This window comes from Desulfoluna sp. CYM3A (assembly GCF_056829965.1).
The window spans coordinates 3,759,614-3,813,976 of the sequence record NZ_CP186556.1 but is presented as its reverse complement, the minus strand read 5'-3'; the positions used below and the strand labels follow the sequence as shown (position 1 = coordinate 3,813,976).

The window sequence follows — 54,363 nt, the reverse complement described above, 5'->3', positions numbered from 1 at the left end:
ACATCCTTGCCATCGGCGGCATCACGGGCAAGGATTACCTCAAGGATCCCGGCATCGAAAACACCATGCTCGGTGACGGCCTTGCCACCAGCTTTGCCTCCCTTCTGGGCGGCCCCCCCAACACCACCTATTCCGAGGTGACAGGGGCTGTGGCCCTCACCGGCGCACAGAATGCCGGGGTCATGACCTGGGCGGCCATCACTTCTATCCTTCTTGCCTTTGTGGGCAAGCTCGGGGCCCTGCTTTCCAGTATCCCCACCCCGGTCATGGGTGGCATCATGCTGCTTCTCTTCGGCGCCATCATGGTGGTGGGTCTGGATCCCGCTGATCATCCCCGGCGAGGACCTCATGGAGGCCCGCAACCTGACCATCGTGGCTCTGATCCTTGTGTTCGGCATTGGCGGCATGAGCGTCTCCGCCGGTCAGTTTACCCTCCAGGGCATCGGCCTTGCCGGGATCCTCGGCGTGGTGCTGAATCTTGTGCTGCCCCGGTGCAGGGTGGACGAAAAGTAATGCCCGGCCCACAGGGGCCCTGTGAGTGAGATGAATAAAAAAGCCCGCCGGCTCGGCGGGCTTTTTTTATTGTGTCGACGTAACTGTTCATCGTTCTTCTTGAATGGAGCTTGGACCCTGGTTGTCGCTTGCCACGGCCTTTGAAAAAAAACGTGAAAAATCGACCGAAACGGAGCACCGCACTCCGGTGCGGCATTTTAGTCTGTCTTCTCACCCGAGCGAGGCCGGAATACGTAGGCTGAGGGGACAAGGGGGTTCGGCGGAGGGGCAGGCCCATGGCCCAAACGATGATCAAGGTCGACGTTTGTTTGAAGGGCGGATGTGATTTGACCCGAGGAACCCATCTACGCCCGTGTTTATGTGAGATCATCCGATCAATGGCAATGGCTCCGATGCGAGAAGCGATCAGTTTTCGCCTGCGGCTACGTTGTGACATGGGGCAAAGCGTATCCCATACCTTCGAAGGGTGAGAGCCTGTCTGCCTAAACCACCGGCTTTTGTAGCGGGCGAAGCCCAGCCGAAGGCCCTTGCGCTTTTGCCCGAGGAACGAGGGACAAAGCGCAAGGGCGATGTGTTTCGAGGTGGCTCACCTCGCCGCCGGAGGCATGCTTTTTGAGCCGATCGATTGTAACCTGGGAATGCAGCTTTTAAGGCTTGAATCGTTACGCGTCGAATTACCATTTTGCAAAATGGTCCTCGCAGAATCCTGGCGCACCGGTCACGGTTACGGGGGATCCGCCGGGTAGTGTGACGGTGCCGGTGAAGCGGCCGCAGAGCTGGGTGAAGAGGCTGCCCACGACCAGGGCGTTGACCTTCTCCTCGCGGTGGCCCTCCGGGGTGAAGGCCAGGTCGATGATGCCGTCCATGGAGGTGATGCGCCAGGGGGCGGTGGTGTTGTCTTGTTTGTAGTCGAAGTGAACGGGGCCAATGTGGGTCGGGGTTCCATCAACCCAGACCATGTTTTCGGTAAAGCCGGTCTCGTTGACTCCGGCCGCCAGGTTCATACCAAAGCTCCTGCCGTCGGCCAGCATGGCCGCCGACGAGGCCCAGCTCCAGAAGGTGTTGCGCCGCATGTAGCCTGCGGACCAGTCGGTGAGGGCCAGCACCTGCGGCGAGGTTATCTCCGTCTGGGTGCCGTCCACGGTGAGGGTGCCGTTTATTTCGACGGGGGACCGTTTGTCGGTGTAGGTCCAGCCCCTGTACCCGGTGCGAGAGACCACCCGCAGGGGGGCCGGGTGCGGGGCGGTGAAGGCCGCCTTGAGCGAAAGCCTGTCGGTGCGGCATTCCACCCCGTCTTCGGAAATAGTGAGGTCAAGGGCCGGGGTCTTGATGCGGCTTAAGGGGGCGTCGGGGGTGGGGCGGATGCTGGCCTTGAAGGGGGTGAGGACCGAGGTCTCCGTGAGTACGCCCGTGGCGCGGTCAAGGTGATAGGCGAATCCGTTTTTAATGAGTCCCAAATCCACCACCGCCACACCGGCCATGAAGGTGTCGGACATGAACCCCACAAAATTGAAACGATTGAACTTGAAGCGTTTATATAGAAAGCTGCGTCGCCTGCCGAAGGCCGACCTGAGGTCAAAGTCCAGGAAGTTGAGTTTTCCCACCGGTCTGTGGTGGTAACCGTAGGGCAGTGTTCCGTCTTCCCTGATCAACGTGTCCATCTCTCCTCCCTAAGTTGTCTGGCTAAGGCTGTTTTTGGCTCTGCTATTTATATTGTGTGCGTTCTATTTTTGTCCTGTCTTACCCCCGGCTGTGTAGGATTTCCATAGGGGGGCTGTAATGAAATACCCCAACTTCAGAATACCTGGGCCGGTTTGTTGGCATTGGTTGTCTTTGGGGGTGTTCTTTTTTCGGTGTACAACCTGGTGCTCTGCTCGGAAAAAATCAATTGTATACTAAAAAAATGTCGATACAATTTAAGAACTCTGTTTCTTACAGTGATTGATGGATCATACATGAAACGCTGGTATTGCAAAATACGAGTTTTAACAAGGTATTAATCCGGCGCATGGAATTGTGATTCTAATTTTAGAGTGTAAATGCCGTTTGCAGTTGACAAGTGGTTTTCACGGTCTCTACTATCTCTCCAATCGTGCAAAAAAAGTTAGTTTCCTGTTCTGGTGGATTGACTCGCGGTTGCTTGTGGTGAACTTAGTTAGCTCCTGACAACCGGTGACAATATAGGTAACAACAAACTTTTTGGGAGAGAAGTATGAAGGTGGAAAAAATGGTGAAAAAAGGATTGGTGGTCCTTGCAGCGGTGGTGCTGAGTACGTCGTCGGCCTATGCAGCCAACGTCGAAACCATGGGGATCGGCGCCATGAACACGGCCCAGGCGGGCGCCGTGTCGGCCTACTGCGACAACGTGTTTGCGGCTTATTACAACCCGGCGGGGCTTTCGCTCATTGAAAAGCCCACCATATCGGCGGGTGCCATGTACTACAACGCCAAGATTGAGGTGTCTGACTGGAATGTGGTATCGCAGGGGTCCAACCCTACTTTGGATGGCGCGCCATCGGATTATGACTCCGATACCATGCACATCGTCAGCCCGTCCCTGGGCTTTTGCGTATCGCCGGGCGACAGTCTGATAGTCTTACTCTTGGTGTGGCTGCGTATACCCCTTACGGTCTTCATGTTACTTGGGATAAGGATCCTGCAAAATCTCCGTCCAGTGCCTACGCCTGGGAATCTTACTACGGGCGTGTGGCTGTATCCCCTACCTTATCATACAAGGTGTCGGATAAATTTTCAGTAGGCGTTGGGGTGAGTCTTGGGCGCTCGATTTCGGAAGCTGGAAAGACAATGGAATACAGCGATGATTTCAATGCAACAGCTATCTATAAAAAGAACGCTGCAGGTGGGATGACACCTGACCAAGCGAAAGCACAGGCAGGCCTGAATGCCTTTAATTTCACCGGCGATGCTGAGAAGGCTCAAGAGCTGGTAATGTCGGCTACGCTTCTTGATGGCGCTCAACTGAAGATGGAGACCACCGATGATTTTAACTACTCTTTCAACGTTGGGCTTATGTACCGTCCCATTGAGCAGCTCTCCATGGGCCTGACTTATCGAGGTCGTTCCGATGGTGATTTCGAAGGGGATGTGATGATATCTGGCGCCATGGGGGGGACACAGAACCTCGATGGTACCGTCACGATGGAGTATGACCATCCTGAGCAGGTGCAGGCAGGTGTTCGCTGGATGCCCAGTAATAAGTTTTCGGTTGAGGCCGACGTCACCTGGACCAGGTGGAGTATCAACGAGAATCAGGATGAGCATGCCGTTATCAACGTACCCGACGCTTATGTTGGTCTGGTAGGGGCATCGACTATTGAGACGACCTTTAAGCATGAGCGTGACTGGGAAGATACCACCGCATACAAATTGGGCATTTCTTATCAGGCCACTGAGGCTTTCGTCTTTCGTGCCGGCTATACCTACGACCCCTCACCCGTTCCCGATGAGACCTTTGAGTTTGGCTGGCCTGACACGGATCGCAACGTCTATACCCTTGGTATGGGATGGCAGATCAATGAACGATGGAATATTGATGCTGTCGTCCAACACGTGATTTCGACGTCGAAGCGTTCCACAACAGGTGGAAGTACCGAGCTTAATAAAAATTACACTGCAGCCTATGGTGCCCCTGCTCAAGTGTACTGCGAAAACGAAGGCATCCTCTGGGGCGCAGGCATGACCCTGACCTACACCTTCTAAGGCGCGTTTGATCGTTTCCCATTGCTTTGGGGTAAAAAAGGCCGCTCCCGTCCGGGGGCGGCCTTTTTGCGTCCATGGGCCCGGAGTTGAAAAGACCGGGCCGTTCTGATAAAAACCACGGGTTGTTCGTAAAAACCGGCGCAACGCCGGTTTTTTTGTGTGTATGAATCATGGGGAGCGGAAAGTAGGACGTATGCAGGACAGTAGTGTGTCGATTTTGATTTCGTTTGTCCTCTACCTGATATTCATGGTGGGGATCGGTTGGGTGTATTACGGCAGGACAAAGACCCTCTCGGATTATATCCTGGGGGGCAGGGGCCTCAACAGCTGGGTGGGGGCCATGAGCGCCCAGGCCTCGGACATGAGCGGCTGGCTCCTTCTGGGCCTGCCGGGGTATGCTTACGTGGCGGGGCTTGAATCCTTCTGGATTGCCTTTGGCCTTGCCATGGGGACCTGGCTGAACTGGAAGTTCGTGGCCGAGCGGCTGCGGAACTACACGGAGATGTCCGGGGACTCCATCACCCTGCCCGACTATTTTGAGAACCGGTTCCGGGACACCTCGCACCTGCTGCGGATCATTTCAGCCATCTTTATCCTGATCTTTTTCCTGATCTACACAGCCTCCGGCTTTGTGGCCGGGGCCAAGCTCTTCAGCACCGTCTTCGGGCTCAGCTATAACTCGGCCCTTCTCATCGGGGTGGCGGTGATCATCTCCTACACCTTCCTGGGCGGGTTCATGGCAGTGAGCTGGACCGATTTTTTCCAGGGCATGATCATGATCGTGGCCATTATCGTGGTGCCCACCCTGGGCATCATCAAGGCTGGAGGGCTTGCCACCACCCTGGACGGGATCCGCTCCATCAACCCCGCCTTTTTAAGCATCTTCACGGACACCAAGGGGGCGCCCCTGGCCGTGATGTCCGTTATCTCCCTTGCCGCATGGGGGCTGGGTTACTTTGGTCAGCCCCATATCCTGGCCCGGTTCATGGCCATCCGCACCACCGCCGAGATTCGCAAGGCCAAGACCATTGCCATGCTCTGGGTGGTGGCCAGCCTCTCCTTTGCCGTGGTGGTGGGCCTTGTGGGTCTGGTCTGCCTGGACGTTCCCCTGGCTGCCGGGGATCAGGAGAAGATCTTCATGGTGATGGTGGATCAGCTGGTGCCCACGGTCCTTGCCGGGGTGTTCCTGGCCGCGATCCTGGCAGCCATTATGAGTACCGCCGACTCCCAGCTCCTGGTGACCTCATCGGCCCTGACCGAGGATTTTTACAAGGTGCTGTTTCGAAAAGAGGCCTCGGACGCTGAGCTTGTGTGGGTGAGCCGATGTGCTGTCATGCTGGTGGCGGTGTTTGCCTGGATGTTTGCCCGGAATCCCGATAGCTCCGTGCTGGGCCTTGTCTCCTATGCCTGGGCCGGATTCGGTGCCACCTTCGGCCCCATCATTCTTCTTTCGCTTTACTGGAAGCGCATGACCCGCAACGGGGCGCTGGCCGGCATCGTGGCGGGCGGGGTGACCGTGATCGTCTGGAAGCAGCTTACGGGGGGATTTCTGGGGTTGTTTGATCTTTATGAGATCGTGCCGGGTTTTCTGGTCTCCATTGTTGTGATCGTGGCGGTGAGCCTCATGGACAAGGAGCCCGCCCACGAGATCCAGGCGGAGTTCGATGCGGTTAACAACACCATTTAAAGGCCTCCACAAGGGACTTTCAGTGTAAAAAAGCCGTGACCGGTCATGTGTTTATGACCGGTCACGGCTTTTGTTTGTGAAGGATGGGTTGTAACTATTCAGCTCAAACAAGCCTCCGGCGGCCCTGTAACAACTTTAAAAAGTTTGACAAACAGGTCTTAAGCAAGCCTTTCCAGGCTCCGCCGAAATAATTTCCACATTTTTCACATTAGAAAAGTTTTTTGCGGAGCTTTTTTTCAAAAAAGCGACCCGCCGGAGGCAAGCTGAATAGTTACGATGGGTTTTTATTTAAAGGCCGAGGCCAGGGTGTCTGCCAGCAGGCCCTTGCGGGCAGCTCCACGAGGCTTGTGCCTTTTACGGGGACGGGGGTGGCCGTCTTCACTGGCGAAAGGGCCTCTGCGTCGCTGTCCATGGCAAGGACGCGGAGTTCTTCGGCCCCTTGAAGGGCGGTGGCAAGGGCGCCTTGGGGGAGGTCCCCCGAGGCCACCACGGTCCATTGGTTGCTCAGTTCCTGATGGAGCAGAAGGGCGTCGAGTTCCCTGCGCACCAGCACGGTGCGGCGGGTGGTGCCGGAAAGGACCAGGGGAACAGCGTCGCTGCCTTCGACGGTATGGTACTCCCCGTCGTGGCCGTGACCCATGCGGTAGATGACGACGCGTTTGAGCTCCTTGTCCCGGATCACAGGGATGGTGAGCCCTTCGGGGAGAAGGATTTTGTCCACGCCTTTGGTGCCCCAGGAGTCTGCGGGCCTTCTCGTGTTCCTTACCTGCCAGCCGATGAAGGCCTTCTTCGGGTTTTGATGGGACCGCCAATAGAAGGGGCAGCGATCGGGTCGCCTTGTGCCTGCCCCAAGGCGTCTGCTTTGCGGAGACGGCGAAGCAGCTTGGCTCCGCGCCCAGGGGTGTGGATGAATTTTTCGTGGTGTCCATGGGTGCGGCTGCTCCATGCAGATGCCACGTACCGCTGGTGGCCACAGGGAGAGTCCCTTGTTTCATGGGCTCTTGTCACAAGTGGTTTCGTTGGACCCGCAGGAAGGGGTGGCCCGTCCGTGACCAGGGTGGAGCGCGTGGCCGGGTCGTGGGTGGGATGACCAGGGCGATCTCCATCTGATCCCAGCTGAGTAGTGGGCAAGGGCCATGGACTACTAGTGGACATGGCTGGCTGAGCCTGGTAGGAGTTTCGTGTCGTCCGGGAAGGTGAGCAGGAAGGTGACGGATCGGTAGAAGCTCTCCATGTCTCCTGAAAAGCAGGTCCCCACCGTGCCGTTGAAGAGGGTGTCTCCGGTGATGAGGCGCCCTTTGATCTCAAAGGTGAGGCAGTCGTCCATGTGGCCCGGGGTGTAATGGACGAAAAGGGGTTCCCCGTCGATCTCCAGTCGCCCCTGCCTGCGAAGGGTGGGGATGTCCAGGTGGGTGGCCTTGGAGCGCAGGAGCAGCGGGGTGTTGCCCACGGTGTGGTCCGGATGGGTGTGGGTGTTGATGACGTGGGTGAGGTCAAGACCCCGGGCGTCGACAAAGGCCAGGATCTCGTCCACGGCTCCGGGATCAATGGCCACGGCGGACGTGGGGCCGCTGACCACATAGGAAAAATTGTCGGCGCTGTAGCGGAACTGGGTGAGGGTGAGCATGATGTCCTCCCAGAGGGTTAAACGGGTTTGACGGGCAGGGCCTCCACCGAGAGTGTGAGCTCGCCGTTGTCCGTGCGGAGGTCCCAGGATTTGATGCCCTTCATCATGGCGGGGTACCTGGACTGTTTGGCGGTGATGAGATCCAGGACAACGCGGACGAAGACCTCCCTCTGCTCTGCGGGGAGCTGTGCGGGGAGGCGCTCTTCCACCTGGGACCTGTACCCTTCTTTCCCCCGGCTTTCGAAGAGGGAGAGGTTCCAGCCGGTGACGGCCAGGGAGATGAGGTGGTGCTTCATGGCGTCGTCGTCGCAGGCGGCACACAGGGGCGCAGCAAGGGTGAGGACCGCGTCGGCCACGTCTTCGTGGGTGCAGGCGGCAAAGTTGTTCACGGTAAGGGTGCTCATGGAAAGTCCTCCGGTTGAAAGTCAACATGACGACGCCTCGTTGCCTTGGCGGGTGCGTCGGGTTTGATCCGCTTGATTCCCGGCGGTGATGCCCCTAAACCTAAGCTGATTCCATGAAAAGTCAAGGCAAGGCAGGTCTTCTTCCGATTCGGCTCGGGGGCATGTGGGATGGGTCGGAGGGCGTGATTTGGGGTGTTATCATTGATTTTTTGTGCTTTGGGGCCGCGTGGGATTTACGGGTTTCCCTGAAACCTCACAGACCCTGCAACGGCCGAAAGCACGGTGATTTTCGTGCACTGCCCCGTCCGGAATGCACCTTGATCTTTGCCATGGGCTGTTTTACTATTGCGCACCTGCCGCAGCTGGGGGGCCACGGGCCGTCAGGGGCGCGGAGACCATAACGGACAGTCGGGGCGCCGGCCGTTCATCTAAGAAAATACCACCACAAAAAAACAGGACAACACACTATGGGGATGAATATTGTGGATCGCATTGACGACCGGGTGAAGGTCGATCATGTGCTGATCAGCGTGTCGGATAAAACGGGACTGGACACTCTGGTTCCCGCCCTGGTGCGGGTCAACCCGTCCATTCGTATTTTTTCAACGGGCGGTACCTTCGGGGCCATCGAAAAGATCCTGGGCGATGCCGCGGCAAAGCACCTGGTGCAGGTGTCGGATTACACGGGCCAGCCCGAGACCCAGGGCGGACTCGTCAAAACCCTTGATTTCAAAATCTATCTCGGAATCCTGACGGAAACATACAACGATTCTCATCAGGAAGACTTAAAGAGAACCGCCGCAGTTCCGATAGATATGGTAGTTGTGAACCTTTATCCCTTTGAGGCCACCGTGGCCAAAGAAGGGGTTACCGTGGAGGAGGCCCGCAGCAACATCGACATCGGCGGTCCCACCATGGTCAGGGCCTCTGCCAAGAACTACCTTCGGGTGGCCTCGGGTATCCCTCGGATTACGGGGCCGTTGTGGCGGCTCTGGAGGCCAATGACGGGGCAACAGACCTGTCCTTAAGGTACGAGCTGGCGACCAAGGCTTTTGAGCATACCGCCACCTACGACCGGCACATTGCCGATTATCTCGCAGCACAGGCCCCGCAGAGCGTGTCGGGGTGTTACAGCGCATCCTAAACACCCTATCCGGACCCGGCAGGACCCGCGGCGGCTTTTCAGACAGGCTGCAGAGGGGCCCTTTCGGGGGGAGAAAAGCACATGGCAGACGATCTGAAAAAGATGTACCGAACCATCATGGACGACCACTTTGCACCGGCCATGGAGATATCCTTTGTGGACGGCGACAACCGCCAGACCCTCTTTTACGAGAAAGTGGCCTGGACCATCGACCAGGTCAAAAAAGGGCTGCGCTACGGTGAAAACCCGGGTCAGGAAGCGGCGCTGTACCGCCTGGCCAACGGCAACCTGGTGGTGGGGGAGACCCAGACCATCGCGCCGGGGCGTTACCTTGCCTCGGACATCGAGCTCCTTCAGTCCGGGAAGCATCCCGGCAAGACCAACCTCACCGATGCCGACAACGCCCTGAACATCCTGCGTTACTTCACCGATACCCCCACGGCGGTCATCGTGAAGCACAACAACCCCTGCGGCGCGGCCCGGGCCGCTTCCCTGGAAGAGGCCTACGCCAAGGCCTACATGGCCGACCGCATCGCGGCCTTCGGGGGGTGCATCGCCCTGAACCGCAGCGTGGACAAGGCCACGGCCGAGGCCATCAGCAACCAGTACGCCGAGGTGGTTGTGGCCCCCGATTTTGAAGAGGGGAGCCTGGAGATCCTGTCCGCGCGCAAGAACCTCCGGGTGATCCGCATCGGCAACATGGACCGCCTCCAGAGCTATGTGGGAGAGCGCGTTGTGGACTTTAAAAGCCTCATGGACGGGGGGATCATCACCCAGCTCTCCTACGTGCCCGAGGCAAGGACGCGCAAGGACCTCAAGCTTGCCCAGTGCGAGTACAAGGGGACCCTCTACACCATCGACCGGGAGCCCACCGACGCCGAGTACGAAGACATGCTCTTCGGCTGGCTGGTGGAGTCCGGCATCACCTCCAACTCCGTGATCTACGTCAAGGACCAGGTGACCGTGGGCATCGGCACCGGTGAGCAGGATCGCGTGGGGGTTGCCGAGATCGCCGTGGACAAGGCGTACAAAAAGCTTGCCGACCGTTACGCCTTCGAGACCTATGGCGTGGGGTACGTTGACCTTACAGACGCCGACAAGAAAGCGGAGATCGACGCCAGGGTCAAGGCTGAGAACGGCGGCATCAAGGGCGCCACCATGGTGAGCGATGCCTTCTTCCCCTTCCGCGACGGTGCCGACGTGGGCCTTCGCGAGGGGGCCAGCGCCATCGTCCACTCCGGGGGATCCATGAACGACTACCAGTCCATTGAGGCGTGCAACGAATACGGCGCCACCATGGTCTACACCGGCCAGCGGAGCTTCAAGCACTGATTCCGACTGGTCTTGAACCGATGCGCCCTTGCAGACCGCAAGGGGCATCAACAACGTATGTTCCGGTGGGGTGACGCACCGGAGATGACCGGCGGCACGCCTCCAATGCCAGTTGGAGGCGTGTTTCAGGCCCTTTTGGGAAACAGTGGTTTACAAAAGGGGACCTGGTAACCCATCTGGTGTTTTAAGCGGTGTGTGTATGACGGACAAGCCTGTGTTGAAGATTGGTCACCTGCGGATTACCGATCACCTGATTCTGGGTGTCACGGATCTCAAGTTGAAAAAGGGAATGGAGACCTTCAAGCATTGCTCCCTCCAGCCGGTGTTGAAAAACGGGTGGAACGAGGTGGCCGACGACCTGGCCACCGGGGCCCTTGACGGTGCCTTTATCCTTGCCCCCACGGCCATGGACATTTACAAGTCCGGGGTGGGCATCAAGCTGATCCTGTTTACCCACAAATCGGGCAGCATCCTGGTGAAGAGCCGCCGTGCGGGAATCCAGCGCATCGAAGACTTTGCCGGAAAGGTGGTCCTGATCCCCTACCAGCTTTCGGTGCACAACATGCTGTTTCACCGTCTCCTCAAGGAGAAGGGGCTCAACCCCGGCACCACCCGGGACAAAAAAGCCGACGTCTTTCTGGAGGTGGTGGCGCCTTTTCAGATGCCCGATGCCATCGATCTGGATGAAGACGGGGAGATCGCCGGGTTCATCGTGGCCGAGCCCATCGGCACCAAGGTGATCAACAGCGGCAACGGGGAAGCCATTCACCTCTCATGCGATCTCTGGCCCAAACACCCCTGCTGCGTGCTGGTGATGCGCGACGAAGTGATCGAAAAGAACCCGGACGCCGTCCATGAGCTGACCCGCAGCCTGGTGCGCTCCGGCATGGCCGTGGAGGCCCAGCCCAAGCCCGCTTCCATCATCGGTGCCGATTTCCTGGGGCAGAACAGCGATTTGATTTACAAGGTCCTCACCGAGCCCAAGGAGCGTATCTCCACGGACGAACTCTTCCCGGTCATCGACGACCTGGCGAAAATTCAGGATTACATGAAAGATGAGATGGGGATTCTGACGGACAAGATCGATCTGGATAAGTTCGTGGACACCCGGTTTGCCCTTGATGCAGGAGGTCAGACCGGACCTTTTTCGCCCCCGCAACCCGTGGTCATGGGTTATGCGGGGCCGGCCTTTTCAATGATGCGGAAGATGCCTTCGATGGTACGGGTTCCCCAGGAGCCTTTTCCGCTGAAGGTGGGCCGCTCCTCTTTGTTGAGCCGCTCAGCCACCTGGGCGGCGGACAACCCTTCCCGGCGTTTCATGCCGATGATTTCCTTTAAGATAAAATCTTTGTAGGCCTCGGGGTCCGAGGGCAGTGGGGCGTGTTCCTCGGCTGCCGCAGGGGCTGTGCGGGCTGCCTGCCGGGGTTGGCTTGGTGCAGGTTCAGTCTGTTGGGGCGGCGTGTCCACCAGGTCCCAGAGGTTGTCCATCTCCTCGTGGGGGACGCTTGTGGGGGCAGGAGACGCCGATGGTTCATGGGCCGGGGGCTCGTCCGATGTCCAGAGGTCGTCCAGGCCCGTGTCGCTCATGGGTTTTTTGGCGGGTTCCGATGACGGCTTTTCGTCCACCAGGTCCCAGAGATTGTCCATCTCCCCGTCGGTATTTCCGGCGGGCGCTTCGTCCACCAGAGCCCAGAGGTCGTCGGGTTTCTCCTCGGCAGGGACATCCACCAGGCTCCAGAGGTCGTCCGGCTTTTGGTCTTCGGGGGTCTCCACCAGATCCCAGAGGTTGTCCATCTCCATGACAGGGGATGGCTTTGGCGGCTCGTCGTTTACGAGGCCCCAGAGGTCGTCCGTGTCTTCACCGGAAGGTGGTTCCTCGGAAAGGGTGTCGGTGTTATCCGGGGAGGGGGGTGGCGTTGCCTGCGCCGGGCTCTCGGGGGCATCCCGAGGGGCCTCGGGGGCGGGTGAAATTTCTGCCGGGGGCTCCGGGGCCGGCGATTCGGGCGAAGGCTGAGGGGCCTGGCCTGCCATGGCGGCCAGGGGGATACCCGATGTTTGCAGGGTGTTGAGGATGGCCGCCAGGTTGCGCGATTTTTCCTCTTCCACGGCAATGCGGCGTTCCATGGCCGAGGCTTTGCGCTCTTCGGCTTCGGCCAGGCGGCGCTGCTGGATGACCAGCCTTGCGAGAAGTGCCGGCGTGGGGTTGTCGTCGTCTAATAGGGCGAGGATGTCGTCATCGTCGTCGTGTCGAAACGCGCTGCGGGAGAAGAGGGGCCCCTTTCCTGCGGCCCTGTTTCTTAAGGCCAGGCGAATCTCCTCACGGGTGAGGCCCGACTCGGTGCATTCGGAAATGTAGGTAAAAAGGTGGATGTCGTCGCGGCTGAGGGTGTCGTCTCCCGCGTCCCCGGTTGCGGAGAGGAACTCGCTGTAGATGTGTTTCCACAGGAGAAGGGTGGAAACCCCTGTTCCGAGCTCCTTTGCAGCCTCTTCCACACTGTATCGCTTCTCGTCGGCCATGCCTTCTCCGTGGGGTGGCAACTGATGGATTTGCTGATGTCAGGAGATGATCAATCACCCGCCCTAATAGTATCGGCAATTGTATCGGCGCATTTTAGTGTATTTTATCCCAAGGTGTCAATCGACGGCCCGCTTCTCCGCCCAATGGGTGATCACCAGGTTGAAACCGAAGGCCAGGTCCAGGGCGTCGGCCTCTTCAAGGCTGAACCAGGCGATCTTCTGGCCCTCGGTGAGGTCCACGGTCTCCGGGTCGAAGTCGGCCCTGGCGGTGAAGACGTATTCCAGGCGGTCCGGGAAGTCGTAGACCCCGAAGGGGCGGATGGCTTCGGGGCAGAACCCCAGCTCTTCCATGAGCTCCCGGCGGATGCAGGCCTCCGGGGTTTCCCCTGCCTCCACATGGCCCCCGGGAAGGTCCCACATATTGGGACAGGGCAGGTGAGGCAGGTCGTCCCTGAGCATGAGCAGTACCTTGTCCCCGGGGTTGATGAGCAGGATACTGGTTCCCTCTGGTTTCATGTGAATTCCCAATGATAAATAGGTGAAAACAATTGTTTAATAATTGACAATTTTTTTTGATACAGCCTATATTTATAAGGTTTATCGGGATATTACAAGACGGAAAAAAAGGGTCAATCTTCACCGTGGTTGAGACGATAAGGGTGGTAGTGGCAACCAAGTGGACCTCTACCGTGAACGGATTGATAACCGGGCCGGGCAGTGCGACGGCGCGGCCGGTTCTGCTCGCCAGGAAGGAGCGCGTATGGGCATCTACCCGAAAAAAGACTGTGAAATCACCTTGTGCCTTTCCAACAACAGCCAGCTTGACGGGCTGGTGAATATTGTGGGTCGGGACATCCGGACCTTTCTTTTGGACAACGAATCCGACATCGTGATGTACGAAGCCGTCAACGGGGAGGACGAGAGCCGCCGCCCCATGATCGTTCCCAAGAAACACATCCTCTGGGTGGAGGTGAGAAACGGGGACCTTTCCGAGAGAAAGGTGGCCATCTACCGGAAGATGAAGATGAAGATGACCAACGGCCAGGTGGTGAGCGGAGAGATCGACATCACCGGGTACGACCGCGTCTCCGACTATTTTCTGAAGAATACGGACATGTTCACCGAGGTGTCCAACGTGGCGGTGGACGGAGAGACCGTCCGTTCCATTGTGTTTGTTTCCACCACCCAGTATCTCTGGGTTATTCCCGACGAAGACGCGTAAAGGGACCCGGAGGTTTTTCATGGCAGAATTGGATAAGGTGTTTCAGGCCGGTGTCAACCTGCGGGCCTCGGACGTGCACGTGGTGCCGGGAGAGCCCATCATCCTGCGCAAAAAAGGGGGGCTGGTGAAGACCCGTACACCCAGGCTCACCCCGGATCAGACGCGGCGGCTCATCACCGAGCTCCTCTCCGAGGAGGAAAAGGACCGCCTGGCACGGGAAAACCAGCTTGATTTTTCATACGAGATCAAGGGCCTCGGCCGCTTCAGGGGAAGCGCCATGGCCCACAACCGGGGACTGAGTGCGGCGTTCCGCGTCATTCCTCCATCCATCCCCTCCCTTTCCGACACCGGGCTTCCCGAGGTGGTGGCCAAGGTCCTGGACCAGCACCAGGGGCTGATCCTGGTCACCGGGGCCACGGGCATGGGCAAGACCACCACCTTGGCCGCCATGGTGGATTTCATCAACGGGCGCAGGGCCCATCACATCCTCACCGTGGAAGATCCTATTGAGTTTGTCCACCCCAAGAAAAAGGGGGTGGTGAACCAGAGGCAGGTGGGCCGCGACACCCACTCCTACCTCAACGCCCTGAAAGGGGCCTTGAGGGAGGACCCGGACGTCATTGTCATCGGTGAGCTTCGGGATCTGGAGACCATGTCCCTTGCCATCAGCGCCGCCGAGACCGGGCACCTTGTCATCGGGACCCTCTCCACCACCAACGCCCCCAAAACCGTGGATCGCATCATCGACTCCTATCCCCCCGGGGAGCAGTCCCAGATCCGGGCCACCCTGGCTGAGACCCTCAAAGCCGTGGTGACCCAGAAGCTCATCGCCTCGGACACGGAAGACCGCATGCTCATGGCCTCTGAGATCCTCATCGTAAACCTGCCGGTGGCGGGCCTGATCCGGGACTCCAAGGTGTTCCAGATTCCCAACCTCATGCAGACGGGCAAGGGCCTGGGCATGAAGCTGATGGATGAGTCGGTGACCGAGCTTCTGGATCAGGGCCTCATTAGTGTGGAGACGGCCCTGACCCATGTGGAGTCCGAAACCCTGCAGCGAAGGCTCAAGGCCGGGGCGGCAACGTGATGAAAGGAGTGACCATGGAACGGATACGGACGGCCGGAGCCGTCGGCAGGAGGGGTTGTGGCGGTTATTGATACCTATTTTACGGAGCTGATGGAAAAAGGGGCCAGCGATCTTCACATGGTGGTGGGGCGCCCGCCTATGCTTCGATTGAAAGGGGAACTGGTGGAGACCGGTCATCCTGTCCTGGACCGGGAGCGGATGACCGAGGTGCTCTTTGAGATCCTTCCCGGCGACAAGCAGAAGGAGTTCGAGGCCAATCTGGATTTGGACATGGCCTATGAGCTGGACGGTGTGGGCCGGTTCCGGTGCAACTTTTTCTATCATCACAACGGGCCCGGCGCGGTGTTCCGGATGATCCCCACCGAGATCCTTACCCTGGAAGACCTCGGCCTGCCCGAGGTGCTCAAGACCATCGCGGATTTTCCCAAGGGCCTGGTCCTGGTGACGGGCCCCACGGGCAGCGGCAAATCCACCACCCTTGCCGCCATGATCGACTACATCAACAAGAACAGGGAAGCCCACATCATTACCATTGAGGACCCCCTGGAGTTCGTGCACCAGAATCGCCGGTGCATCTTTACCCAGCGGGAGATCGGCTCCCACGCGTCAAGTTTTGCCGATGCCCTGAAGGTGGCGGGTCGCGAGGACCCGGACATCATCCTGGTGGGGGAGATGCGTGACCGGGAGACCATCAGTCTGGCCCTGACCTGCGCCGAACTGGGGATCCTGGTGTTCGGCACCCTTCACACCAACAGCGCCTCCAAGACCGTGGACCGTGTGATCAACGCCTTTCCCGCGGACCAGCAGGAGCAGGTGCGCACCATGTTCTCCGAATCCCTGAGGGCAGTTATCGCCCAGCAGCTCCTCAAAACCGCCGACGGCACGGGCCGTTGTGCGGCCAACGAGATCCTTCTGGGCTCCACAGCCCTTGCCAGCGTCATCCGAAGCGGCAAGATCGCCCAGATCAACTCCATGATCCAGACAGGCACCTCCCAGGGCATGCAGTCCATGGACCAGCACCTCATGGAGCTGGTGAAGGCCAAGAAGATCACCGGGGCTGCCGCCTACGAAAAGGCCATGGATAAATCCCTTTTTGAGGCCCTGAAACACGCGTAAGTCGCATACAACGGCGGTATCCTTAACAGTCTCTGTAATATTAAATCATTAATGTTTACGTCGGGCGAAGCCCGAGCCAACGCCTCCGTCGGCCCCAGGAACGAGGGACAAAGCGCAAGGGCTATATGCGTTTGGGAAAGGCTATTCGCCCCGACGGGGAAGGTCGAGGTGGTCCACCACCTTGCCTGTGGCCAGGTCCACCAGTTCGAGGCGGGTGCCCGTGAGCCGGGCAAAGCCCTGGTGGCCGCCCCGGGGGCGGGCCGGAGAGCCGGGGTTGAGGAACACCTTGCCCATGAGGGTGTCCAGGCGGGAGACGTGGGTGTGGCCCTGGACCACGATGTCGTAGTCGGTGAGATCCGGCAGGTGGCGATGGCCGTGGGCCAGGAGCAGGGTGGTCCCTTCCCAGGAGAAGGTGGTGGTCAGGTCTCCCGAGAGGGTCTCCGGGTGGTCGCAGTTGCCGCAGACATACCAGGTGGGGCCGGCAAGGGCCTTGAACTCTTTTTCAGATGGCGTTCGGGTCGTAGTCCGGGTGGCTTTTTCCGTAGACCGTGTCAAAGAGGTCCCCTGCCACGGCCAGGCCGTCGCCGGGGTTAAGCTGGGCCGAGATACGGCGCCAGGTGGGCAGGTGGCCGTGGATGTCGGCCGTGATGATCAGCTGCTGGGGCATGGTGGGTCCTGTTCTTGGAGTCAGAGAATTGCAAAAAAAATGGGCATCCGGTTTACAATGGATACAGCCGTGACAGAAGGGCCGGAATGGCCGATTCCACCCTCAGGATGCGCTCCCCCATGGAGACGGCCTGGAACCCTGCTTCTTTCAGTTTTTCCATTTCATAGGGGATAAACCCTCCTTCCGGTCCCACGGCCAGGGTAACCGGGCCTGTTGCCCGCACGGGGCAGGACACGGCATCGTAGGGGTGGGCAGCCAGCTTTTCCGTGCCGCGGGCCAGGGCCGGCAGCTCGTCTTCCACAAAGGGCTTGAACCGTTTTTTCAGAAGAATCTCCGGCAGCCGGGTGTCCTTTGCCTGCTCCAGGCCGAGGAGACGCTGGGCAAGGAGGTTCCCCTCGGCGAGGCGGGGGCTCTGCCAGAAACTCTTTTCAACCCGGACGGCGTTGAGCAGGACCAGGCGTTTCACCCCCATGCTGTGGAAACCACTGATCACCGGCTGAATACGTCGGGCCGCGGCAGGGCCAGGATCAGGGTGAGGGGAAGGGGGGGCGGCGGCGGCGCGTCCAGGGCAACGGCCAGTTCCATGGCGTCTTTGGTCAGGGAGAGGACCGTGCCGGTACCCAGGCTGCCGTTGAGGCGCCCCACGGTGAGGGTATCCCCCACTTCGGCCCGGTGGACCTCCCTGACATGGCGGAGGCGTCGTCCGGTGAGTCGTGCCGTGTCCGATTTGTGGGGAAAATCGTCATCAAAAAGAAGGATCAGGTTCATCCGTTTCATTCCATCGGGTCTGTGCCACCCTTGAGTGTCCAAAGGGGCGTGTCATGTTTTTTTCTATGTAGCACCGATGGTGAGAGCTTGTCGAGGTACCGTGGCCCGGCGGGAACGGTCCCGCGGCCGGAAGCGGGGCCTGCGCCGTCCGGTTTTTTCCTTCAAAGGTCCCGGAGAAGAGCCCGTGGCGGGCAGCGGGGAACGGTGTCGACGCCTTGATTTCAATGGGGTTTGTGCAAGGGCACGTGGGGTGCGGGGAGGGCCCCATGGTTGTGTGGCGACGTTTTCGGGGGCGGCAATGAGCCTTGACACCCCCTGATTGCGTGTTACTTTAGACCATTGTGCATGTTCTGTGCGGGTGCGAAATCATTCGGGGGCCTTTGGGATCCCCGTCCAAAGAAAATCAATGGCCCGCTTTGATGCGGCGCCGAGAAGACGAACAATAGAGGCATAGAGGTTATTATGACTTGTTTTCAAGCGGTGGGTGCCATCGGATTTGCCCTGGGCGGTCCGGTGGGTGCGGTTGCCGGGGCGGTGTTCGGACACGCCTTTGACAAAGACGGCAGTGAACTCAACCGGGACGAACGTCGGGAGCTTTCGGGGAACGAAGAGGCCCAGATGACTTTTTTTGTGGCGGCGTTCTCCATGCTGGCCAAGCTCTCCAAGGCCGACGGTCGCGTGAGCCGGGATGAGATCGAGTCCATCGACCAGTTTATGACCCAGGATCTCCACCTGAATCGCGAGAGCCGCAACATCGCCATCGACATCTTCAGGGAAGCCGTGAACTCCCCTGAACCCTTTGAGGGGTTTGCCCGCCAGTTTTACGCCACGTTTCGGAACCAGCCCCGCCTCCTTGAGGTGATGCTGGACGGTGAGGCGACTTGCCGTACTTCCATGCCCACGGCCAGTTCAGCCCCCAGGAAGAGGAGCTGATCCTGTCGGCGGTGCACCTTTTCAATTATCCTTCCGAAGGCTATTTAAAGCTCAAGGCCCGCTACGTGGACCAGAGTGATACCTACCATCTGGTGCTTGGGTGCGACCGGGGAGATTCCGCAATCAACTCCGCGAAAAAGCAGTACCGGAAGCTGGTCAACGAGTATCACCCGGATAAAATTGCCGCCAAGGGGCTTCCCGATGAATTTACGCACTTTGCAGAAGAGAAGTTCCGCGAGATTCAGGAGGCCTGGGAGCATGTGAAGAAAGAGCGGGGCATGGCCTGAGGCTCGGCGCACCCCCCAAAGCGCCGGATGATCGGTTTCAAGACAGCCCAGCACGGCATGTGCGGCCGGGGAAAGGAAAGAGAAAGGGATGGGCAAAGAGGAGAAACGACAACGGGTGTATGAGGCGGCTCTCCTGCTCTTTTCCCGGTACGGTTTCAAGAAGACCACCGTGGAAGACATCGGTGATGCCCTGGGCATGACCAAGGGGAATCTCTACCTTTATGCCAGGAGCAAGAAAGACCTCTACGAGTCTGCCGTGGCCTGGGCCCTTCGCAACTGGCAGCAGAACTCCAAGGAAGCGGCCGACAAGGAGGAGAGTTGTGCGGCCAGGATCTACACCTACTTCATCACCGGGTACCGCTATCTGGAATCGGACCCGGTCCTGCGTCACCTGATCCGTCATGATCAGGCCCTGTTCCCGCTGATCGAAGCGGAAGATCGCTTTCAGGAGATCAACCGGGCTTCGCGGCACATTCTCCAGGCCTATCTTGAAAGAGGGCATCGCCACAGGCGAATTCCGTCCCTTTGAGGTGGCCGGGGTCGCGGAACTGCTCTATTCCTTTTACGTGATGCTGGTGATCAAGCGCTATGTTGTGCCCGGCAATATCCCGTCGCAGCGTGACCTGAACACCGCCTTTGATCTCATCTTGAACGGTTTGCTTGCCTGATTCAAATTCCCTTCGGAGGAACCATTTTGAGCGTATACAGGACGTGGGGTGCGGTTCGTGTCGTGTGCGTGGCCCTTCTGGCCCTGCTGATGTCGGCCTGTGGCGGGAGCAGCGGTTCCGACGGTGAGGTGGGGACCTCCTGGCAGTTGCGTGATGGTTTACCTGGACGGCGATAACAACCTGGAAGCCGATGCCCTGGTTGATTTTAACGAGATGGAAGCGGCGGCTTTAAGCCCGGATACCCGCGTCATTGTTCTGTTCGATCGCAGCAGCGGCTATGTGCAGGACCAGGGGAATTGGTCGGAGACGCGGCTTTGCATCTTATACGCCCCACGGGCCAATGCCTCGTCCATTGCCTCCAAAAGGCTCACCGAACACCACCTGGGCTTGGCCTCAGCGGGACGGCGGACGGCAAAGATGAAGTTGAACATGGGAAGTGCCGAGACCCTGCGGCGGTTTGTCGCCTTTGGGAAGGCGATGTACCCTGCCGATCACACGGCTTTGGTTCTCTGGGACCACGGTAGCGGCTGGGCCCCTGCCGCATCGGACATTGCGGCCCCGGGGACCAAGTTCATCGCCGCCGACGAAACCAAGCTCCGTACGCCGCCCTTCTGCTAAAGGAGGTGGCCTCAGCCCTTGAGGGGCAGGGGATTAGCCTGCTTGGATTTGACGCCTGCCTGATGGCAGAGGTGGAGGTGGCGTGGGAGCTTCAGGACAGGGCCCGGTTCATGGTGGCGTCCGAAGGGCTGGTGCCCTCCTCCGGCTGGGATTACACCGGGCTGTTGACCCGTTTTTCCCAACTGCCCGCCTCGTCGAAAAGCCCTGCGGCCCTGGGGCGATGCATTGTGGAGACCTATATGGCAAGCGGGGTGGGGGGGATGGACGTGGGGCTTTCCGTGGTGGACCTGACGGCCCTGGCTCCCCTGGGGGCGGCGGTGGACGAGCTGGCCTCGGAGGTGATGACCCTCGGGTCCGATGCGGTCATTGAGGCGCGGTACCAGCGAGCGGCTTCCTACAACGACAACACCTGCGTGGATCTACGCCAGTTCGCCGAGGTCCTCGGGGCCTCTGTCGAGACCCGGGATGCCCGCGGGCTTCCCATGCGGTGATTTACAATGACACCACGCACCCGGAAAAGGCCTGCGGTCTTTCCGTCTATTTTCCCGTCTTTGACGGGCGCCCTAACCAATACCATCTTTATACCCCCGCCCACCTTGCCTTTGTGGAGGAGACCCGCTGGGCCGACGCCCTTGACGCCCACAGCGACTCAGGTCCATGGACGGCCTTTATTGCCTCTTTGCCCTAATAACGTCTTGATAAGAGGGATGATGTTGCTATAATACCTCTTGTTTGCCTTTGCGATGCCCCGGCAACCGTGCCCGGGCAAGGTCCCGTCTTACGTTTCGTGTCTTCGTTTTTTGCCTGTCTGTTCTGCCCGCATGATTCGGGGCGCACCGGGGCCTTTTTCTCTTTGGAACGATCCTGCCGTACCACACATCAACCATGCCTTGCCGGGCCCTGTGTGTTCTCTGGTTTCATGAGCTGTTCTTGACGTTTTGCCGACGGCAAGGTGATTCAGGAGGGGTTATGGACGCTGCAGCCGTCAATACCATGTCATCCGCCTTTGATTTTTTTGCCCATGCTTCCGAATATGCCATTGATACGTCCCAGCGGTCCATCCTGTTTTGGGATGTGCTGCGAAAACGGGGGAATAACTATCTGGAGCACCTCGATAAGGGACAGCCTCCGGTATTGATTTTTGACTATGAGATTATCTGCTATTAGCCGCACCTTTGATCGCCCGGCCAACTACGCCCTTGCCCTGATCCGCGGGAAGCGTGGCCCCGAAGGCCGCGGATTTACGGGGGGGGCGGACCGCAGGGTGAGGGGAGACGGCAAAGACGGGGACCGCTCGGAGCCCGATCGTCGTCCCATCGTCATCATCGACCCCAGGGCCGGTCACGGGCCGGGCATCGGCGGGTCCAAGGAGGCGTCGGAGATCGGTCATGCCTTGTCCAACGGCCACTCTGTCTACTTTGTCCTGTTTTTTACCGAGCCCATGGAAGGCCAGACCCTGGGGGATGTGAAAAATGCAGAAATCCGGTTTTTAGAGGAGGTGGCCAGGCGGCACCCGGACGCCCTGCGGCCGGTGGTGATCGGAAACTGCCAGGGTGGGTGGGCCACGGCCATTGTGGCCGCTGAACGGCCTGACCTTGCAGGCCCCATTGTCCTTAACGGCGCTCCGCTTTCCTACTGGTCCGGCGTGGGGGGGACCAACCCCATGCGGTACAAGGGAGGGCTTTTGGGGGGCGTCTGGATCAACGACCTGGTGAGCGATCTCGGCGGGGGGCATTTCGACGGGGCCAACCTGGTCATGAGTATGGAGGGGCTGAACCCGGGCAACACCTTTTGGTCCAAGCAGTACAACCTCTACAAAAATGTGGACACCGAAGAGCAGCGCTTCCTTGATTTCGAGAGATGGTGGTTTTTTCCTGATGACGAAGATCCACACCATTGTGGCGGATCTGTTCATCGGGAACCGGCTGGCCAATGGGCAGCTGCAGCTTGATGACGGCCCCGTTGTCAACTTGAAGCGGTTCAGCGATCCGGTGGTGGTGTTTGCATCAAGCGGGGACAACATCACGCCACCCCAGCAGGCCCTCAACTGGATACCCATGGTCTACAAGTCGGTGGACGAGATCAAGCGCCTGGGGCAGGTCATCGTCTATATCGTGCATCCCACCATCGGCCACCTGGGCATCTTTGTGGCAAGTTCCATTGCCGGAAAGGAGCAAAAGGAGATCATCGGCAGCGTGGAGATGATCAATTTTCTCGCCCCCGGCCTCTACGAAATGGAGATTGTGGAGGCGCCGTCCAAGGAGTGGCTCAACGACTACAAGGTGAAGTTTAGCGAGCGCACCATCGATGACATCCTGGCTTATGACGATGGCGTGGAGGACGAGAAGGCCTTTGAGCTGGTGGCCTCTATTTCCGAGCGAAACAGCGCCATGTACAGCACCTGGATAAGTCCTCTGGTGCGGGCCATGGTCAACCCTTTGTTTGTGGAATGGATGCTTGAGACGCACCCCATGCGCCTGCAGCGAAGCCTTATTACCGACGGTGAGGCCCGTGAAAGAGGCGGCGGAGTATGTCCGCCGGACAAGGCGGCCCGTGTCCGAGACAAACCCCTTTCTCCAGGCGGAGCGGGCTCTCTCCGATATGGTGGTGACCGCCCTGGACTGGAGCCAGTCCCTGAGCGATATGACCCAGGAGAAGGTGTTTCACCTGATGTACGACAATCCGGTCCTGGCCTGGCTCTATGGCATGGACCGAGGCCCCTCCCCCGAAGAGGCGAAGGCAACCCGGGCGTCCGAGGCCCGAGAGCGAAAAGAGGATCGCCGCAAGTGGCTCTCCAGACCCGTCGAACAGGGGGTACCCGGAAGGGGCCGTCCGTATGATCATCGCCATGGCCAGTGTCGACGGTTCCGTGGATGAAGCGGAGATGGCCATGGGGAGTCGCATTGTCAAGGCCAGCGGCCGTTGCAGTGGCTGTCTACGAGGCAGCCTCCAGGTTGCCAAGGAACAGGCCCGTATCCTGCAAACGGATTTTTCAAAGGCCCTTGAGGCGCTTCCCCTGTTACTGCCGGATAACAAGGATCGGGAGAAGGCCTTGAAGCTTGCCAACCATATCGCCCTGGCAGACCATGACATCAACGAGAAAGAGGCCAAGCTTCTTGCCCGGATGAAGAAAGAGCCCTTGGGTCGTCGGCACAGCCAATCCTCCGCCCGCTCCCGCAAGGGGGCGCGATGACATGACGGAAAAGCCGCCACGGTTCCGCAAGGGGCAGTTGGCGGCTTTTTTTGTGTTCTGTGTGGCGTCCTGCTCAGTTTTGGGAAAGGCGGACCACCCGCGGCGTCACGGGTTTGCGTACCGACGGGCGACGGTAGGGTTCGTCCGGGTGCCCAATGGCGATGACGGCGTGGACGGTTTCGTCTTTGGAAAGGCCGATGCGCTGCCTCAGCCCGGCGTCTCGGGCCAGGGCTTCCACGGCAAAGCCGATGAGGCAGGTGCCCAGGCCCATGGCGTGGGCCGCCAGCAGGATCTGGCCTGATGCGAGGAGGGCATCTTCGGTGGGGCAGGAGGCCTCCTTTGAGCAGCTGACGAGGATGGCGGCCGGGGCACCGTGGAAGAGGAGGTCCTTGTGCTGGGTTGTCCAGCAGGCGATGCCCTCTTCAATGCGGTCGTGATACTCAGTGTAATAGCGGGAGAGCTCCGGCTTGCCCAGGAGGGAAAGCAGGCCCCTGAGGGGCGCGATGCGGGCCATGCGGTTGAGTTTCTGAAAGAAGGAGAGAACGCCTCGACCGAACCCTTTCACCGAGGCGCGGTCGGGGAGCAGAGTGAATTGCCAGGCCTGGGCATTGGTGCCGGAAGGGGCGGTGGTGCCGATGCGCACCAGGTCTTCAAGGACCGTGACGGGGACGGGATCTTGAGTGAAGTGGCGGCAGGACCGGCGGGAGGCCATGAGCCAGGCTAAAGTCTCCACCTCAACGTCTCCGGGGAGAAAGCTGTCGCGCCATGGCAAAGGTTTGGAAGTCCTGCCCCATGGGCCGGTGGCCGGTGAGGGTGATGGCTCCGGTGGGGCAGACGGCCAGGCAGTGGCCGCAGGAGAGGAATGTTCCGGGAACCGTGTGTATCGTCCACCAGGGTGAGGGTGTCGTGGGGGCAGATGGCCACGCAGGCGCCGCAGCCCGTGCACAGGGATTCATCGATGGTTACATGGATGGGGCGTTTCATTGGGCTGTCTCCTTCAAAATGTTTCGCGCCACTTTTTCCGGTCCCAGGAGGATGGCGATCCACCGGGTCTCTTCCCGGGCTTCCAGGCTGATTTTAAGGGCCATGGTCAGGGGGCGCAATCATGCCCACAAGCCCACGACCCAGCCCACAACGTCAGGGAGAGAAAGACCACCAGGGCGGAGCAGCCACCGTGTCCCATGACCCGTGGTTCGATGAGGTTGCCGATGGTTACATTGGTGAGCAGGTAGAGCAGGGCCACCATCAGGGCCTTGGCACTGCTCAGCTGGACCATGGCCAGGAGAATGGCCGGCACTGCGGCGATGATGGAGCCGATGTTGGGCACAAAATTGAAGATAAAGGCGATGAGTCCCCAGATGGCGGAAAATCCACCCCGATGACCGTCAGGCCCAGGTAAATCACACCGCCTGTTGCTAAGCTGGTGGTGCTTTTGATGGCCAGGTAGTGGCGGATGCCTTCGGTGATGCGGTGAAATCCCTCGTGGGAAGCGTTGCCGTTGCCTAAGGCGGCCTGGAGTTTCACGGAGAATCCCGAGGCTTCCATCAGAATGAAGATGACCGTCAAGACGATAAAAAAGGTGTTGGTAAAGACCCCGCCGAGACGAGAGAGCAGTCCCCCCAGAAAGGCCATCATGCGGCCCGGGTTGAGGACGTTGAGCAGGGTCTCGCTGGTGATGTCGATGTGCCACCCCTGCAGGAGGGGCACCACGCTCCTCACCAGGGCTTCCATGCTTGCCGTGCAGAAGCGGCGGATGCTTCGGCGAAGCTCTTCGATGGCCCCGGTGATGATGTTGAGCAGCAGGAGAAAGAGCATGAGGACCACCAGAACGATGACAAGGACAGCCAAGCCTGTGGGGACCTTTTTTTTCTCCATCCAGAACATGGGCGGAGAGACCGCAACAGCGATAAACACGGCCAGGAAAAAGGGGACCAGAACCGGGGAGGCGGCCTGGATGCCTTTGACGACAACGACAAAACAGGCCATGGAGATGAGGATGCCGGCTCTGGCCGGTACGCCGGAAGGGGACTGCATGGGGTGTCCTTTGTGTCAGGGGTTGGGGCCATGACTTCGGGATGGGCGATGGAATGGTGCACGGAGAGGTGGCGCCGCAGTCCCGTGCGCATCGTATCCGAGGGCCATCATGGCGGCATTCATTGAAAAGGTGCCCATGTGATGAAATATGTATACATCAAGGCGGGACCACGGAAAATACAAAAAATGGCCGTGCTGGGGCGTCAGGGGTGGGGGAGGTCTCGCCCTCCGGAGGGTCCCCCAGGGCCTGGGAGACCTTGTTCAGGTCCGGCAGGGAGCCCAGGACGGGCAGGTTGACGTATCGGGCGATCTGGCGTTCGGATTTCAGGGCGGCGTCGTTCCACTCCAGGGCGGCGATGAGGGCCATGACCGCCAGCACCGAGGCGATGAGCAAAGAGGAGGGGCAGGACGCATTGGGCGCCAGAGTGCTCGCAGGGGCTTGGTTTCAATGGCTCCCATGCGCTCCGGATGGCGTTCCCGGGCGATGTGCATGCCGCTCATGGAAATGCCCTCCCGGGCTTTTCTCACCAGCCTGTGGGCATAGTAGTCCACGAGGCGTTTTCCCATCTCCGCGTCTTTGCCCAGGTAGCTGATCCGGGCGATGCCCCGGTCGTAGGAGAGGGTGATGTCGTTGCTGACGGCGGCGGTGACGTTTCGGTAGTGTTTGGGCTCCAGTTGACCTATGTCTGCCTCGGTGAGGTTGAAGTATCGGTTGACGTCGAAGTTATCCCGGAAGAAGATGGCCTGGGCGTCCACCACCTCGGCGACGTTGTTGAAGGAGGCAGAGGTAAACGGGGTCTCCAGGGGAAGGCGGACATCCTGCCAGACCTGGTGACGGTCCGGGGTGATGGCTGCGGAGAGCAGATAGAGGCCCGGCATGAGAAAGGCAAGGAGGAACCAGGCGTTGTAGCGCTTGAGGCCGTGGGTGTACCGTTTGACAAGGTAGGACATGGCAGGCTCCTTAGTGCATGATGGGGTTTTTCCACTGGTTGGCCACCATCCAACCGGTCCCCGGGCTCGTTGATGCGCATGGCCGTGGTGGTGCGCTTCAGGGTGGAGCGGGGAGTCCGGTTGGTCATGAAGACCAGCACCACGCCGTCGGCGATGCCGGAAAGCAGGATGGGGTCCCGCATGTTCTGATTTTCCGGGAAGGTTGCGGAGGTGTCCACGATGATGGTGTCGTATCGGTTTCTGGCCTCCTGGAGGAGGTGGTGGTCGTATCCTTCGACGGCGGGCATGGCCCCCCGGGCCTCTTCGGGCATGAGGGCGGCGGGAAGGATGTCGATGCCTGAACGGCTGGAAACGATGAGCTCCTCAATGGCGCTTGCCCGGTAAAAGACTTCGGGGCTTTCGATGGGCTCCACCTGGAAGGCCGTGTGAATGGCCGGGGCATACCAGTTGTAATCCACAAGGAGGGTGCGGCGCCGTTTTGCACGGGAGGCGGCGATGGCAAGCCCCGTGGCCACGGTGGTTTTCCCTTCTCCCCGGGCACCGCTGGTGACGACGACGCACAGGGGCTCTTGACGGTCGGTGGCGGTTTGAACGGCGGTGAAGATGCGTTTGGTCTCGGCGATCTTACCAAGGGTTTCAAGGTGTGGATCGTATGGACGGTTCATGAACAGGCGCTCCTTGGCATGGGCGTGGTTACGGGTGGTCGTCCCAAGGGGCGGGTGACGCGGATCAGGTGGTGATCCATGCGTATGGCGCAGGTGGAAGACCGTCGCGCAGGGGCTGTGCGCAATCGGTGTCTCGTGGCGGGTTGTTGATAATGGATTTATATTAAACCAAATGCAGACAGGTGGCAACAGGGGAGGGACGTCCCTTTTCCTTCCCGGGAGTGTCGTCAGGAGGAGTGATGGGGTACAGGTTTGACCCACCGGAGGTGTTTCGGGAGATGGACGCGCAGATTCTAACCTTCGACGCGGAAAAAGAGACCATTGAGGTGCGCTTTCCCGTGAAGCGGGGGTACCGCAACCCCATGGGGGCCATGCAGGGCGGGATGGTCGTTGCGGCCATGGACAACACCTTCGGACCCCTGACCGTGCTGCTGGGCACCACCAGCGTGACCACACAGCTGAACACCAGCTTTGTTAAGCCCGTGGGGCGGGGTGAGTCCCATGTTACCGTCGTGGCCGGCATGGCTGGTTGCGCCGCCAGATTCACATGGCCGCCGAGGTCCGTAACGCCCAGGGGGATGTCGCCGCCCTGGGCACGGCCAGTTTCCTGGTGCTGGAGACTCGCGATGCCGAATCGGCCTGACGCCCGGCAACGGGGGCCTCGGATTCACGGTTGTTGGCAGTCAGGCTTTGGGGTATACTCATTGTATTCATGAGTTTATGCGGCTCGGAATGAGATTGACGCATCAGACGCACCGGAATACGACGGCTCCGGGTTGGATCAGGAGCCGTCTGGGTCCCCATGTTGCTGAAAAGAACCCCTGCCCTTCGACCTCCGTCCTGTGTTGATACGCTTCCCTCCTTTTGGTTTCGGCTTTCGGCAACCCTTCCCCCCTTTCACCCGGTTTTGCCTTTGGGAGCGACAACCTATGACCAAGCAGAAAACAAAGAACCCGCCCGGCCTGTTGATTGTCGATGACGACGAAACCATCCGGATGATCTTGAGGCGTGTGATGGAAAAGCAGGGGTTTGTCTGTCACATGGCTTCCCATGGCGTGGAGGCGTTGGCCGTGCTTGAAAAGCATCCGGTGGAGATTGTCCTGACAGATGTGGACATGCCCGAGATGGGAGGCCTTGAGCTGGTGAAGCAGATCCGAGCCAGGCACACCGCCGATCCCATCGTCATGACCGGCCACATCGACGATTTCAGCTACGAACAGATCATCCAGACCGGGGCCGTGGATTTTATCCTGAAGCCCATGGCGCCGGGGGAGGTGGTCCTGAGGGTGCAGCGCGTGCTTCGGGAGCGCCGCCTTGTCCAGGGGCTCAAGGAGACGCATCAGGCCCTGAAGGATTCGTACCTGGATACCATCAACCGGCTGGTGACCGCAGCTGAGTACCGGGACGAAAACACCGGGAGCCACATCACCCGCATGAGTACCTACAGCGCCTTTCTCGCGGAAAAGATGAACATGGACGGGGCCTGGGTGGACCGTATCCGGTACGGTTCGGTCATGCACGATATCGGCAAGATCGGCATTCCCGATCATATCCTCATGAAACCGGACAGGCTGTCCGGCGACGAGTTCCATGTGATCCGAACCCATCCGGCCATCGGGGCGCGGATCCTGGCCAATGCCAAGTCCGACGTGCTGCGCAGCGGCCAGCAGATCGCCATTTCCCACCATGAGAAGTGGGACGGCACCGGATACCCCCAGGGGCTCTCCGGAGAGCGGATCCCGTTGGCAGGGCGCATTGTGGGCATCGCCGATGTCTTTGACGCGCTCTCCACACGGCGTCCGTACAAGGACCCGTACCCGCCGGACGTGATTTACGGTCTTATGCAGGGGGAGAGGGAGAAGCACTTTGACCCCGATCTCACCGATATTGTGCTGGACAACTTCGACGAGTTCCTGGCCATCCGTAACGGCAACTGCAACGGCAGCGCCGAGATGGTGAACTCCGGGGCCGCCTTCAGCTGGAGCCGGAGGGATGCCGGGATGGCAAAGCCGAAAGGGGACGCGGCCTCATCGTGAGGCCGCGGTGGCAGGTTTTTCGCCTATCGCCTATGGATCAGGCGGTCTCGGCCAGTGCTTCCAGGTTGGTCCGGGCAAATTCGATGGAGGGGTCCATCTTCAGGGCCATCCGGTAGTAAGTGACGGCCTTGTCCGTGTTGCCGAGTTCCCGATAGTTGGAGGCGATGTTGGCGTAGTCGATGGCGGAGTTGGGGTTGAGGCGGAGCACCTCCCGGAAGGCGTCGATGGCCTTGTTGTGATCGGCCAGCATGTAGTGGCAAAAGCCCATGAGGTTGTAGATATCTTCGCGCTCGGGGTCGATGTCGATACCGGCCTGAAGGACCTTCAGGGCCTCCCTGTAGCGGCCCGTCTCCTTGAGGCTGACCCCCATCCACGAGCAGATGGAGGGAATCTCCGGCTCGTCGGGGTGGCTTGCAAGGGCCTTTTCAAAGGCGGCGGTGGCCTCGTCAAAGGCGCTCTGGTTCAGCAGGAGCTGGCCCTTGTAGAAGTGGAGGTAGTAGCGTTCTCCCACGGCTTTTTCAATGCCGGTGATGCGGGCAAGGGCGTCGTCGGGGGCGCATGTTTCGGTGATGAGCCGTGCGGCGAACAGGGGCACGCTGGTGCCCAGGCTCCGCTCCCGGAAATGGGCGCCGGGGATGATGGTGTAAAAGGCGGGGATCCCCAGCTCCGGGTGGGTGGTCTCAATGGTGAAGATCTCCATGCCGATGGATTTCAGGGCCGCCACGTAGCGCTCGATCTCCACCTTGATGTTGGCGTCCGACAGGTCGGGCAGGCTGGCAAGGGGCACGGCGGGCTGGGCACGGGTGATGAACTCGGCCTCGGCAAGGTCCGTATACTTGGGCAGGCCGCTGGCTACGTAGTTGGCGTCGGTGTTGAAGTCCCCGGCCAGCTGGGCCACCTCGGTCATGGCCCGGCTCATGGCTTTTTCCGGGTCCGGTGCGGTGCCTGCGGTCCATACCAGCTCGCTGGACTCGGGGAAGGTGGCCGGGTCCCAGGCCAGGACCCCCACCGTGGGGATGCCGGTGTCCAGGGAGAGGTCGGAAAAGACCAGGTTGATGCCGTTTTTCCGGTATTTGACGAGCATGTCCCTGACGGCGGGGTCTGTGGCGGTGTCCGGGTCGATGGTGGGGGTGACCCGCTTGCCGTGGCTCACAAGGGAGCAGACGTGGCGCTCCACGATTTCGGAGATCCCCTGGCAGATGGCCTCTTCCTTGCAGTTGCCGGCCGAGGGGCCGTTGAATTCGTTGATGGCGAAGAACCAGTCAAAGGGGATGAGCATGTCGGTGCCCGTGGTGAGGTTGTGGGCCGGGACCCACTTCAGGGGGATATCGGAAAAGATGGCTTCGGCTGTGTCCAGAGGGGTCGTGTCGTCGTGCACCGATCGGGCAATGAGAGAAAAGGGAAGGGCCCTGTCCTTGACGTTGGCGTAGGTGTCGGTGACAAAACGGCTTTCATCTGCCTTGAAGGCGAAGAAGCTGAACCGCTCGGCAAGTTCCATGACGGCACTGGCTTCGGATTGTTCAGGGGTGGCCCCTTTGCCCATCTGTTTGGCCGTTCCCGTCAGGGCCGAGGCATCCTTACCGCAGACACTGAAAAAGACCGGAATGTCGAGCCGGCCGTTGTCGATGCGGCTCGTCTCCTTGAGAATGTCCAGTGAGAGGTTTTTCGCCTTCTCCTTGAATCTTGCTACGGTCTCTTGGGGGGAAATCACTTTGTCCTGATCGGCGGTGCAGCTTTTGATGGCATCGTTCAATACTATTCCGGCACTCATACAACACGTCCTTCCCATGGGTTCCCGGTGGCTCCGGGAATGGATGATTGCTTTGGTCTGCGGTGATCATGCAGCGCCCGGTATCAGAAGCAGGGAAACAGGGGATTTCGTGTGGTTCCCCCCGGTTATCCGGGACCGGGTTCGATGCATGAAAAAACAATCTTCGTACCATACAACATGCGGAAGTGAAAAGCCTTTTTTACGTTGACCCTCCAGCGGCAATCTGGTAATTGGGTGGGGATATTCAAAGGGCGGGAGCACCTAATTTCCGGTGTCGCCCTTTCCATTATCTGCACACGGGAAGGCGGAGCCACCACCACCTCCACTGCCTTCAGCAACGCGCCTCAACTCCGATACTTCACAGGCATCACACTATGACACGCACAGCCACCATCACGCGCAACACCAAAGAGACCCGTATTTCCATCGAACTTGATCTGGACGGCAGCGGCCGGGCAGAGGTGACAACCGGGATTCCCTATTTCGATCACATGCTCACCCTCTTTGCCGCCCACGGTTTTTTCGACCTCACCATGAAGGTCGACGGGGACCTGGAGATCGACGCCCACCACACGGTGGAGGATACGGGCCTTGCCCTGGGCATGGCCATTTCCGACGCCCTTGGCGATCGGGCAGGGATCAAGCGCTACGGGCTGGCCGTTACCCCCATGGACGAGACCCTTGCCGAGGTGGCCCTGGATCTGTCCAACCGTCCGTTTCTGGTCTATGACTTTCCGGACCACAGGGTTCGGGACGGTAACTTCGATGCCTGGCTTGCCCGGGAGTTTTTTCAGGCCTTTTCGGTGAAGGCGGGGATGAACCTGCATATCAATGTCCGCTATGGCGAGAACGATCACATCATCGAAGCTGTTTTCAAATCCCTGGGGCGTGCCCTGGATCAGGCGGTGACCATCGACCCGCGTATTCAAGGGGTGCGTTCCACCAAGGGCGTGATCTAAGGCCTCAGGCCGGGGGCGCCACCACCATCTTAAGGAAGGCTCCGGATCATCTCGGGGCCGGCCCAATCAGGGAGGTGTGTATGGGGTATCCGATGCGGGGCGTTCCTGCGGGAAGGCCGGTGTGGCTCCTTGCCATGCTGGTGGTGCTGGTGTGTGCCTGTTCCCCGGCGCACAAGTCCTCCAAGCCTTCGAAACCTGCGGTGCCCGTAACCCTCTTCTCCTGCAACGAGGTGGCGGTTCCTCCCTTTGACTGGGCGGCCCCGGAAGACACCGTGTACATCGAGAGTGAACGGGAAAAGGGGCGGGACGTGCCGTCCCTCTCCGCCTTTGCCGGGCCCGAACTGGCAAGGCGTCTGGCCGTGAGCCTCAGGGAGCGCGGCGTGGAAGCCATGGCGGTTTCCGTGGACGGTACCGACAGCCTGCGGGGGCAGGTGGCGGCCCTTGAAGCCCAGGGCTATTCCTGTGTGGCCCTTGGCCGCGTGAAACGCTATGAGGAGCGCATCGGCTCCGACTGGTCGGTGAACCGACCGGCGTCGGTGGCCTTTAAGGTGATTCTCATGGAAGCTGCTACGGGCCGGGTGCTCTGGAAGGGCTCCTTTGATGAGACCCAGCTTCCTTTGAGTGAAAACCTGCTGACCTTTAAGACCTTTGTGTCTCGCAGGGCTCGCTGGGTCACGGCAGCGGAGCTTGCCGAAACCGGGTTCAACGGGCTGGTGGACTCCATGGTCCTGTCGGGGGGACGGCCACGCCCCGAGGGCGAGCCGGAGCCATGACGATGATTTTTGTTTTTCGGAGTGTTCCCCCCTGGTTGGGGTGGAAGCCCGAAAATAGTTCTTGACAAACATGGTTTTGGCATTAACTTATGCACCTGCTTGGGCGAGCATGAAGGGCTGTTGCGCCGGTTTTTCCGGTGCCGCACTTTGGGCCGTATCGGCCATCGTTTCAGGAACCGTGGATGCGTCTTTCCCCTTGGGGGACGGGCGCTTTAGGCAGTATGTTCGGCTTTCATCCCTTACCGGGTGGAGGCTTTCATTATATAATATGGTATGACAGACGGCCTGCCGATGGTTCGGCTACCCTCGCGCAAGGGGCCATCGATGTGGTTCTTTCTCGGATTGGATACCGGACTCTCGCGGACAGGAGCTTTGTGCACTTGATTCCCGAAGAAGTGATTTCAGACATTAAGCATGCGACCGATATTGTTCAGGTTGTCTCTGAAACCGTTCAGCTCAAGAAGACGGGAAGCAACTTCGCAGGTCTTTGTCCGTTTCATTCCGAAAAAACCCCTTCCTTTACTGTCAGCCCGACAAAACAGATTTACTATTGCTTCGGATGCGGAGCCGGAGGCAGCGTTTTCAACTTTGTCATGAAGCGTGACGGGTTGACCTTTCCGGAAACCGTGCGTGCTTTGGGACGTCGATGCGGCATTGAGGTGCCGGAGCGGGCCTTGAGTGCCGAAGAAAAAGAGAAGATCGGGGTTCGGGAAAAGATTTTCCTGGCCAACCGCCTGGCGGCCGATTTTTTTTCACAGACCCTGAAAGGGGGCCAAGGTACCGGAGCTCTGGCCTATCTGCACAACCGTGGAATCACCGATGAGACCATCGAGAAGTTCGGGCTCGGGTTTGCCCCGGACTCCTGGGACGCGGTGTCGGGGTGCCTTTCCTCCCATCGGGTGCCTGTGGATATTGCGGTGGGGAGCGGGCTTCTCATCGCCAAAGAGACGGGGCGGTATTATGATCGCTTCAGGAATCGCATCGTCTTTCCGATATTTGATACAGCCATGCAGGTGTCGGGGTTTGGCGGGCGCGTTATGGATGACGCCCTGCCCAAGTACCGACTTTGGCAAACCCTGTTTACCATAAAGCCCGGTCACTTTACGGACTCCACGCCGCGCGCGAGGGGATCCGGCAGAGTGGGACGGCCTTTGTCGTTGAAGGGTATTTCGATGCCCTGGCCCTGCACCAGAACGGCATTGCCCAGGCGGCGGCCACCCTGGGCACCGCCCTCACCCGGGACCATGTGCGCCTGCTGTCGCGGTGCGGCGCCGAGCGCTTTGTCCTGGTCTTCGATTCGGACGGCGCGGGGATACGGGCTGCCCTGCGAAGCGTGCCCGTGTTTCAGAAAGAGTACATGACGGCCAAGGTGCTGGTGCTGCCCACGGGCCATGACCCCGACTCCTTTGTAAGGGAAGCCGGGGCCGATGCGTTTCTGGCCCTGGCGGACAAGGCCATGGATCTCCTGGAATTTCTCATGGACGCTGCCATCAGGCGCCATGGGCTTACTGTGGAGGGGCGCCTGAAGGTCCTCGGAGACATGAGGGAGCCGCTCCTTGCCATGGAAGACCGGGTGGCCCGGTCCCTTTATATCCGCGTGCTGGCCGACAAGGTGGGCATCGACGAAGGGGCTGTCAGTGAGAAGATCCACAATGCCCCGGCTGCCAATACCCGGCCCCAGGTGGCGGAACCGTGGCAGGACGCCCCGGTAAAATCCCTGGGCCGCCTTAAGGAAGAGAACAGCCTGGAGTTCCAGATTGTCTCCATGCTGGTACGCTATGCAGGTATCCATGCCTACTGCAGGGAAGTGGGCATTGCAGACTATTTTCAAGAGCCGGGGCTCAAGGAGATTTGCTCCCTTGCCCTGGCTTACGACGGACCCCCGGAGGCCATGACGGACTGGTTTCTGACGAACCTTCGGGAGGAGGGACAAAGGGAGCTCGTGGCGCGTCTTGCCATTGACGAGTTCCCGGTGATTCACCAGCGGTGTGTTACTCTGATTGACCAGTATGTCCGCAACAGAAACAGATTGGGCGATGACCTCTCAAAACGAATCAGGGATGCGGAAGCCAGTGGAAACCACGAGCTTTTGCTGTCGCTGTTGGAAGAGAAACGACGCTTTTCCCAGGACCTGAAGAGACGTCAGCATTAAGCCAGGAAGGTTAAACATCAATCCGGGGTTGCAGGAGGCAAAACCATATGACCAACAAGTCCGATACCTCTCCCGAAAAGAGCAAGAAGGGTCAGGAAGCCGCATTTAAGGCTCTGCTTGTAAAGGGAAAAAAAGTCGGCGTTCTTACGTATGATGAGATCAATGAGGCGCTTCCGGATGAGGTAGATTCTTCGGAGCGGCTGGATGACATCATTGTGATGCTTCAGGAGATGGACATCAAAGTGGTTGCGGAAAGCGACACGGAGCATGACGAAGCCGAAGAGAAGGAGGAAGAGCCCGCCGAACTGGACTCCGAACTCCCCATGGCCTCTGAAGAGTCCCCGAAAAAGAAGGTGGCGGTCTTTGAGTCCGAAACCGGCTCCGCTGATTACGGCACCGTGACCGACCCCGTGAAGATGTATCTCCGTGAGATGGGCATGGTGACCCTGCTCTCCCGTGAAGGGGAGATCGAGATCGCCAAGAAGATCGAGATGGGGGATCAGGAGGTGCTGAGGCACCAGCTCGATACCACCATCGCCGTGGGGTATATCCTTTCTCTTGCCGACGGCATTGCCGCAGGCAAGCTTCGTCCAAAAAACGTGCTTCGGGATGTGGATGAAGGGGACGGGGCCGTCGACGAGAAGAACCTGGTGGGCAAATTCCTGGAGACCATCTCCGAGATCCGCACCATCCACGAAGAGAATACCGGTCTGCGGTACCGCATCTTCACCGAAGACCTCTCCTCGGATGAGCAGCGCAAGATCAGGCGTTCCGTCAGCCGTCGTACCGAAAAGATCTTCAACCTCCTCAAGGAGTGGCGCCTGGAGGTCAGCGTTTCGGACATCATCGACGCCAAGATTCTTGAGAACATTGCCTGGTTCGAGGCCATGAACAAGATCCTGGGGCGCTGTGCCGACACCTTCGGCACCTCGGTGACCGAATTCAGGAGCCAGCTCGGCGATGAGGAGACCTTCATGGCCTGGGCCGTGGAGAAGAGCGCCATGGGCGAAGAGAAGCTCCGCGCCATCTACCCGGACTTTGCCTATCTCCAGATGCAGATCGAAAGCCGCGAACTCGGCATCAAGGCCAACGGCCGGATCCTTTCCCGCATTGCCTCTTCCATCGAGGAAGGCAAGGTTCGGGCCAAGGAAGCCAAAAGCGAGCTGGTCAAGGCCAACCTTCGCCTTGTGGTGAGTATCGCCAAGAAATACACCAACCGCGGGTTGCAGTTCCTCGACCTGATTCAGGAAGGGAACATCGGCCTCATGAAGGCGGTGGACAAGTTTGAGTACCGCAGGGGCTACAAGTTCAGCACCTACGCTACCTGGTGGATTCGACAGGCCATCACCCGGGCCATTGCCGACCAGGCGCGCACCATTCGTATTCCGGTGCACATGATCGAGACCATCAACAAGCTGATCCGAACCAGCCGGTACCTCGTGCAGGAGCTGGGGCGCGAGCCCTCTCCCGAGGAGATCGCCGAGAAGATGGAGATCCCCCTGGACAAGGTTCGGCGCGTTCTCAAGATCGCCCGGGAGCCCATCAGCCTCGAGACCCCCATCGGGGAAGAAGAGGATAGCCACCTTGGCGATTTCATCGAGGACAAGAAGTTTATGCTTCCCTCGGATGCGGCCGTGAACATGAACCTGGCGGAGAAGACCCGCAAGGTCCTGGCCACCCTCACACCGAGGGAGGAGAAAGTCCTGAGGATGCGTTTTGGTATCGGAGAGAAAGCCGACCACACCTTGGAAGAGGTGGGCAAGGATTTCGCCGTTACCCGTGAGCGTATCCGGCAGATCGAGGCCAAGGCCCTGAGAAAACTCCGGCACCCCACCCGGAGCAAGAAGCTCAAGAGCTTCATCGAGATTTAGGGGCGTACCCTGCCTCTGGTTCGCCCCGGGAACGGGGCGTCCCGAAAGCCCCTGCTGTCGGGCGGATAACACTTGACAAAAGGGGCTCGCCGGAGGTAAGGATACTCACCTTGATGCACGGGCCTATAGCTCAGCTTGGTAGAGCCACCGGCTCATAACCGGTCGGTCCCTGGTTCGAATCCAGGTGGGCCCACCAGCTCAACACACCGTGAAAAGGGAGATGCCCCAACAGGTGAGGCCAATAACTCACTTTTCATGAACCATGGCGGATGATGCACCATGAACGATGCAACAAAATGCCGAGACAGTTTTTAAACACCAAGGCGTGCTGGCTGATAAAGGCCACCACGCCTTTTTTGTTGAAGGGGTGCTTTCGGGCCGCCCGGCCCGGAATCCTTAAGCCCCTTAAGAGACGATTGGAGGAGAGATGAGCGCTACGGTATCTGAGATAATCTCCATGATGGAGGAACTTGCCCCATCATCCCTTGCCGAAGAATGGGATAATGTGGGGCTGCAGGTGGGGCACAGAGACCACCGGGTCACTCGGATTCACATCGCCCTCGATCCCACCCCGGAGGTGGTGGCCAAAGCCTGCACCGAAGGGGCGGAGATGCTGATCACCCACCACCCTCTCATCTTCTCCCCCCTAAAGACCCTGGACCTCGCCAGCCCCCTGGGTGACATCATCACCCGCTCCGTTTCTTCCCCCCTTGCCATCTATTCAGCCCACACCAACCTCGACAGCGCCCCCGGCGGACTCAACGACACCTTTTCCCGTATGATCGGCATGACCCCCGAAGGCCCCCTGGTGCCCTCTGCAGATTCGGAAACGGTGAAGCTCGTCTTTTTCGTGCCGGAAGAGTACCGTCATAAGGTCATGAAGGCTCTGTTTTCCGGTGGGGCCGGGGCCATCGGCAAGTACAGCTGCTGCTCTTTTTCCTCGGCCGGAAGGGGAACCTACATGCCCTCAGCCGGTGCCGAGCCCTTTGAAGGCAGCGCGGGCAAGATGAGCTGCGTGGAGGAGGTCCGTGTTGAGGCGGTGGTCAGGCGCTCGAAGCTGGATCACGTGCTGGAGGTGGTGCGGGAGGTGCACCCATACGAGACCATGGAGTACAATATCTACCCCCTGCTGAGGACGGCCGATGCCGACGAAACCGGCGCGGGCCTGGGCCGGGTGGGGGCGTTTGATTCGCCCGTAACCCTGGGAGAGCTTGCCGAACGGGTCAAAAAGGCCTTTGGGCTCCCCGCCGTGAGGGTGGTGGGGGATCCCGGCATGGCGGTCCGGCGCGGTGCCGTCTGTACGGGCAGCGGGGGCTCGCTCATGAAGGCGTTTTACCGGAGCGGGGCAGATGTCTATGTCAGTGGCGAGCTGAAGTACCATGACGCCCAGACCGCCCTTGAGAAGGGCAAGGGGCTTGTGGATGCCGGCCATTTCGGTACGGAATATTTTGCCTGTGGCCTGCTGGCCCGGGCCCTTAACGAGAAGATCCGGCAAAGGGGGCTTGACGTGGAGGTGGTGGAAAGCCGATGCGAGCAGGATCCCTTTGCCTTTGTATGACGGGGCCCAAGACGCGCCCTGTCCCATAGAAAAACAGCAACACCGTCGATCTGGCAATGAATGATACACCGGCTACGGCCGGTCCACAGACCTTGGAGGCTTGATAAATTCCATGCGTAATCTTAATGTGACCCGGGAGCAGATCCAGACCCTGATGAGACTTCAGAACATTGAGTCGGAGTCTGCACGGATTGAAAAGAAGTTGAAAGGGGTGACATCCCAGGCCTCCGTGCAGGGAGCACGCCTGAGGGAACTCGACGTCGAGCTCCAGGGAGCCCGCGAGGCCCTGGACGGCGAGCAGAAACGGTATGCTGCCATTGAAGAAGAGGTGGCCGAACTCAACACCCGTGTGGCCAAAAGCCAGGAGTACCTGCGCGTGGTAACCAACAACAAGGACTACCAGGTGCTTCGCCGTGAAGTGGATGACAACACCAAGCGGGTGGGGGAGCTCGAAGAGGTCCTTATTTCCATGCTGGACGAGCTGGAAGGGCAAAAGAAACAGATTGCCGAGCTCGCGGCTGTCCACGGGGAAGAGGCCGAAAAGGTCAAGAGCATCGAGCAGGAGATTTACAACGACACCGCCGAGGAGCGAAAGACCCTCGAATCCATGAGCGTGGAGCGTGAAGAGGTGATCAAGGCGCTTCCCCCGGCCCTGTTCGCCCACTACGAAAAGCTGCTTAAGACCACGGGAAGACTGGCTGTTGTGGCTGTCTCCAAAGGGGTGTGCTTTGGCTGCTTCATGAACATCCCTCCCCAGCAGGCCATTGAGGTTCAACAGCAGGGCGGGCTGCACCATTGCCCCCGGTGTCATCGCATTTTGGTGAGTGAACCCAACGCCTGAGGGCAGGGGTGAAAATGGTCGTTTTCCTTTCTGTCGTTTTGAGGTATAACACGGGCACACAATCGGAAGACGGTTGGAGGGGGACAGATGATCGCCGGGTTGCCTCTGGCAACCGGGAGGAAAGTCCGAACACCACAGGGCAGGGTGCTCCATAACGTGGAGTCGCGGTAACGCGAAGGCAAGTGCAACAGAGAGTAGACCGCCACGCATCCGTTTCGGGTGCGGGGTAAGGGTGAAAGGGTGCGGTAAGAGCGCACCAGTTCTCCGGGTGACCGGGGAAGCTGGGTAAACCCCACCCGGTGCAAGACCAAATAGGGAAGTGTCCGAGGGCTGCCCGTCCGAGCTTCCGGGTAGGTCGCGTGAGGTGTCGGGTAACCGGCATCCTAGATGAATGATCATCGCCCCGTTTCCGGGTAACCGGGACGGGGAACAAAATTCGGCTTACGTGCCCCTTCAACCGTCTTCGTTTTTTTTGATGGACCCGTAAAAAGCCATCCACTCCTTTTTACGACAGACCAGAGGCAGGCGACAGGCTTTATGGCAGATAAACAGTCGGCATGTTCCATTACCTTTAAAGAAAAGGTTCAGATCTATTCCCACGATTTTCTCAAGGCCTGTGTGTACATCGCCAGGTTCGACAGGGATGAGAACCCCTTCACCAAGAAGCTCTACTCCCGCATGACGGCCACCAGCCACCTGCTGGAAGACTTCCTGGACCTCCACGGGGCCAAGAACAACCGGGACTGGTTCTACTACCGGGAGCTCGCCTCCCTTGTCCGCCACATCAGCCTCAGCTGCTACGCCCAACGCCACATCGCCAACCGCATCCCCTTTTACGATCTCACAGATACCTCCGACTTCGAAGCCCAGGGGCGTATTACCCTGGATTTCCTCAATGACATTTTGAGAAAAGCCGTGCCGGTTATCATCGAAGAGGCCCGTCGCCTGGATATCCGGGTGCCGGAAGGGGGCTACGACCAGGCCAACTTCCCCGGGGTGGTCTCCGGCGAAATGCTGGAGTACAACATCGATGATGACTCGGGTCACGATCAGCGCAAGCACATCGTCAAAATTTCCAGTGAGTTCCTTAATATCGCCAAGCTCTTTGCCCCCTTTACCTTTTACGAGGAGCAGAGCCTTGAAGCGATCCGGGAGATGGTTCCGGCCAAGGTCAACGAGGTGGAGATCAGGGGCTTTGAGATGGTGGTGCACAACCTCCAGTCCTCCTTCGACTCTTATGTCATTCAAGGTGGATTCCGGTACGGCGACCGCAAGCTCAAGCAGCTGCGCGCCCACTTCTCCGTGGTGCTTCATCTCATGGAGGTCCAGGGACGCCTGCTCCATTTTTATGAGCGTCATCTCCACGAGGTGGGGACCATCCAGACCTATCGGGAGGTGAGAAAGAGCCTCGCTCAGATTGTGGATATCGACAAACTCCTGGATCGCACGGTCAACTACTGCCTCTTTTACGCCTGCCACTTTATGAGCTGCGGCAAACGCCTGGCCAAGGAAGTCCTCAACGAGAACATCGAGCGTGGGATCATCACCGTGGGTATCCCCGAGACCCGAGGCTTCCATGCCCGGCCCAGCCTGATGGTGGCCAAGATCGTTCAGAACTACGGTGGCGAGGTGGAGATGGTGGTCAATGGGGACCGGTTCGACGCCAGCAGCGTTCTGGATATCCAGTGGGCCGGCGGCAAGATCCAGAAAGAGGAGATTTCCCAGGTGATCTTCGAAGGAGACACCCGGGCCCTCAAGGACATCGAAATCCTCGCCGCGGTTAACTATGCCGAAGATTCCATGGGCAAGGGGCTGCCCCTTCCCAAAGAGTTGAAATACCTGAAATAGCCGCAGCCCGGCTTCGGAAAAAAGGGGGGGCAATGCAGATCGCCGCCATTATCGTTGCCGGAGGCAAGGGGCTCCGCATGGGGGCCGAGACCCGAAAGCAATACCTGAAGCTGGACGGGGTCCCCATTCTTGTGCGGACCCTGAACGCCTTTCTCTCCTGCCCGAAAATCCATCGCATCATCCTGGCCGCTCCGGCCGATGATTTTCCGTTTATCCGATCAGAACTTCTTTCTCTGCTGCCCGGAGGGGACCGTGTGGTCCTGGCCGCGGGCGGGGCCGAGCGCCAGGAGTCCGTGTACAGCGGCTTAAAGGCCCTGGGCACTGATTTTAAAGGGTTGGTGGCGGTCCATGACGGGGTGCGTCCCTTTGTGTCTGAAGAGGAGATCCTGAGGGTGTGTGAAGCGGCTTCAGGGTGCGGAGCCGCCATTCTGGCCGTGCCTGCCTTTGAGACCCTCAAGCGGGTGGGCAGGGGAGGGGCCATCGCAGGGACTCTGTCCCGGGACGGCCTCTGGATGGCCCAGACTCCCCAGGTGTTTCATGCCGACCTTCTTTCCCGCGCCCACGATGAGGCCCGGGCCCAGGGCGTGCTGGGTACGGACGACGCCTCCCTGGTGGAGCGCCTGGGGCACACCGTGGAGGTGGTGACAGGCAGTCGGTGCAACATCAAGATCACCACGCCGGATGACCTGGACCTCGCGTCCCTTTTTCTCCCCCGTTTTCCTCTTTCCATAGAACGCTCAGCAGGGTGACAGGCTTTGTTTTAGCGTAACTGTCTTTAAATGCATTTGAATTGTGCTATTTTGCAAGTAAAGGTGGGTGCTGTCTTGGGGTCGGTGGGTAGTCTTTCGGTTTGCCTTGGACCTGCGATTGTGCTACAACAGAACTCCGGCTAACCGCATACGGAAAATGGCGCCTCAGGGTGGGCGCCTGTCCGATACCACCTTTTCTCTCCCCACTTGCCCATGGAGCCGCAATGATCGGACAATCCCAGGAGATGGCTGACAGACGTGCCCACAGGCGTTACCGCGCCGGTGACGGGGCTTATGCTGCATTGTCTCCGGCCTCAAGCAAGGTGGGCCCCATTGTGGATATCAGCATGGATGGCTTCGTTTTGCAGTTGCCACGCCGAGCAACCCAAGGAGCCTGTGGAGACCCATATCTACGTGGGGGACAACGGGTTCTACCTGGAAAAGATGCCCTACGAGACCGTGGAAGACGTGGAGATCGACAACCCCTCTTCCCTCTCCTCCATCATCATGCGCCAGCGGCGGGTGCGGTTCGTAGATCTCAGCGCCAACCAGAAGGCCCAGCTCCAATACTTCATCGCTCACCGCACCTCCAAGCAGGAGGAGGTTGAGGCCGGGTAGTTTTTTTAAGAAAACGGTTGTTAAAACGCCAAAGGGCGCACACGAAAGCTTGCTTCGTGTGCGCCCTTTTTTTGTGCGGTTATGGAATTGCGGTCTAAAGAACCCCGATCCTGGTGGCAGGCCACAAGGCCTGTGCCGCAGGGATTCACCTTGGGGATCTCCCGGATGCAGCGTTCATCCGCGTGGGGGCACCGTCCGTGGAACACGCATCCCGTGGGCAGGTTGATGGGGGAGGGCACCTCCCCTTTCAGGCTGATGTGGCTCTTGTTCCCGCTCAGTTTGGGGATGGCGCTGAGAAGGGCCTTGGTGTAGGGGTGTCGCGGCTCTGTGTAGAGGGTCTCGGCATCGGCAAGTTCGCAGAGGCTACCCAGGTACATCACGGCCACCCGGCTGCTGATGTGGCGTACCACCGAGAGGTCGTGGGAGATGAACATGTAGGAGAGGCCGCGCTTTTCCTGGGTCTCCATGAGAAGGTTGAGGATCTGGGCCTGCACAGAGACGTCCAGGGCGCTGATGGGCTCGTCGGCCACGATAAAGGCGGGGTCCACAACCAGGGCACGGGCGATGCTGACGCGCTGGCGCTGGCCCCCGGAGAATTCGTGGGGATAGCGCTGGGCCCACATGGGATCCACCCCCACCTGCTCCATGACTTCGGCGATGCGGTCCTTGACCTCCCCGTTGCTGATGCCGGGGTTGTGGAACCGCAGGGGCTCCTCCAGGGTCTTTTTGACGGTGAGCCGGGGGTTCAGGGAGGAGTAGGGGTCCTGGAACACCATCTGCATCTTGGACCGGTAGGGCATCATGGCCTTGGATGAGAGGTTGTCGATGCGGTTGCCCCGAAAGAGGATCTCTCCGCTGTCGGGCTGGTGGATGCCGATGACGCAGCGCGCCAGGGTGGACTTGCCGCACCCGCTCTCCCCGACCACGCTCAAGGTCTCCCCTTCCAGGATATCCAGGCTGATGCTGTTCACCGCCTGGACCACCGTGCTGTGGAGGCTGAGCTTTCCGCCCTGGAGGCGAAGCTTTTCCAGAAATCCTCCGGAGATGTCGAAGTGCTTGACGACGTTTTTCAGTGTAAGGATGGGCTTGGTGGATTCTGTTGTCATGATGCAAGGTCTCCCGAGACTAAATGGCATGCGGCCATGTGGCCTGTTTGTTCATCCGCAAGGGCCGCCTCGGGCCGTTTGGTCATGCAGATCTTTCCCTTCATGGGGCAGCGTGGATTAAATGCGCAGCCGCTGGGAATGTCCGTGAGGGTGGGCATCATTCCCGGGATCTGGTAGAGGGCTTCCCCGGGTTTACGGCTCTCCGGCAGGGCCTCGGACGCCAGGCTGGGGTGAAGGGTGCGTTCGGGGTGTTGATGATGGCCTGGGTGGGCCCGGTCTCAATGACCCGCCCTGCGTACATGACGGCGATGCGGTCGGTGACCTCGGCCACGACCCCAAGGTCGTGGGTGATGAGGATCAGGCTCATGCCGTCGGAGTCGCACAGCTCGATGAGCAGGTCCATGATCTCGGCCTGGATGGTGACGTCCAGGGCCGTGGTGGGCTCATCGGCGATGATGATGTCCGGGTCGGTGAGCAGGCTGATGGCGATGATGATCCTCTGGCGCATGCCCCCGGAGAACTCATGGGGGTACTGGGCCAGGCGCTTCTCCGGGGAGGGGATGTGCACGCGGGCCAGCTTTTCCAGGGCGATGCGCTCGGCCTCTTCCTTGGATACATCCATGTGGGCGTGGATGGCCTCGGTCATCTGCGTGCCGATGGTCAGCACGGGGTTCAGGGCCATCATGGGGTCCTGGAAGATCATGCTGATGCGGTTTCCGCGGATGTCCCGCATCTTCTCTTCGGAGTAGGCGGAGATCTCTGAGTCGCGGAAGCGGATGGTGCCTCCGGCGATAAAGCCGGGCTTTCGGATCAGCTTGATGATGGAAAAGCCCATGACCGATTTACCGGCCCCGCTTTCTCCCACGATCCCTAAGCGCTCCCCCTTGGCCAGGGAGAGGGAGAGGTTGTCGATGGCCGTGACCTCTCCGGTGCGAAGGGCGAATTTGACGTCAAGGTTCTGTATATCGAGTATCGGTTCCATGATTGGGTGTCGCCTTTATCCTTTGTAAAGCTTGGGGTTGAGCACATCCCTGAGCCAGTCCCCGAGGAGGTTGATGACAAGGACGAGGACCACGAGAAAGAGGCCGGGAAAGAGGGTGATCCACCAGACACCGCTGAAGATGTATTCAAATCCGGCGTTGATCAGAGAGCCCAGGGAGGGTCGGTTCACGGGCATGCCCAGGCCGAGGAAGGATAGGGCGGCCTCGCTCATGATGGCGTTGGCCACCTGGACCGTGGAGATGACCAGCACCGAGCTCATGGTGTTGGGCAGGATGTGGCGGAACATGATGCGCAGGCGGGAAAGCCCCACCACCCGAGCGGCTTCCACGTACTCCTTGCCCTTTTCTCCCAGCACCGAGGCGCGGACCGTCCGGGCGTACTGGGGCCACTCGGCAATACCGATGATCACCACCAGCAAAGGGACGGCCAGATCGTTGTAGCGGTTCTCACCGAACACTGTCTGGAAGATGGCGCTGATGAGGATGGCCACCATCATGGTGGCAAAGGAGAGCTGGATATCGGCCATGCGCATGAGAAAGTTGTCCAGCCTGCCCCCTAAATAGCCCGCAAAGAGCCCCACGGTGATTCCGAGAAATGCCTGGAGTACCACGGCTCCCAGACCGATGAGCACCGACAGGCGCATGCCGTACATCATGGTGGAAAGAAGGTCCCGACCCTGCTGGTCCGTGCCCAGGAGGAAGGTGGAGGAACCGCCATCCATCCAGGCCGGGGGAAGCTCCGAATTCAAGATGTCGATGGTTTCGGAGTCGTACGGGTTGTAAGGGGCGAGAAGGGGGGCCGAGAAGCTGACGATCATGAGCACCAGCAGAATGGCGAAGCTGACCACAGCGATTTTGTCCCGCTTGAAGCTATAAAAAAAGTACGAATCTTTGAAATTTCTAAGTGACTGTTTCATTTTCTCCCCGATACCCGGATGGTGGGATTGACGAGACCATAGCAACCAGCACCACCATGGTGTTGACGACGACAAAGAGAGCGCCCACAAAGATGATGTAGGCCACCAGAAGGGTGGTGTCGGAGCGCTGGACCGCTTCAAGGAACATAAAGCCCATGCCGGTCCACTGAAAAACCGTTTCGGTGAGGATGGTGTAGGCCAGCATGATGCCCAGCTGGACGCCGCCCACGGTGATGACGGGCAGCAGGGTGTTCTTGAAGGCGTGCACGAACCAGATGCGCTGCTTTTTGAGGCCCTTTGCGTAGGCAAACCGAATGTATTCGGTCTCCAGGACCTCCATCATCTCCGAGCGGATGAGCCGGATGAAGAGCGGCAGCATGATGGAGGAGAGGGCGATGGCCGGCATGACGAGGTGCTTCAGGCCGTCCAGGGTGAGAAGGCCTGTCTGCCATCCCCACAGGTTCACCGTGTCCCCCCTGCCGTAGGAGGGAAACCATTCAAGGGTCACCGAAAAGAGGTAGATCATGAGAATGGCGGTGAGGAAGACCGGGATGGAGACCCCCACGATGCTGGTGCCCATGGTGAGGCGTGAAAACCAGTGGCGGGGGTTGATGGCGGCGAAGATGCCTGCGGGCACGGAGATGAGGATCACGATGAGGCTGGCGGCAAAGACCAGCTCAATGGTGGCCGGTGCCTTGGCCAGGATCACGTGTAAGGCCTGTTTCTTGTGGATGAAGCTGGTGCCTAAGTCCCCGTGGGCGGCGTTTTTGAGAAACCGTCCGTACTGGGTGAAGAAGGGGTCGTTCAGTCCCATCTGGTCCCGGAGCTGCTCGCGCTCCTGAACCGACACCCGGACCCCCACCATGTCCCGGACGGGGTCGCCGAACTGGTGTTTGATGGAGAAGCCCAGCAAGCTGATGACCAGCATGACGAACAGTGCCTGTAAAATGCGTTTTACGGTAAATGCAAACATGGGTATGGTCGCGTCCTTAATTGTCACGGTGCGAGGGGCGTGCGTTGGTGCGGCACTGGGCCGCAACGCTTCCCGTGGGCGTTCTACCCGCTGCCTGCCGGTGTCCTGTGCGGGCACCGGCAGGCAGCGGGTACAGCTGGCGAGGAATATGTTCCCTCACCGGTAAACGAAACGCTCGTATTCAAGCATACATGGGCGGTGAAATGCAAATGAATCCGCCAAAATAAATGGCCGGTTCAACCGGAAGATATCGGTGGAACCGGCCAGGGAGCGTCTATTTTACATCCCTTACTTGACGACGAGATCGCCGAGGTAGGGGAAGTTCATGGTGTTGACAATGGGCTCGATGTCGAGGTTATTTTTCGAGGCCCAGGCCAGGTTCTGCCAGTGCAGGGGCACGAAGGCCGCCTCGTCGTAAAGGGTCTGCTCGATCTCCTGGAGCATGGCGGTACGTTTGGCCGTGTCGGTCTCGGACTGGGCGGCCAGGGTGAGCTCATCTACGCGAGCGTTGCAGTACGTCCCGCTGTTGTACTGGCCGTAGCCGGTCTCGGTGTTGATGCACATGGTGAGGTACTCGGTGAAGTTGCCGGAGTCTTCGGTATCCGCGTGCCATCCGATGAGCTGGATGTCGGCCACCTTGGCGTCGAATTCATCCCAGTACTGGGCCTTGGGCATGGTCTGCAAGGTCACCTTGATGTTGATCTTGGCCAGCATGTTGGCTGCTGCTTCTGCGATCTTGGCATCGTTGACGTAGCGGTTGTTGGGGGAGATCATGGAGCACTCGAAGCCGTTTTCGTAGCCGGCTTCTTTCATGAGGGCCTTGGCCTTTTCCAGATCGTAGCGGGGCACCAGGTTCTCTTTGTAGCCCAGGTAGCCTTTGGGGCTCTGCTGACCTGCAGTGGTGGCAAACCCTTTCATGATGTTTTTGACGATGCCTTCGTTGTTGATGGCATGGACAATGGCCTGGCGAACGCGTACGTCCTTGAACTCGGGGCGCCGGGTCTGGTTGAGCTGAAGGGTGATGATTCGGGTGCCGCCCATGGTAACGAGCTTGGTTTTTTCGTTGCTTTCAATCTGGTTGAAGTCCTGGGGGGAGACGGGGTAGATGAAGTCGGTGTCTCCGGAGAGCAGCGAGGCCACGCGGGTGGCGGTGTTCTTGATGGGGGTGAGCACGATTTTTTCCACGTTGCCGGGGGAGGCCTTGTCCCAGTAATCGGCGTAGCGCTCGTAAACGGTCTTGACGCCGTGTTCGCGGGAGATGACGCGGAAGGGGCCGGTGCCGGACTCGTGGTTGAGGGCAAAGGAGGGGCCGCTCTTGACCTGGGCGTCCTTGGGCTGACCGTTTTCATCGGTGCCGGTGTAGAAGACGCTGTCCATGGGGAAGATGTAGGAGGAGGGGGTAGGGACGCTTGGTGACGATGTCGATGGTGTGGTCGTCGACGATGTTGATGCTCTCAAAGGGCTCGAAAAGGCCTTTGTAGTCGATGCTTTTCTGGAGACGCTTGAAGGTCCAGACCACGTCCTTGGCGGTGAAGGGGTTGCCGCTGTGGAAGGTAACGCCTTTTCTCAGCCAGAATCGGACGGTCAACGGGTCCAGGCGCTCCCACTTTTCTGCGAGCCTGCCCTCAATGGACATGTCGCGGGTCCAGCGGACCAAGGGATCGAAGGCCACGTGGGAGTATGCCAGCATGCCGCCGGAGAGCTGAATATGGGGGTCCAGGGAGACCGGGTCGGCGTCCATGGCAAGATGGACCGTTGTGTTTAACGTTGTCTTTACTTCTTCTTCCGGTTTTGAACATCCCGATACCAAAAGGGCCGCTCCCATGAGCAGGATGGATGTCAGTGCCAGTATCGTTACGTTCGCGGCAGGTTTCCTGAAATTAGTGTGTTGTTAAAAAAACGGTCCGTAGGCTCCGCGGTGTCCTCCGTGGGGAGGCGCAGGGTGTCCCGGAGTAGGGGACATGTGCGGAGCTTCGGTCGTTGTTTCAGCTGCGGAAAAAGCGCCGGTGCATATCCGGTGCTGTGATCCGCTATCTCTTCCCAAAATCGCTTCGTGTGCCGTATTTCGCTTAGGTGTGCCTCCGGTATGAAATGACTTATTATTCTAGCACCATACCAGGGTTAAGTTGTAAAAATTAGCAAAAAAAAACATGAAAAGCAAATGAATTCAACAATGTTCTTAGGGGGTAACAGTGCGTTTGGGGGGCGATGATGGTCCATTATCTCGGCGAGATGACACAGAAAACACCAGGGAGACAGGACCCCGATTCCGAAAAAAAGTGAAAGCCTGGGGAACATAAATCGGCAGGGCCGCCCGTTAGGCGAGGGGGAAGGGGACGCTGCGGAAAAAGGATGCATGTCTCCTGTTCCGGTAAGACCGGCTTCAAAGGGAGGTGTGACGGGCAAGAATCGGGTGTGGGGGGGAGTGGGCCGTTACACTTTTTCGTCGAAGATGATGCCGACCATCTCTTCGATTTTTGCTGCCAGGTCAAGGACCTGCTTGGCAGGGATTTCACGGATAACCTCTTCGGTATCGCGGTTCGTGATCCGAACCATGGTGCGACCGGTTTCGTCATGCCGCGTGAAATTCAGGCCGACGGCGTGCAGGGTGTCCAGGTCCCGGGAGATTTCGTCAAGGGTCTCCTGGGAGAGGTTTTCTTCGCGAAGCCGGTCTTCCCGGTCGCTGCGCACTTTTTCCTGGCGCTCCTCGGTGCTGGCCTTGTTGTCCGAGGTGGCCCCGGATCCGGGGGCTCTGCGGACGGGTTCCGTGGCAGAGACATCATCCCGTCTTTGGGGCATCTGGGGTTGAACGTTCGATACGGTTTGCATCATGGTGAACTCTCTTTATCCATGCGCCCTGAAGGGTGCAAAGGCTCGCCTTGGCAGGGCCTGGTTTTTCCAAAGGTTTGTGACGGCAGGGTCGATGCCGCCTTGTGTCAATACGGGGAGGCATAGGCTCCCCGGATTCGCTTTTTGTTTGCCGAGGCAGTGAGCTGGGACCGGATGGCGCCCATCTCTTCTTCAATGCGCAGGGCAAGGTGCCGGCTCCGTTCCAGGATGCGGGAAAGGAGATCGGCGTGGGACCTGTCCATGGGCAGCTCCTTGAGCTTGCCCACCAGGTCGGCCTGGCACCGGGCCAGGGTGAAGAGGGCCTCGGGGTCGGCGGAGGTCAGGGACGTCTCCACCTGGTCCATGAGGGCCTCCATGCGTGCCATGACATCGGCCGGGGTCTCAGATGGCAACACAGACACCACAGCTCTCCCTCGGCTTTTCAGGGCGCCTTACCGACGACTGGCGTCGGGTGCGCGAGGCCTCGGTAAAACCTTCGTTGAGGCTTACGAGGAGGGCCTCCACCTCATGGAGGGGCTCGGTGCGGTTGTGGATGTTCGCCTCGGTGAGGCGCCGGACCATGTAGTCGTACAGAGCGGCGAGGTTTTCGGCGATCTCCCCACCGCGCTCCATGTCGAGGGCGGTGCTGAGCTCGGTGATGATGGCCAGGACTTTGGAGATGTACTCCCCTTTGAGCGCCGGTCGTTTTTCCTCGATGCCCCGCACGGCCAGGTGGATGAACTTGATGGCCCCTTCGTAGAGCATGATGAGGATACGATCCTGGGGAAGGTCCTCTCGGGCGGCCGATGCGGCATATGCACTGTAGGTCATGGGTGTCATGGGTGTGAACTCCTTCAACTGTAACGGAAACTAAGGTGAGTGGCACCGGTTCCGGTTCTACTCTTTGGATACCCCGGGCAAAGCCTTCAACTGCGAGGCGAGGTGATCGCTTGTGACTTTGTATTCGGCAAGCAGGCTCTCAAGGGAGTTGAACTTGTTCCGAAGTCTCTCCTCGGAACGTTCCGCCTTGTCCCCGATGCGCGTAATCTGCTTGTCGATGCTGCCGATCTTGGTTTTGAGGCCCTTGCTCCCGGAGGCTAAGATGCCGCCTGTGGGGTCGTTGAACCCTTCGATGAGGGTGCACATGCGAACCGCAAATCCCTCTTCCCCTTCGTCGATGCTGGTAAAAAACCGCTTCAGGTCGTCGGGGTGTTCTTCAAGGGCTCGGGAAAGGGTCTCCTGGTTCAGTTCCAGATAGGGCTTGCCGTACTCGGGATCTTCTTTGTCCGTGACCCGCCGCATGGTCACCCCGACATCGGAAAGATAGCGGAAGCTGTCGTTTCCGGACACTGTGCCCGCGGTGGAGCGGGTCAGGGCGCCGTTAATGCGGTTGGCGGTCTGGTCGCCGAAGAGGGTGCCCTGCTCTTCCCCTTCGCCGTTGTACTTCTGGCTGTTGAAGAAGAAGGTGAGGACATTGTTGTACTTTTCCACAAAGGTTTCGAGCTTCTCGGAGATGGCTCCCTGGTCCAGTGCCACGTTGAAGGTGGTGGCCGGGGCTGTCCCGGAGAGGGTCAGGGTGACGTCCTTGACCACGTCTTCGATGGTGTTGGAGGGCCGGTGGATTCCCTGGACCCCGTCCACGGAGATGATGGCATCCTTGGCTTCCTGGGTCACGGAAAAGGCCTTGTCTCCGGCTCCTTCCCCTTCCTCGTCTCCGTAGGCCACCAGGGCGGAGAGCCCGGCGTTATCCCCTGTGTCCCCGTCTTCGTCTTCGATCACGTCAACGGAGATGGTGTTGGCCGCTCCGGTGTCGTTGGCCGACAGGGTCAGGAAATGATGGGTGCCGTCAAAGATCACCCCGGCCGTCACAGCGCCTTTTTCGGCGTTGATGGCGTTGGCCAGGTCGTGGAGGGAGAAGTTGGCCCCTGCTGTGATCTCCATGGGATCGCCGTCGCCCACCTGGATGCTCAGGGTCCCGCCACCGGGAAGCGCGTCTTCCGTGAAGGGCCCGGCAGCCAGCTTCTGGCTCGTGGCCAGCTGATGGACTTCCAGGCTGTAGGTTCCGGTCCGGGCAAAGGATCCGGCGGAGACGGTGTAGCTCTCGGGGTCGGGGCTGGTGGCCGTGCGGGCGGTGTAGGCGCTGGGGTACCGGAGGGAGCGGGCAGCGTTGCTGAGGCCGGAGAGCTCCTTCGACAGGTTGGCGTATGCGGAGATCAGGACCTTGAAGTCCTCTTTCTTCGCTTCCAACGCTTTGACGGGTCTCTTTTCCACTTCGGTAATCTGTTCGACGATGCCGTCGAGATCGATCCCCGAAACGATGCCGCCTACCGACACTCCCATGATCCTGCTCCTTTGGCATCCGCCGTGGGGCGGCCCGATGCCTTTGTGAACGTTTTTCGGTGAACACGGTTCCTGCAAAAGGTGTCGGGGAAAGCCCCCGGGCGATTGAGATCGCCCAGGGGCTTTTTTGACTATGCAGGTTCCCTGTGCACTCGTTTTATCCTGAACAACCGGATAAAGGCAAACCTTCTCTTACTGAGGGTGAGACGGTTCCTTATTGTTACCCGATCAGGCTGAGAACGGACTGCGGCAGCTGGTTCGCCTGTGCAAGCATGGCGGTACCGGCCTGCTGCATGACCTGGAGTTTGGTCATGTTGGCCGTCTCGGAGGCGAAGTCCGTATCAAGGATACGGGAACGTGACGCACTCAGGTTCTCAGAAACGTTGGAGAGGTTCTGGATGGTGGAGTCAAAACGGTTCTGGACCGCACCCAGGTTGGCGCGCATGTCGTCCACCTGGCGGATGGCGCTGTCCACCGACTTGATGGTTTCGTTGGCCGCTTCCACCGTGGAGACGTCGGCGTTGGCAATGGAGCCCTTGGCCTGGACGTTGTCCTCGGAGAGGGTTGCGAAACCGGCGTCCGTGGCGTTGGTGCCGGACAGGCTCAGGGTGTCTGAGGCCGTCAGGGAGACAGAACCGGTGATGCGCAGGTCGTTGAAGTTAGAGTCAAAGGAGGTGGACTTCACGCCGCCGCCGAAGACGAGGTTGGTGACTTCCGCGTTGGTGGTGCTCAGCACGATGTCACGGCCGTCGTCGGCAGCCAGGGTCAGCTCGCCGTCGTCATCCACGCTGGCGGTAACGCCGGTGAGGTGACTCTTGGCGTTGATGGCGTTGGTGAGGCTGCCGTCGGCGTCGTTCTCTTTGAAGTCTGCAGGGCCCACGCCCACACCGTTGATCATCAGGTCGCTGTTGCCGATGCGGCCGACGCCGACGTTGCTGGGGCCATCCCCTGCCACGGCAGAGCCGGAGTAGTCGGCGGCGTCCATGTCGGATGCCTGGAAGCTGGTGGACGCCTTGGCGTACACGCCCTCAAGGCTGGTGCCTTCCATGCCTTCGCCGGGATCTTCCTCGTTCATCTCGCGGATGTTGTTGATTCGATCGGCAATGGCCTTTGCACTACCGCTGCCGTAGTTGGCTGCGTTGGTGTCCTTGAGGTCGGCCGTGGAGGCGGAGGTGATGTCGCCGCCGTACTTGGCCTGGGCGATGTCCACAGAGGAGGCACCGTCCACCTGGACGCTGACGTCCCCGGCGGTGAGGGTGCTGCCTACGGCCCCTTCCTGGATACCGATGCTGCCGGCGTCGGCGGCGTCGTTGGTCAGGGAGACGCGGGAGGCGGTGGACTGTACGATGCCGGGCTGCTGGCCCAGGGCGTTGGCCTTGACGTTGACCAGGTCCACACCAATGGTCTCGTTGGCGTTGGCGCCCACCTGGAAGGTGAAGGTACCGGAGCTGCCGTTGAGGATGTTTTTGTTGTTGAAGGTGGTGGCTTCTGCGATTCGGTCGATCTCGGAAACCAGCTGGTCGATCTCAAGCTGGATGGATGCCCGGTCTTCAGCGGTGTTGGTGTCGTTGGCCGCCTGTACGGACAGTTCGCGAATTCGCTGGAGTCCGTTGGTGGTCTCCTGGAGGGCCCCTTCAGCGGTCTGGGCCAGGGAGATACCGTCGTTGGCGTTTCGAACCGCCTGGTTCAGGCCACGGATCTGGGAAGTCATACGGTCGGTAATGGCCAGGCCGGCGGCGTCGTCTTTTGCAGAGTTGATTCTCAGGCCGGAAGAGAGTCGCTGGAGCGATTTATTGAGGCCTGACGCGGTGTTACCCAGGTTACGCTGGGCGGTGAGAGAGGTGACGTTGGTGTTGATTGAAAGTGCCATGTGATTTCCTCCGTGAAATAAACTTTCAATGGTCGGCATCCGTGCCGTGAAGTCAACTTGTCGTATACCGTTTGGGGCGCCCTGTGTGGTTTTGGAAAATCCTTTTTCCAAAGGCTGGTGCCGGATCACCCGCGGTATAAAAAACATATCGGAGGATTTTTCGTATTCTTTAAATAAAAATGACGATGGGCTGTTGAAAAACAAGGAAGGAATAGGGCGGGATGACGGGGCTGGGATCCGAAAGAATAGAAATTCAATGTTTTGGGACGCCCCGGTCCTGTTGGGCCGGGGCATTTTTTTTGGCCCTTATTGACTTAAGAGTGTGGGATATCTGCGGGGCGATCCGGCTTTTTCGTGGGAGTGGAGAGCTCTTTGAGGTTGCGGATCAGCCAGCTTACCTCGTTGATGGGGTCGATGCCGAGGCCCGAGTGGCTGATGGAGAGGCGGTCAATCATGTAACCGAACAGGGCCGAAAGGTCGGTACCGTCCTCTCCCTGGGAGGGGGCGTGTTCCCGTGCCTCCTTGAGGTGGTTTAGGATCTTGACCACGGTGGAGATGTTTTTTTTCTGGCCCTCGGCTCCGCTGCAACGGGCAAGGGTGAGGTGGTCCATGGCGTCGTCGTACATGCGGACAAGCTCTTCCCGCCCAAGGGGTGAAGAGGGGTCGGGGGTTCGGTACAGGGGATGGGTGGATTAACTGGCCTCTCCCCTAATATAAGGAAACGATCAGATCTTGCGATCAACGGGTTGTTCGGGGTGCTGGTGTTCGGGCGGTGCGTCAGCGGCAAGGGGGGGCGGGGAAGGGCTCCGTCCAGGGAGAGTGGGAACGATGTCAGAATGTGTTTCGATGCGGCGTTTTAGTAAACAACGTACTGATATAGATAATACAACAGCTTGTATGTAAAAGCCATTACAAATAAACAACAGGTACATGCGGTCATCTCTGTTCAGATTGCACGGAAGCGTGGCTCATGTTTCGGATCATTGTCTTTTGTGCGC

At 59.4% G+C, this 54,363-nt stretch carries 58 protein-coding genes, 1 tRNA gene, 1 other RNA gene and 4 pseudogenes (1 of these 64 running past the window's edge); 35 read left to right on the top strand and 29 right to left on the bottom strand.

Annotated features, from left to right (window positions below; genetic code table 11):
* On the top strand, positions 1-542 hold the final stretch of the coding sequence (locus tag ACOYW1_RS19440) for a uracil-xanthine permease family protein (protein ID WP_482419356.1). It extends 733 nt beyond the left edge of the window; the window shows 542 of its 1,275 coding nt (coding positions 734-1,275); its start codon lies off the left edge, out of view; its stop codon occupies positions 540-542.
* Positions 543-1,187: 645 nt separating this feature from the next.
* On the opposite strand, the gene ACOYW1_RS19435 is transcribed toward ACOYW1_RS19440, so the two are convergent.
* On the bottom strand, positions 1,188-2,174 hold the full coding sequence (locus tag ACOYW1_RS19435) for a DUF2804 domain-containing protein (RefSeq protein WP_482419355.1): 987 nt from the start codon (positions 2,172-2,174) through the stop codon (positions 1,188-1,190).
* A gap of 551 nt (positions 2,175-2,725) precedes the next feature.
* Between ACOYW1_RS19435 and ACOYW1_RS19430 the strand changes: the two are divergent.
* The 3 genes and pseudogenes from ACOYW1_RS19430 to putP form a co-directional block, all read left to right on the top strand.
* Positions 2,726-3,010, top strand: a pseudogene (locus ACOYW1_RS19430) (outer membrane protein transport protein); the annotation flags it as partial.
* Between the two features lie 110 nt (positions 3,011-3,120).
* A complete protein-coding gene (locus ACOYW1_RS19425; protein ID WP_482419354.1) occupies positions 3,121-4,233 on the top strand; it encodes an OmpP1/FadL family transporter in 1,113 nt (370 codons plus the stop codon).
* A 208-nt stretch (positions 4,234-4,441) separates the two neighbouring features.
* Positions 4,442-5,920, top strand: a complete 1,479-nt coding sequence (gene putP / locus ACOYW1_RS19420) for a sodium/proline symporter PutP (protein ID WP_218951010.1) — start codon at positions 4,442-4,444, stop codon at positions 5,918-5,920.
* A 271-nt stretch (positions 5,921-6,191) separates the two neighbouring features.
* Here the strand turns inward: putP and ACOYW1_RS19415 are convergent, their stop codons facing one another.
* From ACOYW1_RS19415 to ACOYW1_RS19405, 3 genes are all read right to left on the bottom strand, one after another.
* A complete protein-coding gene (locus ACOYW1_RS19415) occupies positions 6,192-6,641 on the bottom strand; it encodes a hypothetical protein (protein ID WP_482419353.1) in 450 nt (149 codons plus the stop codon).
* Positions 6,642-7,064: 423 nt separating this feature from the next.
* Positions 7,065-7,547, bottom strand: coding sequence for an MBL fold metallo-hydrolase (locus ACOYW1_RS19410; RefSeq protein WP_482419352.1), 483 nt, complete (start codon positions 7,545-7,547; stop codon positions 7,065-7,067).
* A gap of 17 nt (positions 7,548-7,564) precedes the next feature.
* Entirely contained in the window at positions 7,565-7,951 is a 387-nt protein-coding gene (locus ACOYW1_RS19405; RefSeq protein ID WP_482419351.1) for a hypothetical protein, read from the bottom strand.
* 467 nt (positions 7,952-8,418) lie between these two features.
* Here ACOYW1_RS19405 and ACOYW1_RS19400 point away from each other — a divergent pair, with 467 nt between their 5' ends.
* From ACOYW1_RS19400 to ACOYW1_RS19385, 4 genes are all read left to right on the top strand, one after another.
* Positions 8,419-8,979: a hypothetical protein gene (locus ACOYW1_RS19400; RefSeq protein WP_482419350.1), complete on the top strand. Its 561-nt coding sequence runs from the start codon at positions 8,419-8,421 to the stop codon at positions 8,977-8,979.
* On the top strand, positions 8,934-9,095 hold the full coding sequence (locus ACOYW1_RS19395) for a hypothetical protein (RefSeq protein WP_482419349.1): 162 nt from the start codon (positions 8,934-8,936) through the stop codon (positions 9,093-9,095). The genes ACOYW1_RS19400 and ACOYW1_RS19395 overlap by 46 nt, the downstream gene beginning before the upstream one ends.
* Positions 9,096-9,176: 81 nt before the next feature.
* Entirely contained in the window at positions 9,177-10,427 is a 1,251-nt protein-coding gene (locus tag ACOYW1_RS19390; RefSeq protein WP_482419348.1) for an IMP cyclohydrolase, read from the top strand.
* Between the two features lie 199 nt (positions 10,428-10,626).
* Positions 10,627-11,781, top strand: a complete 1,155-nt coding sequence (locus tag ACOYW1_RS19385) for an ABC transporter substrate-binding protein (protein WP_482419347.1) — start codon at positions 10,627-10,629, stop codon at positions 11,779-11,781.
* A 1,280-nt stretch (positions 11,782-13,061) separates the two neighbouring features.
* On the opposite strand, the gene ACOYW1_RS19380 is transcribed toward ACOYW1_RS19385, so the two are convergent.
* A complete protein-coding gene (locus ACOYW1_RS19380; RefSeq protein WP_482419346.1) occupies positions 13,062-13,460 on the bottom strand; it encodes an NUDIX hydrolase in 399 nt (132 codons plus the stop codon).
* Between the two features lie 244 nt (positions 13,461-13,704).
* Between ACOYW1_RS19380 and ACOYW1_RS19375 the strand changes: the two genes are divergently transcribed.
* Genes ACOYW1_RS19375 through ACOYW1_RS19365 form a run of 3 tightly spaced genes read left to right on the top strand, consistent with a single transcriptional unit; the run spans position 13,705 to position 16,369 of the window.
* Complete coding sequence (locus tag ACOYW1_RS19375) at positions 13,705-14,166, top strand: hypothetical protein (protein WP_482417420.1); 462 nt, start codon at positions 13,705-13,707, stop codon at positions 14,164-14,166.
* Positions 14,167-14,185: 19 nt separating this feature from the next.
* Positions 14,186-15,253, top strand: a complete 1,068-nt coding sequence (locus ACOYW1_RS19370) for a type IV pilus twitching motility protein PilT (protein WP_482419345.1) — start codon at positions 14,186-14,188, stop codon at positions 15,251-15,253.
* Between the two features lie 57 nt (positions 15,254-15,310).
* Entirely contained in the window at positions 15,311-16,369 is a 1,059-nt protein-coding gene (locus ACOYW1_RS19365) for a type IV pilus twitching motility protein PilT (protein ID WP_482419344.1), read from the top strand.
* A gap of 141 nt (positions 16,370-16,510) precedes the next feature.
* Here the strand turns inward: ACOYW1_RS19365 and ACOYW1_RS19360 are convergent, their stop codons facing one another.
* The 4 genes from ACOYW1_RS19360 to ACOYW1_RS19345 are packed head-to-tail and all read right to left on the bottom strand — an operon-like array spanning position 16,511 to position 17,804.
* Positions 16,511-16,924, bottom strand: a complete 414-nt coding sequence (locus ACOYW1_RS19360) for a metallophosphoesterase family protein (RefSeq protein ID WP_482419343.1) — start codon at positions 16,922-16,924, stop codon at positions 16,511-16,513.
* Entirely contained in the window at positions 16,872-17,036 is a 165-nt protein-coding gene (locus ACOYW1_RS19355; RefSeq protein ID WP_482419342.1) for a hypothetical protein, read from the bottom strand. Before ACOYW1_RS19355 ends, ACOYW1_RS19360 begins: the two co-directional genes overlap by 53 nt.
* 52 nt (positions 17,037-17,088) lie before the next feature.
* Complete coding sequence (locus ACOYW1_RS19350; RefSeq protein WP_482419341.1) at positions 17,089-17,508, bottom strand: RsmE family RNA methyltransferase; 420 nt, start codon at positions 17,506-17,508, stop codon at positions 17,089-17,091.
* A 17-nt stretch (positions 17,509-17,525) separates the two neighbouring features.
* Positions 17,526-17,804: a hypothetical protein gene (locus ACOYW1_RS19345; protein ID WP_482419340.1), complete on the bottom strand. Its 279-nt coding sequence runs from the start codon at positions 17,802-17,804 to the stop codon at positions 17,526-17,528.
* Positions 17,805-18,266: 462 nt separating this feature from the next.
* Between ACOYW1_RS19345 and ACOYW1_RS19340 the strand changes: the two genes are divergently transcribed.
* From ACOYW1_RS19340 to ACOYW1_RS19295, 10 genes and pseudogenes are all read left to right on the top strand, one after another.
* On the top strand, positions 18,267-18,737 hold the full coding sequence (locus tag ACOYW1_RS19340; protein WP_482419339.1) for a TerB family tellurite resistance protein: 471 nt from the start codon (positions 18,267-18,269) through the stop codon (positions 18,735-18,737).
* Positions 18,686-19,024 carry a DnaJ domain-containing protein gene (locus tag ACOYW1_RS19335; RefSeq protein ID WP_482419338.1) on the top strand — a complete coding sequence of 113 codons (339 nt, stop codon included), beginning with the start codon at positions 18,686-18,688 and terminating at the stop codon, positions 19,022-19,024. Before ACOYW1_RS19340 ends, ACOYW1_RS19335 begins: the two co-directional genes overlap by 52 nt.
* A gap of 88 nt (positions 19,025-19,112) precedes the next feature.
* Complete coding sequence (locus tag ACOYW1_RS19330; RefSeq protein WP_482419337.1) at positions 19,113-19,553, top strand: TetR/AcrR family transcriptional regulator; 441 nt, start codon at positions 19,113-19,115, stop codon at positions 19,551-19,553.
* Positions 19,513-19,692 carry a hypothetical protein gene (locus tag ACOYW1_RS19325; protein WP_482419336.1) on the top strand — a complete coding sequence of 60 codons (180 nt, stop codon included), beginning with the start codon at positions 19,513-19,515 and terminating at the stop codon, positions 19,690-19,692. The genes ACOYW1_RS19330 and ACOYW1_RS19325 overlap by 41 nt, the downstream gene beginning before the upstream one ends.
* 153 nt (positions 19,693-19,845) lie before the next feature.
* Positions 19,846-20,310, top strand: a complete 465-nt coding sequence (locus ACOYW1_RS19320; protein WP_482423770.1) for a clostripain-related cysteine peptidase — start codon at positions 19,846-19,848, stop codon at positions 20,308-20,310.
* Positions 20,311-20,315: 5 nt separating this feature from the next.
* Positions 20,316-20,801 (top strand): clostripain-related cysteine peptidase, encoded by a 486-nt coding sequence (locus ACOYW1_RS19315; RefSeq protein WP_482419335.1) that lies wholly within the window; start codon positions 20,316-20,318, stop codon positions 20,799-20,801.
* Positions 20,798-20,998 carry a hypothetical protein gene (locus ACOYW1_RS19310; protein ID WP_482419334.1) on the top strand — a complete coding sequence of 67 codons (201 nt, stop codon included), beginning with the start codon at positions 20,798-20,800 and terminating at the stop codon, positions 20,996-20,998. The genes ACOYW1_RS19315 and ACOYW1_RS19310 overlap by 4 nt, the downstream gene beginning before the upstream one ends.
* Before the next feature lie 281 nt (positions 20,999-21,279).
* Positions 21,280-21,477: a DUF3141 domain-containing protein gene (locus ACOYW1_RS19305; RefSeq protein ID WP_482419333.1), complete on the top strand. Its 198-nt coding sequence runs from the start codon at positions 21,280-21,282 to the stop codon at positions 21,475-21,477.
* Positions 21,458-23,187: pseudogene (locus tag ACOYW1_RS19300) on the top strand (DUF3141 domain-containing protein). Before ACOYW1_RS19305 ends, ACOYW1_RS19300 begins: the two are co-directional and overlap by 20 nt.
* On the top strand, positions 23,147-23,503 hold the full coding sequence (locus ACOYW1_RS19295; protein WP_482419332.1) for a tellurite resistance TerB family protein: 357 nt from the start codon (positions 23,147-23,149) through the stop codon (positions 23,501-23,503). Before ACOYW1_RS19300 ends, ACOYW1_RS19295 begins: the two are co-directional and overlap by 41 nt.
* Positions 23,504-23,576: 73 nt before the next feature.
* On the opposite strand, the gene ACOYW1_RS19290 is transcribed toward ACOYW1_RS19295, so the two are convergent.
* The 6 genes and pseudogenes from ACOYW1_RS19290 to ACOYW1_RS19265 all read right to left on the bottom strand — a co-directional run bounded on the left by ACOYW1_RS19290 (position 23,577) and on the right by ACOYW1_RS19265 (position 27,153).
* Positions 23,577-24,236, bottom strand: coding sequence for a nitroreductase family protein (locus tag ACOYW1_RS19290; protein ID WP_482419331.1), 660 nt, complete (start codon positions 24,234-24,236; stop codon positions 23,577-23,579).
* Positions 24,224-24,487 (bottom strand): 4Fe-4S binding protein, encoded by a 264-nt coding sequence (locus ACOYW1_RS19285; RefSeq protein ID WP_482419330.1) that lies wholly within the window; start codon positions 24,485-24,487, stop codon positions 24,224-24,226. The genes ACOYW1_RS19290 and ACOYW1_RS19285 overlap by 13 nt, the downstream gene beginning before the upstream one ends.
* 106 nt (positions 24,488-24,593) lie before the next feature.
* A pseudogene (locus tag ACOYW1_RS19280) lies at positions 24,594-25,489 on the bottom strand (AI-2E family transporter).
* 205 nt (positions 25,490-25,694) lie between these two features.
* On the bottom strand, positions 25,695-25,904 hold the full coding sequence (locus ACOYW1_RS19275; protein ID WP_482419329.1) for a hypothetical protein: 210 nt from the start codon (positions 25,902-25,904) through the stop codon (positions 25,695-25,697).
* The gene (locus tag ACOYW1_RS19270) at positions 25,862-26,296 is read right to left on the bottom strand and encodes a hypothetical protein (protein ID WP_482419328.1); all 435 of its coding nucleotides are present in this window, start codon (positions 26,294-26,296) and stop codon (positions 25,862-25,864) included. Before ACOYW1_RS19270 ends, ACOYW1_RS19275 begins: the two co-directional genes overlap by 43 nt.
* Positions 26,218-27,153, bottom strand: coding sequence for a tyrosine-protein kinase family protein (locus ACOYW1_RS19265; protein ID WP_482419327.1), 936 nt, complete (start codon positions 27,151-27,153; stop codon positions 26,218-26,220). The genes ACOYW1_RS19270 and ACOYW1_RS19265 overlap by 79 nt, the downstream gene beginning before the upstream one ends.
* 239 nt (positions 27,154-27,392) lie before the next feature.
* On the opposite strand from ACOYW1_RS19265, the gene ACOYW1_RS19260 reads away from it, so the two are divergent.
* Together ACOYW1_RS19260 and ACOYW1_RS19255 are read left to right on the top strand one after the other, a co-directional pair.
* Positions 27,393-27,869: a PaaI family thioesterase gene (locus ACOYW1_RS19260; RefSeq protein ID WP_482419326.1), complete on the top strand. Its 477-nt coding sequence runs from the start codon at positions 27,393-27,395 to the stop codon at positions 27,867-27,869.
* A 213-nt stretch (positions 27,870-28,082) separates the two neighbouring features.
* On the top strand, positions 28,083-29,189 hold the full coding sequence (locus ACOYW1_RS19255) for an HD-GYP domain-containing protein (protein WP_482417406.1): 1,107 nt from the start codon (positions 28,083-28,085) through the stop codon (positions 29,187-29,189).
* A gap of 37 nt (positions 29,190-29,226) precedes the next feature.
* Here the strand turns inward: ACOYW1_RS19255 and ACOYW1_RS19250 are convergent, their stop codons facing one another.
* The gene (locus ACOYW1_RS19250) at positions 29,227-30,960 is read right to left on the bottom strand and encodes a YcaO-like family protein (RefSeq protein ID WP_482419325.1); all 1,734 of its coding nucleotides are present in this window, start codon (positions 30,958-30,960) and stop codon (positions 29,227-29,229) included.
* 374 nt (positions 30,961-31,334) lie between these two features.
* Here ACOYW1_RS19250 and hisB point away from each other — a divergent pair, with 374 nt between their 5' ends.
* The 12 genes and pseudogenes from hisB (at position 31,335) to ACOYW1_RS19190 (ending at position 42,329) form a co-directional block, all read left to right on the top strand.
* Positions 31,335-31,919, top strand: a complete 585-nt coding sequence (hisB, locus tag ACOYW1_RS19245) for an imidazoleglycerol-phosphate dehydratase HisB (RefSeq protein ID WP_482419324.1) — start codon at positions 31,335-31,337, stop codon at positions 31,917-31,919.
* 80 nt (positions 31,920-31,999) lie between these two features.
* Positions 32,000-32,692 carry a hypothetical protein gene (locus tag ACOYW1_RS19240; RefSeq protein ID WP_482417403.1) on the top strand — a complete coding sequence of 231 codons (693 nt, stop codon included), beginning with the start codon at positions 32,000-32,002 and terminating at the stop codon, positions 32,690-32,692.
* A 182-nt stretch (positions 32,693-32,874) separates the two neighbouring features.
* Positions 32,875-33,741: pseudogene (locus ACOYW1_RS19235) on the top strand (DNA primase); the annotation flags it as partial.
* A 17-nt stretch (positions 33,742-33,758) separates the two neighbouring features.
* Complete coding sequence (locus ACOYW1_RS19230; RefSeq protein WP_482419323.1) at positions 33,759-34,844, top strand: toprim domain-containing protein; 1,086 nt, start codon at positions 33,759-33,761, stop codon at positions 34,842-34,844.
* A 47-nt stretch (positions 34,845-34,891) separates the two neighbouring features.
* Positions 34,892-36,715, top strand: a complete 1,824-nt coding sequence (rpoD, locus tag ACOYW1_RS19225; protein ID WP_482417401.1) for an RNA polymerase sigma factor RpoD — start codon at positions 34,892-34,894, stop codon at positions 36,713-36,715.
* A 119-nt stretch (positions 36,716-36,834) separates the two neighbouring features.
* A tRNA-Ile gene (locus tag ACOYW1_RS19220) sits at positions 36,835-36,911 on the top strand.
* 231 nt (positions 36,912-37,142) lie between these two features.
* The gene (locus ACOYW1_RS19215) at positions 37,143-38,273 is read left to right on the top strand and encodes a Nif3-like dinuclear metal center hexameric protein (RefSeq protein WP_482419322.1); all 1,131 of its coding nucleotides are present in this window, start codon (positions 37,143-37,145) and stop codon (positions 38,271-38,273) included.
* Positions 38,274-38,385: 112 nt separating this feature from the next.
* Complete coding sequence (locus ACOYW1_RS19210) at positions 38,386-39,114, top strand: zinc ribbon domain-containing protein (protein WP_482419321.1); 729 nt, start codon at positions 38,386-38,388, stop codon at positions 39,112-39,114.
* Between the two features lie 75 nt (positions 39,115-39,189).
* Positions 39,190-39,573, top strand: an RNA gene (gene rnpB, locus ACOYW1_RS19205) — RNase P RNA component class A.
* A gap of 78 nt (positions 39,574-39,651) precedes the next feature.
* Entirely contained in the window at positions 39,652-40,962 is a 1,311-nt protein-coding gene (locus tag ACOYW1_RS19200; RefSeq protein ID WP_482417398.1) for an HPr family phosphocarrier protein, read from the top strand.
* 32 nt (positions 40,963-40,994) lie between these two features.
* Positions 40,995-41,711, top strand: coding sequence for a 2-C-methyl-D-erythritol 4-phosphate cytidylyltransferase (gene ispD / locus ACOYW1_RS19195; protein WP_482419320.1), 717 nt, complete (start codon positions 40,995-40,997; stop codon positions 41,709-41,711).
* 351 nt (positions 41,712-42,062) lie between these two features.
* A complete protein-coding gene (locus tag ACOYW1_RS19190; protein WP_482419319.1) occupies positions 42,063-42,329 on the top strand; it encodes a hypothetical protein in 267 nt (88 codons plus the stop codon).
* A gap of 20 nt (positions 42,330-42,349) precedes the next feature.
* Here ACOYW1_RS19190 and ACOYW1_RS19185 read toward each other — a convergent pair whose 3' ends face one another.
* The 13 genes from ACOYW1_RS19185 to ACOYW1_RS19125 form a co-directional block, all read right to left on the bottom strand.
* The gene (locus ACOYW1_RS19185; protein ID WP_482419318.1) at positions 42,350-43,435 is read right to left on the bottom strand and encodes an ABC transporter ATP-binding protein; all 1,086 of its coding nucleotides are present in this window, start codon (positions 43,433-43,435) and stop codon (positions 42,350-42,352) included.
* Complete coding sequence (locus ACOYW1_RS19180; RefSeq protein ID WP_482423769.1) at positions 43,432-43,593, bottom strand: oligopeptide/dipeptide ABC transporter ATP-binding protein; 162 nt, start codon at positions 43,591-43,593, stop codon at positions 43,432-43,434. Before ACOYW1_RS19180 ends, ACOYW1_RS19185 begins: the two co-directional genes overlap by 4 nt.
* On the bottom strand, positions 43,593-44,417 hold the full coding sequence (locus ACOYW1_RS19175) for an ABC transporter ATP-binding protein (RefSeq protein WP_482419317.1): 825 nt from the start codon (positions 44,415-44,417) through the stop codon (positions 43,593-43,595). The genes ACOYW1_RS19180 and ACOYW1_RS19175 overlap by 1 nt, the downstream gene beginning before the upstream one ends.
* A 15-nt stretch (positions 44,418-44,432) precedes the next feature.
* On the bottom strand, positions 44,433-45,353 hold the full coding sequence (locus tag ACOYW1_RS19170) for an ABC transporter permease (protein ID WP_482417393.1): 921 nt from the start codon (positions 45,351-45,353) through the stop codon (positions 44,433-44,435).
* The gene (locus ACOYW1_RS19165; protein ID WP_482419316.1) at positions 45,337-46,326 is read right to left on the bottom strand and encodes an ABC transporter permease; all 990 of its coding nucleotides are present in this window, start codon (positions 46,324-46,326) and stop codon (positions 45,337-45,339) included. Before ACOYW1_RS19165 ends, ACOYW1_RS19170 begins: the two co-directional genes overlap by 17 nt.
* Before the next feature lie 288 nt (positions 46,327-46,614).
* The gene (locus ACOYW1_RS19160; RefSeq protein WP_482419315.1) at positions 46,615-47,703 is read right to left on the bottom strand and encodes an ABC transporter substrate-binding protein; all 1,089 of its coding nucleotides are present in this window, start codon (positions 47,701-47,703) and stop codon (positions 46,615-46,617) included.
* Positions 47,672-48,067 (bottom strand): ABC transporter substrate-binding protein, encoded by a 396-nt coding sequence (locus ACOYW1_RS19155; RefSeq protein ID WP_482419314.1) that lies wholly within the window; start codon positions 48,065-48,067, stop codon positions 47,672-47,674. Before ACOYW1_RS19155 ends, ACOYW1_RS19160 begins: the two co-directional genes overlap by 32 nt.
* 692 nt (positions 48,068-48,759) lie before the next feature.
* Positions 48,760-49,158: a flagellar protein FlaG gene (locus ACOYW1_RS19150; protein WP_482419313.1), complete on the bottom strand. Its 399-nt coding sequence runs from the start codon at positions 49,156-49,158 to the stop codon at positions 48,760-48,762.
* 104 nt (positions 49,159-49,262) lie between these two features.
* Positions 49,263-49,577, bottom strand: coding sequence for a hypothetical protein (locus tag ACOYW1_RS19145; protein ID WP_482419312.1), 315 nt, complete (start codon positions 49,575-49,577; stop codon positions 49,263-49,265).
* Entirely contained in the window at positions 49,558-49,995 is a 438-nt protein-coding gene (fliS, locus tag ACOYW1_RS19140; protein WP_482419311.1) for a flagellar export chaperone FliS, read from the bottom strand. The genes ACOYW1_RS19145 and fliS overlap by 20 nt, the downstream gene beginning before the upstream one ends.
* 57 nt (positions 49,996-50,052) lie before the next feature.
* Positions 50,053-51,495: a flagellar filament capping protein FliD gene (gene fliD, locus ACOYW1_RS19135; protein WP_482417387.1), complete on the bottom strand. Its 1,443-nt coding sequence runs from the start codon at positions 51,493-51,495 to the stop codon at positions 50,053-50,055.
* Positions 51,496-51,715: 220 nt separating this feature from the next.
* Positions 51,716-53,365, bottom strand: a complete 1,650-nt coding sequence (locus ACOYW1_RS19130; RefSeq protein ID WP_482419310.1) for a flagellin N-terminal helical domain-containing protein — start codon at positions 53,363-53,365, stop codon at positions 51,716-51,718.
* 314 nt (positions 53,366-53,679) lie between these two features.
* Complete coding sequence (locus ACOYW1_RS19125; RefSeq protein WP_482419309.1) at positions 53,680-53,991, bottom strand: hypothetical protein; 312 nt, start codon at positions 53,989-53,991, stop codon at positions 53,680-53,682.
* Between the last annotated feature and the right edge of the window lie 372 nt (positions 53,992-54,363).

What these genes read in the sequence shown, in the direction of transcription:
- ACOYW1_RS19435 (WP_482419355.1), bottom strand. Translation starts at nt 2,174, where the DNA reads ATGGACACGTTGATCAGGGAAGACGGAACACTGCCCTACGGTTACCAC.
- ACOYW1_RS19410 (WP_482419352.1), bottom strand. Translation starts at nt 7,547, where the DNA reads ATGCTCACCCTCACCCAGTTCCGCTACAGCGCCGACAATTTTTCCTAT.
- ACOYW1_RS19405 (WP_482419351.1), bottom strand. Translation starts at nt 7,951, where the DNA reads ATGAGCACCCTTACCGTGAACAACTTTGCCGCCTGCACCCACGAAGAC.
- ACOYW1_RS19400 (WP_482419350.1), top strand. Translation starts at nt 8,419, where the DNA reads ATGGGGATGAATATTGTGGATCGCATTGACGACCGGGTGAAGGTCGAT.
- ACOYW1_RS19390 (WP_482419348.1), top strand. Translation starts at nt 9,177, where the DNA reads ATGGCAGACGATCTGAAAAAGATGTACCGAACCATCATGGACGACCAC.
- ACOYW1_RS19385 (WP_482419347.1), top strand. Translation starts at nt 10,627, where the DNA reads ATGACGGACAAGCCTGTGTTGAAGATTGGTCACCTGCGGATTACCGAT.
- ACOYW1_RS19380 (WP_482419346.1), bottom strand. Translation starts at nt 13,460, where the DNA reads ATGAAACCAGAGGGAACCAGTATCCTGCTCATCAACCCCGGGGACAAG.
- ACOYW1_RS19375 (WP_482417420.1), top strand. Translation starts at nt 13,705, where the DNA reads ATGGGCATCTACCCGAAAAAAGACTGTGAAATCACCTTGTGCCTTTCC.
- ACOYW1_RS19370 (WP_482419345.1), top strand. Translation starts at nt 14,186, where the DNA reads ATGGCAGAATTGGATAAGGTGTTTCAGGCCGGTGTCAACCTGCGGGCC.
- ACOYW1_RS19355 (WP_482419342.1), bottom strand. Translation starts at nt 17,036, where the DNA reads ATGCCCCAGCAGCTGATCATCACGGCCGACATCCACGGCCACCTGCCC.
- ACOYW1_RS19350 (WP_482419341.1), bottom strand. Translation starts at nt 17,508, where the DNA reads ATGGGGGTGAAACGCCTGGTCCTGCTCAACGCCGTCCGGGTTGAAAAG.
- ACOYW1_RS19345 (WP_482419340.1), bottom strand. Translation starts at nt 17,804, where the DNA reads ATGAACCTGATCCTTCTTTTTGATGACGATTTTCCCCACAAATCGGAC.
- ACOYW1_RS19340 (WP_482419339.1), top strand. Translation starts at nt 18,267, where the DNA reads ATGACTTGTTTTCAAGCGGTGGGTGCCATCGGATTTGCCCTGGGCGGT.
- ACOYW1_RS19330 (WP_482419337.1), top strand. Translation starts at nt 19,113, where the DNA reads ATGGGCAAAGAGGAGAAACGACAACGGGTGTATGAGGCGGCTCTCCTG.
- ACOYW1_RS19320 (WP_482423770.1), top strand. Translation starts at nt 19,846, where the DNA reads ATGGTTTACCTGGACGGCGATAACAACCTGGAAGCCGATGCCCTGGTT.
- ACOYW1_RS19305 (WP_482419333.1), top strand. Translation starts at nt 21,280, where the DNA reads ATGGACGCTGCAGCCGTCAATACCATGTCATCCGCCTTTGATTTTTTT.
- ACOYW1_RS19295 (WP_482419332.1), top strand. Translation starts at nt 23,147, where the DNA reads ATGATCATCGCCATGGCCAGTGTCGACGGTTCCGTGGATGAAGCGGAG.
- ACOYW1_RS19285 (WP_482419330.1), bottom strand. Translation starts at nt 24,487, where the DNA reads ATGAAACGCCCCATCCATGTAACCATCGATGAATCCCTGTGCACGGGC.
- ACOYW1_RS19275 (WP_482419329.1), bottom strand. Translation starts at nt 25,904, where the DNA reads ATGGCCCTCATCGCCGCCCTGGAGTGGAACGACGCCGCCCTGAAATCC.
- ACOYW1_RS19265 (WP_482419327.1), bottom strand. Translation starts at nt 27,153, where the DNA reads ATGAACCGTCCATACGATCCACACCTTGAAACCCTTGGTAAGATCGCC.
- ACOYW1_RS19260 (WP_482419326.1), top strand. Translation starts at nt 27,393, where the DNA reads ATGGGGTACAGGTTTGACCCACCGGAGGTGTTTCGGGAGATGGACGCG.
- ACOYW1_RS19255 (WP_482417406.1), top strand. Translation starts at nt 28,083, where the DNA reads ATGACCAAGCAGAAAACAAAGAACCCGCCCGGCCTGTTGATTGTCGAT.
- ACOYW1_RS19250 (WP_482419325.1), bottom strand. Translation starts at nt 30,960, where the DNA reads ATGAGTGCCGGAATAGTATTGAACGATGCCATCAAAAGCTGCACCGCC.
- hisB (WP_482419324.1), top strand. Translation starts at nt 31,335, where the DNA reads ATGACACGCACAGCCACCATCACGCGCAACACCAAAGAGACCCGTATT.
- ACOYW1_RS19240 (WP_482417403.1), top strand. Translation starts at nt 32,000, where the DNA reads ATGGGGTATCCGATGCGGGGCGTTCCTGCGGGAAGGCCGGTGTGGCTC.
- rpoD (WP_482417401.1), top strand. Translation starts at nt 34,892, where the DNA reads ATGACCAACAAGTCCGATACCTCTCCCGAAAAGAGCAAGAAGGGTCAG.
- ACOYW1_RS19215 (WP_482419322.1), top strand. Translation starts at nt 37,143, where the DNA reads ATGAGCGCTACGGTATCTGAGATAATCTCCATGATGGAGGAACTTGCC.
- ACOYW1_RS19210 (WP_482419321.1), top strand. Translation starts at nt 38,386, where the DNA reads ATGCGTAATCTTAATGTGACCCGGGAGCAGATCCAGACCCTGATGAGA.
- ACOYW1_RS19200 (WP_482417398.1), top strand. Translation starts at nt 39,652, where the DNA reads ATGGCAGATAAACAGTCGGCATGTTCCATTACCTTTAAAGAAAAGGTT.
- ispD (WP_482419320.1), top strand. Translation starts at nt 40,995, where the DNA reads ATGCAGATCGCCGCCATTATCGTTGCCGGAGGCAAGGGGCTCCGCATG.
- ACOYW1_RS19190 (WP_482419319.1), top strand. Translation starts at nt 42,063, where the DNA reads ATGGCTTCGTTTTGCAGTTGCCACGCCGAGCAACCCAAGGAGCCTGTG.
- ACOYW1_RS19185 (WP_482419318.1), bottom strand. Translation starts at nt 43,435, where the DNA reads ATGACAACAGAATCCACCAAGCCCATCCTTACACTGAAAAACGTCGTC.
- ACOYW1_RS19180 (WP_482423769.1), bottom strand. Translation starts at nt 43,593, where the DNA reads ATGCCCACCCTCACGGACATTCCCAGCGGCTGCGCATTTAATCCACGC.
- ACOYW1_RS19175 (WP_482419317.1), bottom strand. Translation starts at nt 44,417, where the DNA reads ATGGAACCGATACTCGATATACAGAACCTTGACGTCAAATTCGCCCTT.
- ACOYW1_RS19170 (WP_482417393.1), bottom strand. Translation starts at nt 45,353, where the DNA reads ATGAAACAGTCACTTAGAAATTTCAAAGATTCGTACTTTTTTTATAGC.
- ACOYW1_RS19165 (WP_482419316.1), bottom strand. Translation starts at nt 46,326, where the DNA reads ATGTTTGCATTTACCGTAAAACGCATTTTACAGGCACTGTTCGTCATG.
- ACOYW1_RS19160 (WP_482419315.1), bottom strand. Translation starts at nt 47,703, where the DNA reads ATGGACAGCGTCTTCTACACCGGCACCGATGAAAACGGTCAGCCCAAG.
- ACOYW1_RS19155 (WP_482419314.1), bottom strand. Translation starts at nt 48,067, where the DNA reads ATGGACGCCGACCCGGTCTCCCTGGACCCCCATATTCAGCTCTCCGGC.
- ACOYW1_RS19150 (WP_482419313.1), bottom strand. Translation starts at nt 49,158, where the DNA reads ATGATGCAAACCGTATCGAACGTTCAACCCCAGATGCCCCAAAGACGG.
- fliS (WP_482419311.1), bottom strand. Translation starts at nt 49,995, where the DNA reads ATGACACCCATGACCTACAGTGCATATGCCGCATCGGCCGCCCGAGAG.
- fliD (WP_482417387.1), bottom strand. Translation starts at nt 51,495, where the DNA reads ATGGGAGTGTCGGTAGGCGGCATCGTTTCGGGGATCGATCTCGACGGC.
- ACOYW1_RS19130 (WP_482419310.1), bottom strand. Translation starts at nt 53,365, where the DNA reads ATGGCACTTTCAATCAACACCAACGTCACCTCTCTCACCGCCCAGCGT.
- ACOYW1_RS19125 (WP_482419309.1), bottom strand. Translation starts at nt 53,991, where the DNA reads ATGTACGACGACGCCATGGACCACCTCACCCTTGCCCGTTGCAGCGGA.